Here is a 57,671-nt window from a genome sequence, read left to right as displayed (position 1 = left end):
GATATATTCCAAGACATTCCAGCTCTAGAAATGCCTGCTCCATATACTGTTCTGGATGAATACCGCTTAATAAACGACAATGACTCTAATTATTCCAAAGCTAGACTTATACATAACAAAGGCGAAATAAAAGATTTTAGCAAATTTGGTCTAAACAAAAAAGACCAGTTAGCCATTATCAAACTTTTGCTAAAGAAAAAAGAAGAACTAGACGATATAACCATTGAAGGCTACTTTAGTGAATCTTTCTTAAGTAGTAACTTCTGGACATTCTGGCGTACTATGTTTGCCTTTGAGAACTGGCATAGCTTACTTGAATTGAAACTTTATATGCATCGTTTCCTCCATGCTATTGATGGACTGAATGACTTATCATCTTTAGTATTTCCAAAATACAACCAATACGACACCTTTGTAACACCTTTGCACAAGTTTCTACAAGAAAAAGGAGTTAGTATTCAATTTAATACTCTCATAAACGACCTCGATATTCATATCAATACCGATGGAAAAGTAGTAAAAGGAATTATTACAGAAAAAGACGGTAAAGAAGTCATTATCCCAGTTGAAAAAGATGATTATGTAATTGTAACTACAGGATCTATGACAGAAGACACCTTTTATGGTGATAACAAAAAAGCTCCTATCATAACTATAGACAACAATACTAGTGGAAAAAGTGGAGGATGGAAACTATGGAAGAATCTTGCTGCAAAATCTAACGTTTTTGGTAATCCAGAAAAATTCTGTAGTAATATCGAAAAATCATCTTGGGAATCAGTTACTTTAACTTGTAAGCCTTCTGCATTAGTAGAAAAACTAAAAGAGTATTCTGTAAATGATCCATATTCAGGAAAAACAGTTACCGGAGGAATTATTACTATTACAGATTCTAATTGGTTAATGAGTTTTACTTGCAACAGACAACCTCATTTCCCTGAGCAACCAGATGATATTTTAGTACTTTGGGTTTATGCATTGTTTATGGACAAGGAAGGAAACTACATTAAAAAGAAAATGCCACAATGTACAGGAGATGAAATTCTTGCTGAATTATGTTACCATACAGGTATTATCGATGAGTTAGATAATGTTATTAAAAACACCATCGTACGTACAGCTTTTATGCCCTATATTACTTCGATGTTTATGCCTAGAGCCAAAGGTGACCGCCCAAGAGTAGTACCAGAAGGATGCAAAAACCTGGGGTTAATTGGACAGTTTGTAGAAACCAACAATGATGTAGTTTTTACAATGGAAAGTTCTGTAAGAACAGCAAGAATAGCCGTTTACGAATTATTGAATTTAAACAAACAAGTACCAGATATCAATCCTTTGCAATACGATATTCGTCATTTGCTAAAAGCGACAAAAACACTAAATGACAATAAACCCTTTTTAGGAGAAAGCATATTGCGTAAAGTACTAAAAGGAACTTACTTTGAACACATCTTACCTGTTACTGAAGAAGAAGAGGAAGAACATGAGTCTTTTATAACAGAACAAGTAAGCAAATTCAAAGATTGGTTAAAAGGCGTAAAAGGTTAATAGTAATTTAAAACTCATATAAAAACAGAAATCCTCAAAATCAAAAATTTTGAGGATTTTTTTGTGATCACCGTAGGATTCGAACCTTAAACCCACCCAATTTTAATCAAGAAGGTCTTTCGGATGAACTACGTGTTTTTATAAAACAAATCTCTGTTTATGCTTTTGGAGGAGTTCCTTCTGCATTTGCTACAACTACATCAATTTGGACTAACGCATCTTTAAGCAAAGCTGAAACACCAACAGTTCTTCGTGCAGGAATACCACTTGGGAAGAATGTTCTATAAACTTCATCTACAGCATCAATATCTTCAATGTTTTTAAGGAATAGATTTACTTTAACCACATCATCTATAACATGATCAATACTTTCTAAAATTGCTTTGATATTTTTCAAACACTGTTCAGTCTGCTCTTTTACACCACCAGCTACTATTTCTCCTGTTTTTGGATTAATAGGTAATTGAGCCGAAATGTGATTATAATGAGAAAACGCTACAGTTTGTGTCGATAAAGAACATTTTGGTGCATTTTCAGTATTGTTTGCCTTAATGACAATTCCATGTCTGTCTTCAATAGCTTGCGGAGGTGTACCATCTCCGTGTGACACTATTGCTTCAATTTGTACCAAAGCATGCATCGGTAAAGCAGAAGCTGCAACTGTTGTACGTGCTGGAACATAAGCTACAGCTCTGGCGATAGCCGAATCTGGAAAAAATGTTGTGTAAACTTCATTTACGACTTCAACATCTGAAAGGTTTTTAAGGAAGATATTAATCTTAACAATATCGTCAAAAGGAACATCGATACTTTCTAAAATTGCCTTGATATTTTTTAAGCATTGTCCAGCTTGCTCTTTTACACCACCTACTACCACTCTACCCGTTTTTGGATCAATAGGTAATTGAGCTGAAAGATTGTTGTAATGAGAGAATGATACCGTTTGTGTAGATAAAGCACATATTGGTGCATTTGCTGTATTATTGGTAAGTTTAATGAGATTCCCTGCTTGTGGTGCGTTCGGGATTGTCCCTTCTCCGTTTGAAACAAGCGCTTCAATTTGTACCAATGCATCTATAGGTAAAGCTGCAACAGCAACTACCGTACGTGTAGGAACATAAGTTGAGAAGAATGTTTTATAAACTTCGTCTACAACATCAATGTCTTTGATATTGGTAACAAATACAGAGATTCTAACCACATCACTCATAACATGGTCGATGCTTTCTAGAATTGCCATGATATTTTTAAAACACTGTTCAGCTTGTTCTTTTACACCACCAGCTACCAATTTGCCCGATTTTGGATCAATTGGTAATTGAGCCGAAAGATTATTGTAATGAGAAAAAGCTACAGTTTGTGAATATGGACCAATACTTTTTGGAGCATTTTCAGTATTCCTTGCTAACAATGAATTTACTTTATTTGAAATCATTTTGTTTATATGTTTATCTAATTAATAATTTAGCTTTAAAATTTTAGCTAAATCAAAATTATTCTGATTCCAATTTAAAATCATTCACGGCAAGACATAAAAATATAACCATAGGACTTTCTTGCAAACACAGAATTATTAGGTTTTTCAATAAAGAGTAAATATCTATAGCTTCTTTTTTTTTAGAAAGTAGAAAAAGTGAATCAATGAAAAACTAATTAATCTCAATTGGAAATCGGGATGTTTTTTCCAGCTAAGCTACTTTTTATAAGCTTTTCAACTCTTAATCTACTTTTCCATTTTTTTACTTCTAATTCTCTCTTATAAGCGATTGATTTAGTTTCAAATTCTTCAAAATAAACTACAATCCAATCTTTTGCCTTTCCAGTAAATCCAGAATGATTTGATAAATGTTTGCGTAAGCGTTCTTCCAAACCTTCAGAAGTGTGACCGATATAATATTGATTTAATGCTTTTGAATATAAAATATAGAAATAGTTCATAACAATATTCATTTTTGAATTAAAGCAAGATAAGCTTTAAAGTTTCGAACTACAAATCATAAATAAAAGTCCATTCGTCAAGTAGTTTTGGTACGAAGGCAGAAGGATTCGAACCTTCGAACGTCCCGATTGGAAATCGGGATGCTCTATCCAACTGAGCTATACACTCATTTATTTCAAACAAAAAACCCGCTAAATTAGCGGGTTTTAGTGTGAAGGCAGAAGGATTCGAACCTTCGACCGTCCCGATTGGAAATCGGGATGCTCTATCAACTGAGTTCTACACTCATTTATTTCAAACAAAAAACCCGCTAAATTAGCGGGTTTTAATGTGAAGGCAGAAGGATTCGAACCTTCGACCGCCTGCTTAGAAGGCAGGTGCTCTATCCAGCTGAGCTATGCCTCCATTTATTTTATGCTCTATCGTCGAGCTACGTCCTTGTATTTTAACAGAAAACCCGCTAATTTAGCGGGTTTTAGTGTGAAGGCAGAAGGATTCGAACCTTCGACCGCCTGCTTAGAAGGCAGGTGCTCTATCCAGCTGAGCTATGCCTCCATTTATTATTCACAACTTAACCTTAAGACCGTACCGATTGAAAATCGGTATGCTCTATCCAGCTGAGCTATGCCTCCATTTGTTTTAAAACTCAATGGAAAGTTTTTGTCGGGGTGGCAGGATTCGAACCTGCGGCCTCCTGCTCCCAAAGCAGGCGCGATAACCGAGCTACGCTACACCCCGAAGGCAAAATTTTAATCGCGGAGAGACAGGGACTCGAACCCTGGCACCGATCACTCGATGACAGTTTAGCAAACTGCTCCATTACCACTCTGGCACCTCTCCAACGCTCAAGAAACGTGTTCTGTTTTGCGGTTGCAAATCTAAGACATCATTCCGTATCTCACAAGTATTTCGGAGACTTTTTTCAATATTTTTTCATCTTTTTTCAAAAGCACTTCACTATCAAACAAATAGAATTATATAAATTTTACTAATAATTTAAAAACACAATCAAAACACTCAAAATTTGAATTTGTTTAAATAAACATTAAATTTGCTTCATTAACTAAATCACACAGAAAATGAACAAAAGAGTTGTTATTGTTTCTGCCGTTAGAACCCCTATCGGAAGTTTCATGGGAGGATTATCTACAGTCTCAGCCCCAAAATTAGGTGCTGTAGCTATTAAAGGAGCTTTAGAGAGAATACAATTAGACCCAAATTTAGTTGATGAAGTATTCATGGGTAACGTAGTACAGGCAGGAGTTGGTCAGGCTCCAGCACGTCAGGCAGCTTTATTTGCTGGATTATCTAATGAAGTAGCTTGTACAACTGTAAACAAAGTTTGCGCATCAGGAATGAAAGCAGTAATGTTCGGTGCTCAGGCAATTGCTTGTGGCGATGCCGAAATCGTAGTTGCTGGTGGAATGGAAAACATGAGTTTGATTCCACATTATGTACAAATGCGTAACGGAACTAAGTTTGGTCCAACTACAATGGTTGACGGAATGCAAAAAGATGGTTTGACAGATGCTTACGATAACAACGCAATGGGAGTTTGCGCTGATTTATGTGCATCTGAATATAACATCAGCCGTGAAGAACAAGATAATTTTGCTATTCAATCATACGAAAGAAGCGCAAAAGCTTGGGACGCAGGAAAATTTGATTCAGAAATTGTTCCAGTTGCCGTACCACAACGAAAAGGAGATCCGATAATCGTATCAAAAGACGAAGAATACACTAATGTTAAGTTAGACAAAATCCCTTCATTAAATGCAGTTTTTACCAAAGACGGAACTGTAACTGCTGCAAACGCTTCAACAATAAATGATGGTGCAGCTGCTGTAGTATTAATGTCAGAAGAAAAAGCAATTGCATTAGGTTTAAAACCGCTTGCTTACATAAAAGGCTATGCCGATGCTGCACAAGAACCAAAATGGTTTACAACAAGTCCGGCAAAAGCATTACCAAAAGCATTAGATAAAGCTGGGATTTCAATAAGCGATGTAGATTATTTCGAATTCAACGAAGCCTTTGCAGTTGTTGGATTAGCAAATTCAAAAATATTAGATCTAGATAACGATAAAGTAAACGTAAATGGTGGTGCCGTTTCATTAGGACATCCACTAGGTTGTTCAGGAGTTAGAATTATCGTAACTTTAATCAATGTTTTAGAACAAAACAATGCCAAAATTGGTGCTGCAGCTATTTGTAATGGTGGTGGTGGAGCTTCGGCAATTGTTATCGAAAGAGCATAAATAAATATCAATCAGGAGTTATTGCATAATAATAACTCCTGATTCTTAACTCATAAAACACCTTAAATGTTCGGAATTTGTAATCTAGCCATAGTGCCTGTTCGATTTGAACCAAGTGATAGAAGCGAAATCGTTACCCAAGTTTTATTTGGAGAACACTTTGAGATTCTGGAACAGCAAAATCAATGGTCTAAAATTAAAATCCAATTCGACGATTACGAAGGTTGGGTCGATTCCAAACAATACCAAATAATATCCGAGGCAAATTATAACTTACTATCTTCGGATGCACAAATACTAAATGCCGATTTAATCGACTATATCACGTCACCAAATAATTTATTATTACCTATTCCGCTTGGTGCATCACTAACCTTTCTGAACAATAGCGAGATAAATACTTCAAATTTTGAATTTGAAGGCACAAAAACCAGCGGTATAAAACCTAAAAAAAGCTTAATAAACACCGCTTTTATGTACCAGAATGCACCATATCTTTGGGGAGGAAAAACTCCTTTTGGGATAGATTGCTCTGGTTTTACACAAATGGTTTACAAGTTAAACGGATATAAAATTAAACGCGATGCATCGCAACAAGCTTTAGAAGGAGCTCCTTTAAGTTTTATTGAAGAAAGCGAAGCAGGCGATTTAGCCTTTTTTGACAATGACGAAGGAAACATCACGCACGTAGGTATAATCATGGACAACAACTACATCATTCACGCCAGTGGAAAAGTACGAATTGACCGTTTAGACCATTTAGGAATTTACAATCCCGAAACAAACAGACACACTCATAAACTGCGTGTTATCAAAAAGATTATCTAATATTTCTTCCTTTACAAATTACAGAAACTTTATAGCTAGTTTATACATAGCCTAAGTAACTTACGTACAAAAATCAGACTAAACTTAAAACAATTAGAATGTCAAACGCATCCCAAATAATTGCAGAAATTGATAATTTTTTAGATAAGTATTCACTGAAGAAAAATACATTAACATCTCAGGATTTAATTAATTATATCGAAGAGAAATGGCATCAGGCTGACGATGAAAAATACAACATCCATCAGGGAAGTATTTTTATTGGCAGGATGATTAATGAATATATAAAACTACAAGACTACAACAATATGCAAAGATGGCTGGATATGATGAATCTTCATTCCCTATCTCAAAAACACCCAGATTACATAAACAATTATTATAATGGCGAATGTTGTTTAGAATGCGGTAACGAAGAAAAAGCATTAGAATACCTTCATTTATCCTATAAAGAAAACCCAGAATATCTATTTACCAGAGCGCCATTTTGTTTTGAGTTTTTCAATAAACATCTTGAAAACCCTAAAGAGCTTCCAGAAAAAGAACAAGATGATGAAATCTATTACAACACAATCAACCTAAAAGATTGGCAGTTATTTTTTAGTGAAAACGAAGAAACACTAGATTACGTTATATTAGACGAGGATTCAGATGAAATTGAAGAACATTCTACAGAACACAATAACGGAATAGAATATTTACAAAACAATCAGACTAGAATTCTAGAAAGCATCCTTTCTGAGCTTTTAAGTAAATACCCCGAATTACAAGAAATCTATGATTATCCAGAGGATGAAAAACAAGATTTCATGCCCGATATATCCATAATAAAAGATTTCGCAGATCTATTATCTCCATCTACTTTTTATATAACATCCGTATTTAAAGATGATATTCCATACATTGGTTATATGTTTTCTTGCTCTTGGGATCAGGGACACGGATTGGGCGTAATGACACATAAAGACAAAATAATAGAAATAGGCGGTGCGGACACAGCATTCTCAACTTGGTCAGCAGAAGAAGATTTAAAGAAAAACTAAGAAATCTTTTTAATCGTTATAATTCTATATACCACTTTGCGAAAGGGACGCAGATTAAACAGATTCGCTAAGGCGAAAACACGGATTAAAACGGATTTTTACCCATCCGAAACTTCAGAATTATCATTGTTTAAAAAAATCCGTTTTAATCAGTGTCTTTACTTTTTGTAAATCCGTGTCATCTGCGTTCCTTTATAGACAATTTAATTAAGACGTATCACTTTCCTAAATTCCGAAGGACTATTCCCTCTTTGTTTTTTAAAGAATTTATTAAAGTGGCTTTCATCCGTAAACCCAAATTCATACGCAATTTCGTTAATGCGTTTATCACTAAACTGCAAGCGATGCTCTATGAGTTTCGTTTTATAATTACTAATATATTGCTGCATGGTTTCATTGGCGTGTTTCTTAAAATAACGCCCTAAATAGGTATTCGAAATCCCAAAATACTCACTTAGCGATTCCGCTTTTATTCTTTCAGGATAGTAAATATTATTCTGAATATATTGCAAAATATCCATTGCTTTAGCCTCACACCCAATATTTACCTGCTCCGGCAAATACTTTGCAATATTTCTGGCAACAATAATAATTAAAGTGTTCACCAATTGCTGAATCAACTCCTTGTTATAAACATCTTTATCCTGATGTTCACGACAAATAGCTTCAATCATCACTTTTACCAAACATTTATCGGCATCATTTTTCAAAATACAACCAGGCTGATGATTGGCATTTTGTAAAATATATTCCAAACGCTGAATATTCTCATTCTGCAAACTAGAATTTTTCAAATAAATATCATTGAATCTCAAAAAGAAAAACTTCGTTTTAGTCTCAATCGTAAAATTATGGCAATCCTCAGGAGTTAGTAAAAACATATGTCCAGCATCGTATTCAAAAATATTCTTGTTGATACATTGCGAACCCGTTCCTTCCAAAATATAAACCAATTCAAAGAAATTATGACGGTCTCCAACATCAGGATATTCATGCAGAGTTTCAAAAGAAACCGTAAAAGGTTCGTATAAATTTTCTTTCTTCATAATACCGCTTAATTAATTCAGTTTGCAAATATACCTAAAAAACACAAATATATACAAGTTAACAGTCTTAAAAACAGTATAATTTTGCCAAACAAATTTTAAGCATCAAAATACAACATCATGGAATATAGAAAATTAGGCAATACAGAACTCGAATTATCAGCAATTACATACGGCGCATTTGCCATTGGCGGTACAATGTGGGGCGGAAACGAAAAGAAAGATTCAATAGCATCAATACACGCCTCAATCGATAATGGAGTAACAACATTAGACACCGCTCCATTCTACGGATTTGGATTAAGCGAAGAAATGATTGGCGAAGCCCTAAAAACACAAGACAGAACCAAAGTACAACTACTAACTAAATTTGGACTAGTTTGGGACGGAAGCAACAACGGAAAAGGAGAATTCTTTTTTGATGCCGAAGACAACGGAAAACAAATTCCCGTATATAAATACGCTTCCAAAAACAACATTATAAAAGAAGTCGAAGAAAGCTTAAAACGCCTTCAGACCGATTATATCGATTTATTACAAATACACTGGCCAGACGCAACAACACCCATTAGCGAAACCATGGAAGCTATGGAACTATTAATCCAACAAGGAAAAATAAGAGCTGCCGGAGTTAGTAATTATAGTACAGCTCAAATTAAAGAAGCACAGAAAACAATACAATTAGCATCAAATCAAGTATCCTACAGCATGCTTAATCGCAGTATCGAAACCGATTTGATTCCGCTTACAGTTGCTGAAAACATTGGTATTATTGCTTACAGCCCAATGGAAAGAGGATTGCTTACTGGAAAATATTTTACCGATAGTAAACTAAAAGACAACGACCATCGTAATGGATATTTTAACCAATTCGATCTCGTAAAAGTAAAAACATTAGTCGAAGAACTAAGCTCATTAGCCAATGCCAAAAATGCAACATTAGCACAATTAGTTTTACGTTGGACAACATTACAAAAAGGAATTACAATAGTTTTAGCAGGTGCGCGAAATGCCGAACAAGCAATTTCTAACGCAAAAGCAATGGATTTCGATTTATCAGCATCAGAACTTGATTTTATTAATCAGGCAATTTCAAAAACAAAATAAAAAAAATTTGGGTGTGACCCCGCACTCTCGAAACCTCGAAAGCGGGGTCGGGTCATCCGCTAAATCTTTTATTTTTTTAAAGAAAAAAAATAAAAGGATACCGCTGCTCCCCCTCACACAAAACCAATAATGCAATTAGAAGATTAAAAGATGAAAAAAATATTTATTATTAACGGCGGACAAAATTTTGCTCATTCAGGAGGAAGATTCAATCAAACCGTTACCGATTGGACAATCGAATACCTAAAAAGTAAAAACTACGAAGTAAAAACAACCGATATAAAACAAGAATTCGATCTGGATCAAGAAGTTGAAAAATTTGTTTGGGCAGATGTCGTAATTTATCACACACCCGTTTGGTGGTTTCAGGTACCAAATGGTTTCAAAAAATACATCGACGACGTATTTACAGCAGGACACAACAAAGGAATTTACAAAAGTGATGGTAGAACCAGAACAAATCCAGACATTAATTACGGAACTGGCGGACTTTTACACGGACGTAAATATATGCTAACCACAAGTTGGAATGCTCCCGCAGCAGCATTTACACTTCCCGGAGAATTCTTCGAACAAACATCTGTAGATGATGGAGTAATGTTCGGTTTTCATAAAATGAATAAATTTGTAGGAATGGAAAAATTAGACGGATTCCATTTTCATGATGTCGAAAAAGGCGCTACTGCCGAAAATATTGGTATCTTTAAGCAGGAATATACTACACATTTAGAACAACTTTTTAAAACTATATAAATATGATTTCAATTACAGCCATTATTAAAAGTAAAAAAGAAAGTATAGAACAAGTAAAAACTTTGGTTGAAAATCTGGTAAATCAAACCAGAAAAGAAGACGCTTGTGTGCGTTACGATTTACACAACGCCGAAAATGTTTTTATCATTTGGGAAGAATGGAAAGACCAATCAGATCTTGACATACACGACAATCGACCTTTCTTACAAGAATTCATCACAAATACCGAAAATTTACTTTCAGCACCAATTCAAGTTTACAAAACGGTGCAAATACTATAATCAAGAAGATGAGAGCACTTTTTATAAATACTTACGAATCTGAATTTGTAAGTACAGATATTGAAAAACCAACTCCTAAAAAAGGAGAAGTATTGGTTAAAATACACGCAAGCGGCGTAAACCCAATCGATAACAAAATTAGAATTGGAGTTTCTCCCTATGCTTCACCAGTATTACCAGCTATTTTAGGTACAGACCTTGCGGGAGTAATCGAAGCAATTGGCGAAGGTGTAACCCAGTTCAAAGTTGGTGATGAAGTTTACGGACTAGCAGGAGGCGTTTTAGGACTTCAAGGAACTCTAGCAGAATACACCGCTGTCGATGCTGATTTATTAGCCATAAAACCAAAAAACCTAACCATGAAAGAAGCTGCCGGAATTCCGCTAGTCGTACTTACAGCTTGGGAAGGTTTAATCGACAGAGCAAAAGTAAAAAAAGGAGACAAAGTCCTTGTACATGCAGGAGCTGGCGGAGTTGGACACATTGTGGTACAACTTGCAAAAACTCTAGGTGCAGACGTTTATGCAACAGTTTCTAAACAAAAAGAAGATATTGTAAAATCGTATGGAGCAACGCCTATTGATTACAAAACCACTCAAGTCGAGGATTATGTAAACCAACACACAGACGGAAAAGGTTTTGATATTATATATGATACCGTTGGAGGTCAATCTCTTGATGATTCTTTTAAAGCCATTCGTCATTATGGTCAAATTAGCAGCTGTTATGCTTTCGGAACACATACCCTTGCAACAAGTTCGCTACGTTCGGCAAGTCTTCATGGCGTTTTTGTACTGCATCCAGCAATCAGTGGTGAAGGAAGAAAACACCACAGCGATATCCTGACAGAAGCTGCAAAATTATTCGAAGAAGGAAAATTAAAACCTCTTATTGATCCTCGAAAATTCACTTTAGATAATGCCATCGAAGCCCATAAAGCAGTGAGCGATGGTTCTTCTACTGGACGAATTGTTGTAGATATCGTTTAAATTTATAGGTCATCAATTTCCATGACTTGCCGTTGATTTTAACCAACGGTTTAATAACAATAATAAAAAAGGCTTTAGCCGAATCTATAGTGATTCTGCTAAAGCCTTTTTTAGATTATTTAATCCCGCCAAAAGCACCAAAACACATATTCTTGTGTAAGATTTCGACACTCCTAAAACCTACCTTTTTCATTAAATCTAACTGATAATTCATCGATCTGGGAGAATCTTCTTTGGCAACATAATCTAATACATTTTTGCGATATTCCTTTCCTCCTAACCCCTCAAGATAATCTCCATATCGCTCCCAGGTATATTCATTTAGTAACTCTGTATCCTGAGTAATTAAATCCGAAATCATAAAACATCCACCAGGTTTTAATAGTTTAAATATCTTAGTAAATGTAGTTTCCCAATCCTGATCATCACGCAAATGATGTAAAACTGCTCCAGCCAAAATAATATCATAATGATTTTCCTGTAATTCGACTTCGCGAATATCTCCTTGCTTCCCCTCTACCCTTCCATTAGTTTCATCAGACACTCTTTCATAAGCTTTATCTAACATTGGTTTACTCAAATCAACCAAAGTGCAATTTAAATCCGGAACTTTTGAAAGCATCATCAACGTATAATTTCCTGCACCACAACCAATATCCAAGATATTTTTTGCATTAGGAACAATTCTCTTAGAAGCTTCTGTTATAAGTTCCAACGAAATTTTAGCATCAATTGTAGATAATTGACCTGTATCTAAATTTGAAAATCGCTCGACATCATTATCAAAACGTTCCCTAATTTCTGCAGTAGTTGATTTTTCCATAGTTTTTGTTTTAGGTTTTCACGCAAATTTGACAGATTAAGCAGATAATCGTAGATATTAAAATCTTTTTAATCTGGAGTGGCTAAAAAAATAATCCGCTCAATCTGCCAAATCTGCGTGAAACATTTTTTTTCAAAAGTCTTCTTTTGATATATACTTCAAAAATACTTGTTTCATAATTCATCAATGCACACCAAATTTATAAAACTACGTCATCTAAAATATTTTTTGGCTCAAGCCAAAGAATTAAATCCTATTATAATTCCCCAGAACATCACTTTATTCGGCGTAAAAATTAAGAAATTATAAAGTCAAAATACGAAACACAAGCAAGATTATTTACCCAAATAAAATTACTGAAGCTATAAAACATTATGCATATCGCTAACTTTTAAATACCTTAGCAGAAAATAATATTACCCCATAAAAAATAAACAAAATGGCTGAGCAATCTTCAATTCAGTGTCCAAATTGCGGAACAACAATCGATGTAAATGATATCCTAAAACATCAATTGGAAGATAGCATCCGTAAAGAATTTCAGCAAAAAGCTACAGCACAATCAAAAGAACTGGAGCTTAAAAACGAGCAATTCGAAAAAGCTAAAGCAGAATTTGAAGCCAAGAAAAAGCAAGAAAACGAACTTTTTACAGAACGCTTAGACCGAGAAAAAAAGATAGCTGAAAAAGAAATCACCGAAAAACTAAAAACAAAGCTAAACGAAGAAAACAAAGACCGTTTGCTTTCGATGGAAAAAGAACTTTCGGAAAAATCAGAAAAATTACGCGAACTAAATAAAATGGAAGGCGAGATTGCTAAACTTCAGCGTGAAAAACTGGAAATAAAAGAAGCAATCGAAGCTGAATCTCAAAAACAACTCAACGCAACTTTAGTTCTGGAACGCGATAAAATTCGTAAACAAGAAGAAGAAAAAAACGAGTTAAAAATAAAAGAATACCAAAAACAATCCGACGACCAAAAAAAGCTTATCGAAGAAATGAAACGCAAGCAGGAACAAGGTTCTATGCAATTGCAAGGCGAAGTAATGGAATTAGCAATTGAAGAATGGCTAGCTTCTAATTTTCCTTTAGACAGTATCGACGAAGTTAAAAAAGGAGCCAATGGAGCCGATTGTTTGCAAATAGTAAATACACGCGAATTACAAAATTGTGGTTCTATATATTACGAAAGCAAGCGTACAAAAGCCTTTCAACCTGCTTGGATTGAAAAATTTAAAAACGACATTCGAGATAAAAAAGCCAATATTGGAGTTCTTGTTACCGAAGTAATGCCAACCGGAATGGACCGAATGGGAATGCGCGACGGAATCTGGATTTGTACTTATGATGAATTTAAAGGATTAAGCGCTGTTTTGCGTCAATCCCTAATACAAGTGAGCCAAGCAGTACAAGCACAGGAAAACAAAGGCGATAAAATGGCCATGTTATACGATTTCTTAACCAGCAACGAATTCCGTTTACAAATAGAAGGTATAGTAGAAGGATTTACACAAATGCAAAGCGATTTAGATTCAGAAAAAAGAGCCATGCAACGTATCTGGAAACAACGTGAGAAACAAATAGAAAAAGTAGTCAATAATACCCTGGGAATGTACGGTTCTATACGTGGTATCGCCGGAAACGCAGTCCAAACCGTAAGAGCATTAGAATTGGACTTTGTAGATGATCAAACAGAAGAGTTAGAGTAAGCTCTAAGGTTCAAAGATGCAAAGGTTCTAAGGTTCTAAGAAATTGAGATAAAAGAGCTTCAGAGTCGTAAAGAAACAAAGGCTCTGAGGAATTACTTCAAGTCAACCTGACGTAGAAATAACTACACTAGTAACTCAATATCGTTTGGTTAACTGTTTGCGAAACTCTTTATTCACGTGACAAGACTATGAAAAATCCCATTGAGTATTTACTCTATTTTATATATAAATGAATTCATAACATAGTTAAAAAAGACAAGCCACATAATTATGTAGCTTGTCTTTTTTAATCTCAGTACCTTAGTGCCTCAGAACCTTTGAAGCTCTGAACCTTTGGACCTTCCTTAGTCAATTTTTCTGAAAACTAAAAGCAATCCAGACGGATTAGACAATGATAATCTATTATTGGCTACAGTATAAGTTGTAGTACTTTGAAGCGCTTGCAAAAACTCATCTTCTTTATTGTTACCACTACATGCCATTAACGTTGAAGCTACATTTGTAAAACGTAATAAATCTTTCTCATAAAATATACTTCCGTTAACCTGATTACATCCTGCAAAGCCTAAAAATCTATTCTCAGCACTATAAATTTCAATTCTAGGTAGTTCTCTTTGAAAATCAGCTACAGCAACTTTTTTTCCATTTAATTGCTCCAAAACCCAGATATCATGTAAGCGATAATCAGTAATATATCTTCCGCAACCTTCGATATTTTTTACGCTACCATCGCTATTATTTGTGATTTCGATTTTAACATTATAAGGCGATTTATCTCCCGACATAGTATCCGTACAATCCATTTGCTGAATCGTAATACTCATACTACCTGTTTTTGTATTAAAACGATACAACTTAACATTTGTATCCATCGCTCTAATAGGCTCTATATAAGGAGAACTAACTTCCTCTAATCCTTCAATCAACGAGGTAAACGTAATTTTTTCTTTACCTATTTTTAAGCCCCAAAAAGGTTCATTTCCAGTAGCCTTAAAAAACGTAGAACCATCATATTCGTCTGCATTATTTGTATTCATAGATGCGGGGTTTTCTTCCTTTGGTTGTGTTAAAGGTTTTGGCTTTACTGTCGTTTTACAACTGAATGACAAAATTGAGACCGAGACTAATAGTAAAAGTTTTTTCATGTGTGTAATTTTAAATTAACATCCTAAATTTAAAGATGTTAACTTCTTTAATAAATAAAATAGATTTTTAGCTAATTTACAATAAAAAAATAAGTGCAACAATCAGCTGTAATAAAGCGCTAACTCATTTGTACTACTGCTAGTACGATTCCTATTGACTTTTAGATTATTTATATATCTTAAATTATGTATCTTTGGTTGTATATATCTCCTTATAAATGACAACACCTTTTCAAAAAGCAAGCGAATGGATTGATGCCGAAAATGCTCAGGATCCAAATCATGAAACCGATAATAACACGACATATCCTAAAGAGTTACTTTACTCTAACAGGATGTATGCAAAATTGATGGAATTTCATCCAGAAGCTTCAGAAGAGGTACAAATTGCTTCTAAAGCGCAACATATTTGCAGATGGAAAGTTGCCCGCGAATCTTATCCAATGGATCGTGTGGGGTACTTAAAATGGAGAGAAGATTTAAAAAAGTTTCACGCCAAAACAACTGCTGTAATTTTAGAAAAAGCAGGTTATAATTCAGAATTTATAGCTCGCGTTTCTTTTTTAATCGAAAAAAAATTACTTAAAAAAGATGCTGAAACCCAATTGTTAGAAGATGTAATTTGTCTCGTATTTTTAGAATATTATCTTGATCCGTTTGTGCATAAACACGATGAAGAAAAACTAAAAAACATCATAAAAAAAACTTGGGATAAAATGTCGGATAAAGGACATCAGGAAGCCTTAAAAATAAACTACAGCAAAGAAAATCTCGAATTAATTAAAACTTCTTTAGGCTTATAATTTATCATTTTCCTACCGTACAATTTTACTTTTAAATTAATATCATCTCAAAAAATTAAGAATTACGTATATTAGCATAATAATCTAGCAGAATATACGTAAATCCTAATTTGTAAATTAAGTAAAATGGCAGATATCATTCGCGTTGTTCTGGCAGATGACCATGTATTTGTAAGGGATGGCATTAAATCATTATTAAAAAACGAATCTAATATTGAGGTTGTTGGGGAAGCAGCAGATGGCTTAGAAGCCCTGGAAATTGTTATAGACAAACAACCCGATTTACTTATAGTAGATATTAGAATGCCACACTTAAATGGCATCGAAGTAGTAGAAAAACTTAGAGATCAGAATCAATCTGTTAAAATAATCATATTAACAATGCATGAATCTGAAGAATATGTTTTAAAATCTATTAAGGCAGGTGCAGATGGTTATTTATTAAAAGGCTCCAGCAAAGAAGAATTTTTAAAAGCGTTACATACTGTCGCTATGGGCGGTAAATACTTTAGCGGTGATGTATCGGCAATATTAATCAAACAGTTACTTCATAACAATTTCAATGTTGATTTAAGACAATCTTCGGGTGAAGAAACAATGATTACCAGAAGAGAAAGAGAAATTCTTAAACTATTATTAACTGGAAAAGGAAACAAAGAAATTGCAGAAACGCTGAATATTAGCAAAAGAACTGCCGAAGTTCATCGATTTAATTTAATGAAAAAACTCAAAGTAAAAAATCTAATGGAGCTATCTAATAAGGCTTCAGAATATTCTTTGATCTAGATTAAAACATCTCAATTCCTACAACTTCAGGAAACAAGTATTTATACTTACTATTAAAATGCATTAATTAGCCTTTTATCTAAATACGATATAAGTATGTATTATAATTAAATCCCTTTATTACATCATAATTATTGTTTTTTCTACAATAATTAACTTCACTACTATTATATTTCACCCACCTAAAAACTAATACAACTATTTAAAAATCTTACAGTTATAAATAAATATTATATCTTTATTAATAACTTTTGCCCTAGTTCTTCGATTTATTGTTTTCGCAACCTACTTAATAAAAATGCATCTAACTATAATAAAATACTAAGTTAAGAAGCATCTTGCAAAATAATAAATAACAATAATTTACCATAAATTTAGATTGTATGACTTTTATCACATAAAAAGACCTTTTTGTCCTTTAATTTTACACTGTATATAAATAACTTAGTTATGAAGAAATTTAAAATTATCGCTTTATTAATATTAGGAAGCATAAGCGTTGATATGCAAGCACAGGAGTTTGACGCAAATTTACAGCTTAGACCCCGCTATGAGTATAGAAACGGATATAAAACTCTTATCCCATATGGTCAGGAAGCAACATCTTTTGTTTCTCAACGTACAAGATTAAATTTAAACTTTGCGCAAGACCAACTAAAAGTTAAATTAACTTTACAGAATGTTAGAACATGGGGAGATGTGGGAACAACTACAACGAAAGATGCAAATGGTGTAGCCCTTTTTGAAGCATGGGCACAATATGATATAAGTGAAAAATGGAGCGCAAGAGCGGGACGTCAAGTACTTTCATACGACAATCAACGTATTATGGGAGAAATCGACTGGTTACAACAAGGACAAAGTCACGATGCCTTAATGGTTTCGTTTCATCCTAAAAACCATCAGCTTGATATGGGATTAGCCTATAACTCTGACGCCGAAAACAACTTTCAAACTCCATACACAGTAGGTAACTATAAAACAATGCAATATGCATGGTATCATACTAATGTAGACAAATTAGGAGTTAGTCTATTAGTTTTGAATACTGGTTATGAATATATGAATAATGATGTCGACAAAAAACTACTAATTGATTACAAACAAACTTTTGGAACTTATCTGACTTACAAAACAAAAAAAATTGATGGTAATTTAAGTCTCTACGGTCAAACCGGAAAAAGTGCAGACAAACAAGTTAGCGCCTGGGATGGAGCTGTAAACTTTGCATACAGTATAACAGATTCATTTAAGGCTGGTATTGGTTACGAATATCTATCAGGAAAAGATACAAATGACGGAAGTACAGTTATCAAATCATTCAACCCTATTTTTGGTACCAATCATGCATTCAACGGTTATATGGATTATTTTTATGTTGGAGGAGGTCATCAAAACAGCGTTGGTTTACAAGATGCTTCTTTAAAATTCAATTACAATGTAAAAAAATGGCAATTTGCATTAATGCCACACGTATTCTTATCTGCTGCTGATGTAGTTGTGGATAACAAAAAAATGGACTCCTACTTAGGAACTGAGGTCGACTTTACAGCTGGATTCAATTTCAAAAAAGATATTACACTTACAGGAGGTTATTCTCAAATGTTTGGTACTAAAACTTTAGAAGTTTTAAAAGCTCCTGGATATGCAGGACATACCAATAACTGGGCTTGGTTAATGATATCCGTAAATCCAAGGATTTTTACTTATAAAAAATAGAATCCTTTTGTAAAGTACTCCTCTTTAAACTCAATTTTATAACTTCCCTTTTGCCTCAAAGCAAAGGGGATTTTTTTTGCAGATAATGTGTAAAATAATCCAAAAGCGTATGATTGAGGAAAAACTTAACATTGCCGTACATTTATATTGATTATATTTACTTAACTGAAAGTTAACAATTTAGACATATCCTTAACCTTTCATCATTACTAACTTCAAAAGTTTTCAATTATAAAGCCAATATCATATGGAAAAAAAAGCGACAGAAGGTATTACTCAAAATACTGATTTACCCAAAACAGATGACGTTCAACCAATTGTAGAAGACAAAAAACCAGTAGCAAAAACACCAGCCAGAAAAGCTCCTGTTAGAAAAACAACCACAGCTAAACCTGTTGTTAAAACACAAACTAATGCAACTACAACACCAGTAAAAGTTGCACCAAAACCACCTGTAAAAAAAGCAACACCAGCAAAACCTGTTGTTAAAGCACAAACTACAGATACAACTCCTGCACCAGTAAAAATACCTCAAACTATTCCCGCTAAAAAAACAGCTACTCCAGTTGTAAAAACTGTAGAAAAAACAATAGTAGAGAAACCTGTTGTAGCACCAAAAGAGAAAAAAGGCACAGCACCAAGTACAGGTAATTTAGTTGATGCAATAGGAGAAATTATTAAAGAAAAATCAAAAGATAAAAAGAAGAAAAAGATGAAAGACAAGGATAAGGACAAAGAGAAAGAAAAAAAGAAATTAGCTAAGAAAAAAGAAAAAGCTAAGAAGGATAAAAAGAAAGAAAAAGCTAAAAAAGCAAAACTTAAAGCAAAAGCCAAAAAGAAAGAAAAAACTAAGAAAGCTAAAGAAAAAGCTAAGGCGAAAAAAATAGCAAAAAAGAAGGCAAAAAAATCGAAATCGAAATCGAAAAAGAAGAAATAATTAAAATAGGGTTTAACTTTAAAAAGTTGAGCCCTTTTTTGTTTGGAGATGCTAAGACTTTGCTTATTCTGTATGTAGATCAATCTGTTAACCTTCTAACCTTTGTCAAAGTTTTGAACTTTGACAAAGGTGTTTTGCGTAAATTAGTCTAATCACTTTGTAAAAATTCCAAGCACAAATAACATATTATAAACATTGCCAACGGTTTTAATGCATTATCACAATCCGTATCACACGGTTGAAACCGTGAGCTATGACAATATGATAGAATTTAAAAAATGAAAGGAATTATAACCCTGACTTAAACTCAGAACCTTTGTCCTTTTGAGCCTCAAAAACCTTTGAACCTCTGTTCCTTTTTCTCTCCAATCTTGTCACCCTGAGGAACGAAGGGTCTCCACAAGAAACTAACACAAACTTATACTAAATTGTCGAGCCACTCGCTGAGATTCTTCCTACGTCAGAAAGACAAATTTGGGCTTGCATTATAAATAACCCAATATTGCGTAGACGCACTGCGGTGCGTCTCTACAAAAAACCTTTGCATCTTTGAACCTCTGAATCTTTGTCCCTCAAAAACCTTTGAACCTCTGAGCCTCAAAACCTCAAAAAAAAACTACCCCCCAATAGCAATCATACTACGATTGTCCTGGTTTAAACTTGGGTTGTTCAATTCCTTTATTGTAGTCATTCCTGCTCTTACTTTTTTCTTACTATCAATGGCAGCAGAAATCAAATCGGTGATTGTTTCACCATTCCTAAGTGGAGTTAATAAATCGGTTTCGGCATTAGAGAACAAACAGTTTTTTATTTTACCATTTGCCGTAAGGCGGATTCTATTACAACTATCACAAAACGGATTTGTAACCGAACTGATAATTCCGAAACTTCCTTGATAATCTTTTATTTTAAAAGTTCTGGCTGTGAAGTTTTTTTCATCCTCTAACTTTTCAATTTCAGATGGATTATAATGATTCGAAAGAGTCTCTAAAATTTGTTTTTGGGAAACCATTTTGCTTTTATCCCATGCATTTCCTGCAAAAGGCATAAACTCAATGAACCGAATTGATAAGGGTAAAAACTTCGTTAATTTGATAAAATCGATAACCTCATCATCATTAAATCCTTTTATCAGAACGACATTTACTTTTACATTAAAATCATTGTTTAAAAGTAAATGTAAGTTGTCAATTACTTTCTCAAACTGATTACGAAGCGTTATAGAATTAAATTTTGAAGCAATTAAAGTATCCAGACTCAAATTAATGTCCCGAACATTAAATTGCTTTAAAACGTCTAAATGTCTATCTATCAAAATACCGTTGGTGGTAAGAGACAGTTTAATATTAAAAGTGGCTAATTTTGAAATAATTTCAGGAAAATCCTTTCTTAAAAGTGGCTCCCCTCCTGTTAATCGGATTTTGTCAACACCGTTTTGTACAAAAGTTTGAGCAATAGCAAATACCTCATTGGCAGTCATTAACTCATTTTTCGGAGTTAATGTAATTCCGTCAGCAGGCATGCAATAGGTACAACGCAAATTGCATTTTTCAATAAGAGAAATACGCAAATAGTTGTGCTTACGCCCAAAATCATCGGTTAAAACTGTGTTATTTGGCATCATGATTATTGCCTTTTAAAATATGAAATACATGTAAAACATGCGGAAAAATAGCGTCCATAGATTCTCTGGCTCCATTAGTTGATCCTGGCAAAGCCAAAACCAAAGTCTTCCCTAAAGTTCCTGCAACTGTGCGTGATAACATGGCATACGGCATACGTTGTTGCCCATAGTTACGAACTGCTTCTTCAATACCCGGAATACGACTTTCTAATAAAGGCGCTAGTGCTTCGGGAGTTACATCTCGTGGTGACAAGCCTGTTCCTCCTGTAAAAATCACTAACTGATTCTCTTTTGCGTAAGCTTTAGTTCTTTCCTGAATAATATCAACCTCATCAGGAATAATCTCGTAATGTGCCGTTTCTACTCCATAAGATTCTAGTTTTTCGACAATGATTTTACCTGAACGGTCTTCTTTATCACCTGCAAAAATAGAATCAGAACATACAAAAACTGCCGCTTTTATAGTTGCTGGAAAACGGTTCTTAAATGACGATTTTCCTCCTTCTTTATTAATTAATTTTATTGTCGAAATCTCAATCTCTTTATCAATCGGTTTAAGCATATCATACATTGTAAGCGCCACAATCGACGCTCCGTGCATTGCTTCGACCTCTACTCCTGTTTTGTAAACTGTTTTAACTTTAAATATAATTTCGATAGTTAAACCCTCAATTTTATATTCTACAGATGTAAATTCGATTGGAATAGGATGACAATCCGGAATGGATAAATGGGTGTTTTTTACAGCAAATAATCCTGCTGTTTTTGCCATTTCCATAACATTCCCTTTTGGTACTAAATTATTAACAACTGCATCTATAGTCGCTTGTTGACTCACTTTTACAATTGCTGTTGCTGTTGCTGAACGTAATGTATTTATTTTATGGGTAATATCAACCATTTTCTAGGTATTTTGCTTCCAGGTGAAAGTATCGTTTTCAAATAATTCTTTGCCAAAAATAGGCACATCGGTTTTTATCCAATTTACAATAGCTTCTGTAGCTTCATAAACTTGTTTGCGCCTTGTAGCCGAAACAAAAACAAATAAACAAATTTCACCTGCTTTTACTACACCCAAACTATGATAAATATGCATACATGTTAAATCATATTTGGCAAACGCTTTTTCTCTAATTGCATGCAAAGCTTCATTTGCCATATCTGTATAAGCCGAATAATCAATGGCGACTACAGTGTTCTCATGAATTACATCGGCACGAACCTGCCCTAAAAAAATATTATGTGCACCAATAGTATGTTTCGATTGATGTTTCGCAATAGATTCGGCGATAAACTCAGAAGAAATTGGTCCTTCTACAAATACATTTTTACTCATTATTTTTTATTTTTATTTGCCACGAATTATTTTTTAAAAAACTTTTTGCCACTGATTACACAGATTCTCACAGATTTTTTTAATCCTTTTAATCTTTGAAATCTATGCTAAAAAATTAACCGCAAAGTTTGCAAAGCTTAAAAACTTAGAATCTCAGATCCTTAGCAACTTAGAGCCTTTTTTTAAAACCTTTGAACCTTTGTTCCTTTTAAAAAGCCTTTGAACCTTCTTTCAATAATTGATTCAGTGCCAAAGCTCCTCCGATTATACTTTTTACATTTTTGAACTGATTCTTACTAAGCAATTCAACTGCCATTTTACTTCTTATTCCTGATTGACAGAAAACATAAATAATTTGATTTTTATTCAGTTTTCCTATTTCATCTTCTAATCTCGATAACGGAATCTGGACTCTATTTTTGAGATTAATTTCTGGAAGTTCTCCTAAATTTCTAACATCTAAAAAAAGTATCTCTTCAAAATCTATTTGATTCAAAACTGTTTCGACAGTAATTTCTTCTGCTTGATTTTTGATTACTTTATATTTTGCTTCAAAAACAGATTTATCGATAACTAAATTTTCCTTCTTTTCAAAGTCATACTTTTGCTGTTCATTATTCAATAAATTATAAACCAGTATTTTACCGCTCAGCACCTCGCCTATTCCTAAAATCATTTTTATGACTTCATTTGCTTGTAACATTCCGATAATCCCTACCGAAATTCCAATTACTCCTGCATCATTACAATTCAAAGATTGGCTGTTTTCATCTGGATATAAACAACGATACGTAGGTCCGTTTTTATAATTAAAGACTGAAACTTGCCCTTCAAATCTATAAATAGAACCATAAACTAATGGTTTCTTTACAACGCAACAGGCATCGTTTATAAGATATTTTGTTGATAGATTATCTGTCGCATCAACTATTATATCATAATACTTAAATAAATCAAGTGCATTTTCTCCCGAAAGTCTTTCGGATATAGCGTTTATTTTAACTGTTGGATTTAATTCGGTCGCCATGCGTTTTGCCTCTAGCACTTTACTATTTCCAACTGCGTCATTTTTATAAATAACCTGACGATGCAAATTACTCAACTCGATTACATCATCATCTACAATTCCTATTTCTCCAACTCCCGCAGCAGCCAAATAAGGTAATATAGCCGATGCTAAACCTCCTGCACCAATTATCAATACTTTGGCTTTAAATAATTTTTGCTGACCAATTTCTCCCACTTCAGGAAGTATAATTTGTCGATTATAACGTGATGCTGACATATTAAATGTATTTATCCACCTGCAAAAGGTGGTAATAAAGCAATAATATCATTGCTTTTTAATTCATAAACAGTTGTTTTGGGAACTATCTTCTGATTGATTGCTATACTAAACGAGAGTGTATTTAACTGATATTTTTTATCTAAATCGTTTAATAATTGTTCCAATGACAAATTCCCCAAAGGAACTTTTTCTGTTGGGCAATTTGTTTTTTCTGCGACAGCACCAAAATATTTAACCTCTATCATGGCTTTAAATTTAAATTCTGATAAATAAACTCATCTTCTAAGTATTCTTCAAAGTAGGAGTTTAGTTCTAATATATTTCTTACTACTTCACCAATAACTATTATTGCTGGCGAAGTTATTTCTTTATCTTTAACCTGTTGAACAATTGTACTAATCGTTCCTGTTACTTTCTTTTGATTCTCTTTTGTTCCGTTTTGAATAACCGTAATAGGCAAATCATCCGTTCTGTTTTTTTGATATAAAGCAATTATTTCACCTAGCTTATGCATTCCCATAAGGATAACAACCGTTGCTGCCGATTGGGAAGCTAAATTTATATCCTTTGATAATTTATGATCTGCAGTTGTTCCTGTAATAACCCAAAAACTTTCGGCTATTTCTCTTTGTGTCAAACTAATTCCGTTTGTAGCAGGAACTCCTAAAGCCGATGAAATTCCGGGAACAACAGCTGTTTCCAAATTAAACTTTTGAGCATATTCTATTTCTTCAATCCCACGCCCAAATACAAAAGAATCTCCTCCTTTTAACCGAACTACATGACCATAACGATCAGCCATTGATACAATTAATTCATTTATCTGATCCTGACTATACGCATGGCATCCCAAACGTTTCCCTACAAAAACAATTTCTGCATTTGTAGCATATTTTAATAATTCTTCGTTTACCAAAGCATCATACAAAACCACATCGGCATTTTGTAATGCTTTTATTGCTTTTATCGTAATTAACTCTACATCGCCTGGCCCTGCTCCTACTACGGTTAACTTAGGTCTTAATGATATTTTCATAACATCGAGTTTAAATTGGCATTAAGATCATTTAATTCGTCTGGCGAATTTATATTCGTAAAATTAAGACTTTGACTTTCGTCGAAAGTTATAATTTGATGTGGCACTTTGGCTATCAGATTCATTAATTTTAAATCTCCTTGGGCAATTGCTTCTTTAATAATTGGAAGATTTTTTTTAGCATAAATCCCAATCAAAGGATGCATTCGGCTCTCTGATGATAAAACAGTAATCGCTGCTTCTTCATCATGTTTTTCGATTAACTCAGATAATAATTCGGTAGATATCAAAGGAATATCACAACTCAAAATCATGCTAAATTCACTTTCTGAATGATACAAAGCAGTATAAATTCCTCCCAACGGACCTTTATCAATTTCGATATCACTTATTTTATTATACTCCAAATAGTCATAATCATTTCCATTTGTAACCAAGTGTATGTTATTTGTAATAGGCACAATAGCCTGAATGATATGTTCTATAAAGGGTTTGCCTTTAAACAATACTAATCCTTTCTCAGATTGCATCCGGGAACTTTTTCCTCCACATAGAATAAAAACTGCCAGATCTTTCATATCACATCATATATAAATTAAATCTTTTTCTTTTTTAACACATAGAAACATAGATTTTTGTACTCTTAAAAAGGCGTTTCACTTATTTATAAAACACAGAGCTAACTATGTGAAAGAAATGTATTTCTTTTTGTGTTCTTTATTAACCCATAAACCTATGTTTCTATGTGTTAAATAAATATTTATTATCCTATGGAAATATCAATTTTACACTTGCGAGCAGAATAACAACTCCTAAAACATATTTTAATGTTTTGTTAGAGAAATATCCACTTCCGTAATAACCACCTAAGATTCCTCCAAAAACTGCAATTGGTACTAAATAAAAACTATCTATTGGAATGGTTTTTCCTCCTAGAAAATAACCTGTTATTCCCGCTAGTGAATTTACGAAAATAAATAGACTTGAAACCGCTGCGGACTCTTTAACTGATGCCCAACCTAAAAATAATAAAATCGGACTTAATATAATTCCGCCTCCGATTCCTAGCATTCCTGATAATAATCCTATTCCAAATCCTAAAGCCAATGCAAAAGGAAGTTTAATTACTACAGCTTCTTTTTCTTTAAAATTAAAAAAACCAAATAATCTAAACGCTGCAAATACCAAAACTAATCCTAATATTACTTTGTAAACCGTACTATCTAATGTTATAAATCCTCCTATAAAAGCCGCTGGAATCGATGCTATTGCAAAAGGATAAAAGAGCTTGGGCTTAAAATAATTCATCTTATAATAAAAGAAGAAAGAGATACTGGACACAAACAAATTAAGCAACAGCGCCGAAGGTTTCATTATACCAATCGGGAAGGCAAAAATTGCCATAAGTGCCAAATAGCCTGAGGCTCCGCCATGACCAACACTTGAGTATAAAAAAGCAATTACTACAAGTGCAATGCTAAAAATGATTAAATTTTCGGTCGTTAATATGTTCATAATTATATTTAATCTAATGGTAACAAGATTACATCTTCATCTTTTTTAATTTCTGTACTGTCGTAAGGTACAAAAAGCAAAGAATTTGCTGTAGCAAAAGTATTTAACATTGCCGAGCTTTGGCTATCTAATACACTTACATGAGTTTCATTATATAGCGCTTTTAAAAATAATGTTTTCCCTGTAGTATTAATTACTGCTGTACTTAGTTTTCTAACAATTCTTTTTAAATGAATATCCTCAAATCCCATCATTTTTTTTAGTGCTGGTAAAACATACACATAAAAACTGGTAAGTGACGATGCTGGATTTCCTGGTAATGCAAAAACTAATTTTTCTTCTTTATTTCCAAAGAACAATGGTTTTCCTGGCTTTTGGTTTATTTTATAAAACAACTCTTCTACTCCATTTTTTAATAAAGCTTCTTTAACAAAATCATAGTCTCCAACCGAAATCCCTCCCGAAACAAGAATCATATCGTATTTTTCTAAAAGCTTTTTCAGAACTTTTTTAGTGGCTTTTAAATTATCTTTTACTCTAAAAACTTTTACTTTTTTAATTCCTGCAGTTTCAAGAGCAGCTTGTAGCATAATCGAATTACTCTCGAAAATCTTTCCTAATTTTAATTTTTTACCTGGTTGTACCAATTCATTTCCTGTAACAAGAATGGCTACTTTTGGCTTACTATACACTGTAACTTCTCTAATTCCTAAACAGGTCAGAAAACCAATTCCTGCTGGAGTTAATAGCGTATCTTTTTCGAGCATGATATCACCTTCATTAACCTGTTCGCCTTTTGCTCTGACATTTGCATTAGGTTCTGGCATTTTATCTATCGTAATCGAATCTCCATCGACAGTAACATGCTCTTGCATTACTACTGTATCTACAGAATCTGGTACAAATGCTCCAGTAAAAATTCGTATTGCCTGATTGGCTTTTATCTTATGCTTATCACTATCTCCTGCTTGCGAAATACCAATTACATCATATTGCTTATTATCTGAATGTGTAAAAGCATAACCATCCATAGCCGATTGACGAAATGGTGGCATTGCAATAGGTGCATAAACCGTTTCGGCAAGTATATAACCAAGTGATTTACTCACTTTTATTTTACGAACTGGCATTTTAATACTGTTGTCAGCAATAATGGATAAGGCTTTATCTACTTGAATCATGTTGATGTTTTATATAAGTAAAAATACGTATTACAAATACAAGTATTTTAATTTGGTAGAAATCTTTACTAATTTAAAATTTCTAAGGAGTATAAATTTAAGCTTAATTCATTAAATACTGTGTTCTAAATTAACACAACCTTTGTCAAAATTCAAAACTTTGACAAAGGTATTCAAAGACATTTACAGGTATAAACTCGTTTTTAAACCTATATATTAAGCAATTACAATTGTAGAAATATCTTATTTCTTTTTAAAGTTTCCTTGTGGCAAATAATACATCCATGAAAACCCAATTAAAAACAATACAGCAGAAGCTATAAATGCAGGCAATAATATTTCTGTGTTATTATCCAACGCGTTGTTCAGGGAAGCATATAACAACCAAATTTGGATACTTACATTTAAGATTAAAATAAAAATTAGTGTCGAAAGTATATTGTTCAACTTATTTGGATTGGCACGATTCTGACTTCTTCTAAAAGTACTCATACTACTATTTTTTTAGGGTTGCTCTAGCTTTCTTTCTGTTCTACAAATTCTTTTACAAAAACGCCTTTATCTTTAAAAAACACTTCTAATTTTGGTAATGCTCTAGGCGGAGGTCCAGAAATTACATCTCCAGTCGCAGCATCAAATGAACCATCATGACAAGGACAATGAATTATTCCTGTTCCTGGTTTATAAAATACAGAACAAGACAAATGCGTACATTTTTGTTCGTATGCTTTGAAATCTCCATTTTCCAGATGTATCAAAATATAGGGTACTGTACTTCCTTCTATTACAAATCCTCTTGTTCCTCCTACAGGAACTTCATCTTTATTGCAAATAAAATGCTCTCCTTGCACTCCTTCTTTTGGTAATAAATAGGCTTTTGCAGCAACAAATCCGCTACCTACCATTAATCCTCCTGACACAAATGTTAGGAATTTAGCAAAATCACGTCGGCTTACCTGAGTAGATTCTTGCTTTTTTATTGGGAAATCTTTTTTCCAGTTTTGATTTAAATTATCTTCTTTTGACATGGATTTTAGATTTAATATATTCTTAATTCATTACTGCCTTTAGGCATCATAATGTTTACTTTGGTATTTACTACTTCTTTTCCGAAGATGAATGTGTTGATTGGTGTACTGTTTGGTCTCATTTCTTCAATTTCGGCTCTTGTTCCGTAAAATAAAGCTCCACTAGGACAAACAGTTGCACACATTGGTTTTTTACCCACACTTGTTCTATCATAACACATCGTACATTTCATCATTAAATCGTACTCTTCCATCTTTTTAGGCACTCCAAACGGACATGCCATCACGCAGTTTGAGCAACCAATACATCTTTCGGTATTGGCAGTATGTACGATTCCGAATTCGTCTTGTGAGATTGCATCGGCTGGACATACGTTTGCACATACTGGATCTTCACAATGCATACAAACCTGTACGGTAGTTTGAATTGTTGATGAACGCTCAACATAGTTCACACTGATCAATGATTCTTGCCCGTTAGTTTCACATTCGGCACAAGCCATTTCGCAAGCCTTACAACCAATACAACGCTGCAGATCTACAAAAAACTCTTCATTTGTATTAAAATTAGTTTGGTTCATAGTCACGTTTTTATAGATTAAATACTTGCATAAGCTTCAGATTCTGTAGATGGTGGCGCAATTATTCCTTGTGGATCCAATAAACAGGCACAAACTTTAAATTCTGGCATTTTAGAAACTGGATCTAAAGTTCCGATTGTTAATTGATTTGCTGATTTTGCTCCCGGCCAATGATAAGGGATGAAAATTGTATCTTTTCGGATTGTCTCAACAATATTTGCTGGAAAAATCCCTTCTCCTCTTCGGGTTTCAACTCGCACTAATTCACGCTGTTTAATTCCGTATTTCAAAGCCAGCTCAGGATGAATTTCTAATAAAGGTTCTGGAATTTGATCTACTAACTTCCCTATTCTTCGTGTTTGTGTTCCACTAAGATATTGAGAAACCACACGCCCAGTTGTAAGCGTTATCGGATATTTATCATCTGTAACTTCACTTGGTAATCTATATGGTGCCGGATTAAAATGAGCTTTCTTATCTGGAGTACAAAATACTTTATCTTCCCATAATCTAGGTGTTCCCGGATGATCATCTGTTGGACAAGGCCAGAAAACTCCCATATTATCTTCTATTTTTTTATAAGATATTCCAAAATAATCTGCTGTTCCTCCTTTTGAGGCAACTCGAAGCTCATTAAAAATAGCTTCACTATTTTCATAAGTAAACTTGTCTTCTTCACCCAGTCTTTTTGCTAATTCTAAGAAAATAGAAGTATCTGTTCTTGCATCTCCAGGAGGAGTAACTGCTTGGCGAATTCGGATTACTCTTCCTTCTGCCGATGTAGTTGTTCCTTCTTCTTCTTCTTGCAAAGATCCTGCAAGAACAATATCCGCATGACGGGCAGTTTCATTCAAGAAGAAATCGATACAAACATAAAACTCTAATTTTTCAAGTGCTTCTCTTACATAGCTATTATTTGGTAATGATACCAACGGATTAAAACAAATAGAAAGTAATCCTTTTATTTCTCCTCTATGAATAGCATCAATGATTTCGTAAGCTGATAGTCCTTTTCCTGGCATATCTTTTTCATCGATTCCCCAAACTTGTGATATGTATTTACGGTGTTCCGGATTTTCGATATCTCTATTTCCTGGTAGTTGATCGCATTTATGTCCGTGCTCTCTTCCTCCTTGTCCGTTTCCTTGTCCGGTTATTGTTCCATATCCGCAGTAAGGTCTGCCTAGTCTTCCTGTTGCCAGAACTAAATTTATGCATCCTACTACATTATCAACTCCTTTAGTATGTTGTTCGATTCCGCGTGCGTGAAGCAAAAAGCTCGTTTTGGCTTTACCCCATAATTCTGCCGCAGCTTTAATTTTATTTTTATCAATTCCTGTAATTTCCTCTGCCCATTCTAAGGTATAATCTTTTACAGCATCGATTGTTTCCTGAAAACCTGATGTATAATTATCTATAAAATCATGATCTAACATATCGTGATCTACCAAATATTTTAGCATCGCACCATATAATGCCGAGTCGGTTCCAGGTTTTATGTCTAAATGAATATCTGCTGTTCTTGCCAACGGAATCATTCTAGGATCTATAACTATAAGTTTAGCTCCTCTATCTCTGGCTTTCCAAATCCAATGAGTTAATGTTGGGAAGGTTTCGCTAATGTTTGCACCACTAACAATAATTACTTCGGCATATTCTAAATCAGAATAATTATTTGAAGCGCGGTCTAATCCAAAAGCTTTTTTATTTCCTGCTCCTGCACTCACCATACAAAGTCTTCCGTTATAATCCAGGTTTCTAGTTTTTAACGCTACACGCGCAAACTTTCCTACCAAATAACTTTTTTCGTTAGAAAGTGAAACTCCAGATAACATAGAAAAAGCATGCTTGCCATATTTTTCCTGAATTCTTTTTATTTCAGATACGGTTTTATCCATTGCTTCATCCCAAGTAGTTTTCTCAAAGCCTTTTCCTTCTACTCTTTTTATAGGATGTAAAAGTCGGTCGGGATGATTATTTTGTAAATATCGCTGTACTCCTTTTGGACACAAACGACCTTCGTTAAAAGGAAACTCCATCCAAGGTTCAAATCCTACTACTTTATTTTCTTTTACTAATAGTTGAATACCACATTGCATTCCGCAAAAACAACAATGCGTTTTTACTATTTCATCTGGTTCATCTCTACCTTCGTAACCATCTTTGGGAGCATAATTTAAATGCGGTCCAAAATCTTCAATTATCTTCTCGGTTGATACAGGTAATTTTGCCATGTTTATTTTGTTTTATTTTGTTTCAAGTTTAAAGTTCAAAGTTTAAAACTGTGACTGAAAACCGTGACTGTATACTTTTAAAAAATTATCCAAATAAGCTTCCGCCACTTTCTAATCTAGCTCTTAAATGTGCTTGCGCCAAACGGGATCTTTTTCCTTCTGGACTTAAATCAAGGTGTGAAGTTCCATCTTCGTGTGTAAAATCAAATCCTAATTGTTTGGTTACTATTTTTAAATCATCAACATGCAACTGAGTTGTAAATTCTTCTCCTGTATGCGGACAAACTGCCATCCCTTTTTTCATTCCTTCTTTCTTGTAAATATGAGCTCCAATCTGGGCTGGACGCTGAATGATATGGAAGAATTTCCCGAAAGGAATCCATATTAAAAACATAATTACTGTTACGGCATGAATTACAGCCAGGAAATCAAACGCAAATCCTTTCATAAATTGATAAGAATAGGTAAGACATAATCCTGTAACTGATATTGCGATTAATAAAATAAGTGGTAATAAATCGCCCTCAAAAGATTGCGTAGCTATTAAACCCGGATTTGTTAATCGTCTTCGCAAATAATAAACTGATCCAATTATAACTAACCAAGATGACCAGTTTAAAGCATGAAAAATCATGAATGCCATAAATGATCCTATTTTGAAATCCATCATTTTAAATCCAAAAAAATGGGCTTCATAAATTGAAATAGAATCTGGTGCCAAAGTAAAATGTATCCATCCGAACGTAAGCGGAATTGTTATTGCAAATGCCGACATACAACCTAATGCAATACAAAAGTGTGCTATCCAACGGTATTTACTTCTTGGGTAAATGAATTTCTGAACAACAATATTCTCTACCGATTCTTTTCCTAAAAACCATAAATGGGAGAATATTTTTCCTGTAAATAGAAACTTGATACTACGCTTAAAATACATCCATGTGGGTGGGCGTTGTAACCAAACTGAATAACGATATACGATTCCGAAGAAGGCAAACACAGTTCCGAATAAATAAGTAACTAGTGCAGCATCAAAATTTTGCAATTGTCTCGACCCGTAAAACACAAGTACTATAGTTAATGCAGATACAAGAGTTGCAACAAGTAAAGCTTTGGTATTAAAAGTTTTATTTTTCATCCTTAATTAAAATTTAATGAATTACTTATTAACTCGGTTTCTCACAACCTTTACGATTATAAAACCACCAATTGATACCTGTAGCTAATATAGTGAAAATAGCAACGCCAATAAAGAATTGATTTACAGTACCATTAGCAGAAAGATTGTTTCCTATTAATTTAGAAAAGATAAATGGCCCAAATGCTGCGATTGCTGCTGTCCAACCAATAACTCCAGCTGCCTGACGTTGGTTTTCGGCAAAAATAATTGGGTATTGTCTAAACGTACCTGCGTTTCCAATTCCGGTAAAAAAGAACATCGCTAAAATTACTGTTACAAAAAGAGGAAATTGATCCATACTTGTTGGTGCTACTAACCCTTCTGTAACTAAAATAATTGCTCCTGCTAAAATTCCTAAACCAGTAATTGTAGTAAGTATAGCTCCTCCCACTTTATCTGCAACAAAACCAAATGCAATACGGCTCGCAGAACCTATAAGTGGTCCGTAAAAAGCATAAACTAAAGGATCTGGCGCATTAGGGAAATCTCCATATAAAAACTTAATCATTAACGGGAAAGCTGCAGATAAACCAGCGAAAGTTCCAAAAGTCATTACGTAAGTAATTGTACAATACCAAGTATGCTTGTTTGAAAAAATATCTAATTGCTCTTTAACAGATGCTTTCATTGGAATACTTTTTAAGTAAAACCAACTTATAATAGACAATAATATTAAAAAGGGAGCATACCAAAATGCAGCCGACTGTAAATAGATTTCTTTATTATTAACCGCTGTATTTTTTGGACTGATATCATTTAATATTTTTTCAGCCATTTTTGGGTTTGCATTTGCAATAGCCTTAGCTTTTGCTTTTAAAGGCAGTGACGTAAAAAGAGCCACTTTATCATCTGATTGTATTGATGTACTTACAGAGTCAATAACAGTTTTCTTTACATTGGTCAATATTCTAGCTTGTACCTCAGGATCTAATGCAGCAAAAACCTCTTTTTGTTTTTCAATACTAGCATTCTGAAAAACGACTATTGCTTCTTTATGATCAATACTTGTAAATACTGATGCAGCTCCAAAAATACTAACACTTATAATAAGTGGTGTCACAAATTGTGCTACCGAAACACCAAAATTCCCAATACCTGCCTGAATTCCAAGTGCTGTACCTTTAAGTCTTTTAGGGAAAAATAAACTTGTACTTGGCATATAAGAGGAGAAATCTCCACCTCCAAAACCTGTAGTAAAAGCTAAAACTGCAAATACCCAAAATGGAGTATTTACATCCATCACTGCAAAACCAATCCCGATTACAGGAATTAATTTAATAAGTGTAGCAATCGACACTATATGTCGCGTTCCAAATATTGGTAATATAAAAGTGTGAATAATTCTTAAGATTCCGGCAGCTAATCCAGGAATTGCTGTTAGCCAGAAAAGTTGATCTTTAGTAAAACGAAACCCTAATCCTGGTAATTTAACCGCTATAACACTCATCATAAACCATGAGGCAAATGATAATACTAAAGTTATTGTTGTTATTGTTAATGTCCTCCAAGCAATTTTACTTCCGGTAGAACTCCAAAATGCTTCATCTTCGGGCTCCCATTTGTCTAACCAAGTTTTCATATATTAATTTATTTTAATTTTTAATGTTTGTCTTCTATTTCTCTGGTGAAATTTGGAGATTTTGCTCTCATTGCATTTATAATAGTTCGGTGCATCCATAACAAGCAAAGAACTGATACTATGAAAATAAATATCCATGAACTGGTCCAGAGCCCAGTATAATTAAGGAGATAACCAAAAATAATCGGGCCTACAAATCCGCCTAATCCACCTATTAAACCTACCATTCCACCAACAACACCTACTTCATTAGGAAAGTATTCTGGAATGTGTTTATATACAGCAGCTTTACCAATTCCCCATGAAATACCTATCAGGATTACCAAAATCACATAGACCCAAAGATTGGCGCTAAATTTTATTTGAGTGATTCCCTTAGCTAGTAATTCTTTCTTTTTTACTTCTTGATTTTGTTCTACAACTATTTCTTGCCAAGAATTTTTTACTGGAAAAATTGCTGTGTCATCATTACCCGAAATTACTTTTGTATTGATTTTATGCTCTTTACCATTTACAATTATTGCATCGGCAGCAACTTCGGTAACAATACCATTATTACTAGCCAGAACTCCAGGTCCTGCTGTAAATATTTCCATTTTTGGGAACATCAGTAAGAAACTAATAACTATCGATGAACCTAAAACCCAATACATTACTTTTCTAGCTCCGAATTTATCAGATAAATAACCTCCAAAAGCTCTGATTATTCCAGATGGTAAACTGAACATTGTTGCAAACATCCCTCCCATTACCAATGAAGTATGGTAAACATTCATGAAATTAGGCACTAACCATTGTGAATAAGCTACGAAACACCCGAAGACTAAAAAGTAATAGGCTCCAAATCGCCAAACTCGAATATTTTTAAGCGGAGACATTAGCTCTTTCATTGTTTTTGAAACTCCTGGATTGGTTTTATTTTTAGCAAAAACAATAAAAAGTATTCCTATAAGAACTAAAACGCCTCCGTAAATTATTGGTAACATTTTCCAACCATTTAATGGATCCTTTTCTGATAGATGATTTAATAAAGTTGGCGCAACAAAAGTTGTAATCGCTGCACCTGCATTTCCCATTCCGAAAATACCCAAAGCTCTTCCTTGCCAGTTTTGAGGATACCAAGCCGAAGTATATCCAATACCTACAGCAAAGCTGGTTCCTACTAAACCAAATAAAAAACTTAAAACTGCAAAACTCCAGAATGAATTTGCAAACGGAAGAAGAAAAAGAGGAACAGAACATAATAACAATAAAACAGAAAATATAATCTTCCCTCCATATTTATCTGTTAATATACCTATAGGAAGTCTGAAAACTGATCCTGAAAGAATAGGGATTCCTAGCAACCAACCTGTTTCTACAACTGTCCAATTAAATATACCTTTATCTACAAGATACGTAACCAAAACACCATTTAGTGTCCAGCAAGCAAAACAGATTGTAAATGCTAAAGTATTTAAAAATAAAATTTTGTGTGATTGAGATAAACTACTCATAATTGACTGTTTTTAATATCGTTTTTAATTAAATCAGTACTCTAGTTATGAACCTCTTTAATTAAAAATCAAAATTAAAGAAATCAATTTCCACTTAAAATGACATTTGTCATATTAAGGACAATATTATCCTTAATGACTTTTTTATGGTCAATTGGATATTATTTTAAACAATGATGGTTTTATTCCGAATAAAATTAACAAAAAAATTTACACAAAAAGGAATTAACACGTATTAAGAAAGAATATAAATAACTTACTATCAACACTATAAACCAAAAATTTTAGATTATCGTTTATTATAAGAAAATAATGAAAACCCTTTTCTGCTCCACTTTTGTTAAAATTTTAGTTGCAAATGAGATAAACGGCGCTTTCATACCAAAACAATAATAAAAACGAAGATTTTGATAGTCAATAAATTAAGATTCCATATTGAAATTGTATTAAAAAAGCTATTTTTTTATTAATTACTATATCTTTTTTTTAAATAAAAAAAGAAGCAACAAACAAAAACAAACACCTAGTAATCAACAAATTAAAACACACAAAAAGAATAATAAATTGTATCTCCCCTATTTATTTTCAAAAATAATTATATAAATTTTTGGTTTTTATTATATATAATTTAACTTTGTCTATAGAATTAGTAGAGTTTAAATAAAAACAATCTATATTTTGAAAACAATCGAGAGAATATCTAACTACAGTCTTCCTAAAGTATACACATATAACACCTTCTGTTATATGTGTATCTGTTGCTAATTCTCATCGTAATATTTTCGTTTACCTATTATAAAACTATAAACTTATTATAGTTTGACTTAAACGAATTTTATTAAACACCTTCCACAATTATCTTACTGAAAAGTCAAAAACTATTCTTTACCACATGCGTAAGGAACAAGTTGGTGGAAAAACATGTAAAAAACTAAAATAAATAATTAACTAAAAAAAGGAAAATGAAAACAATGCATAGAAGTTGCTGTAAATAAAAAAAGCCATTTCTGCGGCAACAGAAATGGCAGGCTTAAAAAAAATGTGAATCTCTTTATAAAGGAAACGATTGTTGATTTCTCAGCTTTCGCTATGCCTTTACTATTTAAACCAACACAAAGAAATGAAAAAAAAATTAAACATATACTCATTGCTATTACTTCTGCTTGTATCTGCCGGAATTAATGCACAAGATACAACACCTCTTATACAATCTAAACTCGACGGAACCATAGTCGATGATATTACAAATCAACCCATTATTGGAGCATCTGTAAATATTAAAGGTACTACACACGGAGTAGTAACAGATGCCGAAGGGAAATTTTATTTTCAGACAGGTCAAAAATTCCCATACACTTTAATAGTAAGCTATATAGGATATAAAAAAGCCGAAGTAATCGTTGAGAAGAATCCTATTACCATTAGTTTAAAAGAAGAACGCCAAGAACTAGACGAATTAGTAGTTGTGGGATATGGAGCTCAAAAAAGAAAAGACATTACAGGTTCTGTAGCTTCTGTTCCAAAAGCAAATCTGGCACAAGTTACCTCATCGGCAGATAACTTACTACGAGGCGCAATTCCCGGAGTGGTTGTCACCCAAAGTTCAGGACAGCCCGGAGCATCTTCGAGTGTACGTATTCGGGGAGGAAACTCGATTACAGCAGGTAACGAACCACTTTATGTTGTAGATGGAATATTAATTTATAATGACAATAGTAATAGTACTGCTGGCGTATCGTATTCGGGAGCAACTGTTAATGTACTATCAACCATAAATCCCGGAGATATAGAATCTATTGAAGTGCTAAAAGATGCCTCGGCAACTGCAATTTATGGATCTCGTGGTGCAAATGGTGTGGTACTTATTACTACCAAAAAAGGAATAAAAGGACAAGATAATATTTCGTATCAAGGCTATTTCGGATTTCAGAATGTTTCGAAAAAATTAGACCTAATGAATGCAAGCCAATGGGCTAGTTTGCGCAATGATGTTCAGGCAAGTATAGGACAAGCACCTTCTTTTTCGCCAGCACAAATAGAAGCTTTAAAAACTTCTGGAGATTATGACTGGCAAAAAGCAGCTTTTAGAACTGCTGCTCCTATCCAAAATCATCAGTTAACGTTCTCTGGCGGAGATGATCGTTCCAGATATGCAGTTTCTGCAGGTTATTTTGACCAAGAAGGAATTTTGCTTGGATCAGATTTCAAACGAATATCTCTTCGCGCTAATTATGAAAGAAACTATTCTCAAGCTTTTAAGTTTGGTGTAAATGCTAATTATAGTAACTCTATATCTAATGGTGTCGGTTCTAACTCTAGTAGCAGACAACCTAATCCGCTAGTTGCTGCTTTGCTAATGGCTCCCGTAGTTCCTATCAGAAATTCTGATGGTTCTTATAATGTAACTCAAAATCCTTACGCTACATCTGTTAATGGTTACGTACCAAACCCTATTAATGATTTGGAAAATACAACCAACGAAACTAAAATTAATAGAATATTGACAAGTCTGTTTGGGGAATATAAAATAACTAAAAAACTTGTAGCCAAAGTCGCTGTTAGTGGAGATGTTATTAGTACTAAACAAAATTATTATGCTCCATCAAACACTACAAATGGAGCTGGAACAAAAGGATTAGCGTCTGTAGGTGACCGATTAGTAAGTTCTGTACTGAATGAAAACACCTTAAATTACAATACTACTTTTGGTGAAAACCATAAATTCTCTGCTTTGGCAGGATATACACTTCAATACACCGAAGGAGAAATAGTTAATGCAGGTGCAAATACTTTTGTAAATGATGCAAATACTTACAATGCTTTACAAGATGGTGTACCCGTAAAACCATATAGTGATGCTTTTGAGAGTGTATTGAAATCATGGTTAACCAGAATAAATTATTCTTATAAAGGCAAATATAATTTTACATTATCTGCTCGTGCAGATGGATCTTCGAGATTTGGTTCGGAATCGCTTTGGGGTTATTTTCCGTCGGCAGGATTTTCCTGGAATATTACCGAAGAAGAATTTGCTAAAAACATAAAAGGAGTTACCGAAGCAAAACTAAGATTAAGTGCTGGAACAACAGGAAATCAGGAAATAGGAAATTATCTTTCGTTGGCTTCAATGGGTTCTGTTAACTATGCTTTTGGAGGAACTTTACAAACAGGATTAGCTCCTACCCGATTGGCAAATCCAGATTTAAAATGGGAAAAAACCAATCAATATAATATAGGTTTAGATTTATCATTATTAGACAGAAGAGTAAATTTTGTTTTTGATGTGTATTATAAGAAAACAAACGATTTACTTATAAATGTACCAATTCCGCTTACTTCAGGATATGCAACTGTACTACAAAACATTGGTGGAGTTGAAAATAAAGGGATCGAAATTGGTCTAACAACAGAAAATTTAAGAACAGAAAACTTCTCATGGAATTCTAACATTGTTTTCTCTGCTAATAAAAATAAAGTAGTTTCAATAGGAAATGGAGTTGACCAATTTTTTCCTGTAGTTCCAAATGGTTCTTTGTTGCAACAACAACCTGTAACGGTAAAAGTAGGTTCGCCTTTAGGAACTTTTTGGGGATATAAAACCAATGGTATTTTCCAAACTCAGGAAGAAATTAATACCCAACCTAAAATAAACAGCCTTGCCAATACCAAAGTTGGAGATAGAAAATATGTAGATACTAACGGTGACGGAGTAATATCGGCTGCTGATAAAGGAGATCTTGGAAGTTCTCAGCCAAAATTTGTTGGAAGTTTTAGTAATACAATCTCTTATCACGATTTTGATTTGAATTTCTCTTTACAAGGATCTTATGGAGGTAAAATTTTTAATGCACTTAACCAACAATTAGAAATTTCTACTCTTGGTACTAATGCTGCAGCAACTCTAAATGATCGCTGGACACCAACAAACCCAAGTAATGAAATCCCTAGAGCATCTAGTTCGCCGCTAGGTATAGTTTCTGAACGCTATGTAGAAGATGCTTCTTTCCTGAGATTAAAATTGATCACTTTTGGATACACATTACCTAAAAGCCTTTCATCTAAACTAGGAACAAAGAGCATTAAATTTTATGTATCAGCCGAAAACTTAATAACATGGACTAAATACACTGGTTATGATCCAGAGGTAAGTTCTTATGAACAAAATAATTTATATCCCGGAATTGATTTTGGAGCTTATCCAAACTCTAAAACATTCATTTCTGGCTTGAACGTAACTTTCTAAGTAAAAAAATAAACGATGAAAAAAATAATAACATTACTATTAAGTGTCGGTCTGTTTATATCGTGCACCGAACTTGAGGTAACACCTACCTCATTTGTAACCGAAGATAATTACTTTAAAACCCAAGATGATGCAGTAGCAAGCGTAAATGCAGTATATGCCTCTTTGAGTCTTGATCCAGGAGAACAAAGTTTATTTGGTAGAAATCTTTATTTCCTAACCGATATGGCGACTGATTATGCAGCAGCAGGAGTTTCGGCAACAAATCCTCAAGTAAGAGCATTGAGTAGTTTAACTCATGATGCAACTTCTGATCGTGTACAAGTGGCTTGGCGCCAAATATATGCCGGGATAAACAGAGCCAATGTATCTATCGATAATGTTCCCAGAGTATCGGGTTCAGAAGTAGTAAAAACCAGATTGATAAATGAAGCTAAATTCATTAGAGCCTTATTGTATTTTCAGGCAGTACGTCTTTGGGGCGGAGTTCCGATAGTTTTACACGAACCAAAATCTATTGATTTAGAAAGTTTAAAAGCAAATAGAGCAACAGTAGATCAAGTATACGCGCAAATTATTACCGACCTAAAAGATGCCGAAGGCTTGCCGACTACCTATCCTGCAAATGATGCCGGACGTGCTACATCTGGAGCTGCAAAAGCTATTTTGGCAAAAGTATACTTGACAAGAAAAGATTGGCCAAACGCAATCCTTAAATCCAACGAGGTTATTAATGGCGGATATGGATACGCTCTTTTTGAAAATTTTGCTGATGTATTTAATAAAACAAAAAAGAACGGAAAAGAACATATTTTCTCCGTACAATTTGAACCAAATCAAGCAGGAAATGGATCTAGCGGAAGTACTTTTCAAGGAACATCTTTTACAGGATTTACAGCCACAGAACCAGCAGATATTATCTCGGATGTAACTTTATTTTATGATACTTATACCGCTGGAGATACAAGAAGAGATGTTAGTTATGCAAAACAATTATTGAATCCTGCTACAGGAACACTTTATACTTTTCCGAAACCAATATTTAAAAAATACTTAGACCTTACAAATCTGGCAACACCTGGTAATGTGGCAATTAATTTTCCGATTATTCGCTATGCCGACATCTTATTGACTTTAGCGGAAGCGACAAATGAACAATCCGGACCTACTACCGAAGCCTATGAAGCTTTAAACCAAGTAAGAAGGAGGGCTTATGGAAAACCAATTAACACGCCAGATCCTACGATAGATTTATCAGGATTAACCCCTGCAACATTTAGAGCAGCGATTCAGGAAGAACGCAAAAAAGAATTTGTACAAGAAGGACAACGCTGGTATGATTTAGTTCGTTGGGGAACATTGGTTACCGAAGTAAAAAAAGTAACTGCAAAAAACTCAGTTTCAGAAAGAAACAATCTATACCCAATTCCGCAAAGCGAAAGAAATATTAACCCAGTTGGTTTACCACAAAACCCTGGATATTAACTACAAACCATAAATAAAACTATTAAAAATGAAAAAAATCAATACAAACAGTAAGATCAAAAGTCCTAAAAAGGGGCTTTTGATTACTGCTTTACTAGTTACACAATTAGGAGCAGTACAAGGATTTGCACAAACAAATCCTAATGCAAACTTTAAAGGCGTAATAGGTAAAACCTTAGCCGACTCTAAAGAATATTGGCCAGAGCCTGTTACGGCACCAAAAGGCGCACCAAATATAATCTGGATTTTACTAGACGATGTTGGCTTTGGTGCTTCTAGTTCTTTTGGAGGATTGGTACAAACACCAACATTTGATAATTTGGCAAATAATGGTTTACGCTATACTAACTTTCATACAACAGCCATTTGTGCGCCAACACGTGCCGCATTATTAACCGGAAGAAATTCGGGCAAAGTACATGTTAGCGGATTTTCGCATACGGTTATGTCAGCAGGTTTTCCTGGTTGGGACGGAAGAATTCCATCTGATAAAGGAACAATCGCCGAGATTTTAAGAGATAAAGGATACAATACTTTTGCAGTAGGTAAATATGGATTGACTCCTGATGAAGAAGCTACCGATGCCGGACCGTTTGACAGATGGCCAACGGGTAAAGGTTTTGAACACTTTTTTGGTTTCTTAGGATCACAAACAGATCAATACAAACCAGATTTAGTCGAGGATAATGCCCATGTTACTCCAGATGGAAGACACTTAACGGATCAGATTACCGATAAAGCCATTAGTTATATCACCAAGCAACATAAAGCTGCTCCCGATAAACCTTTCTTCTTGTATTATGCACCTGGAGCTGTTCATGCACCTCATCAGGTAGCTGAATCTTGGAGCGATCAATACAAAGGGAAATTTGACGAAGGTTGGGATGTATATCGTGAGAAAGTATTGGCTAATCAGAAAAAATTAGGTGTAATTCCTGCCAATGCTATATTACCAGAACGTAATCCGCTTATTACCGATTGGAAAAAATTATCAGCCGATCAAAAGAAAGTTTATGCCAGATTTATGGAAGTATATGCTGGATATCTTACTTATACCGATCATGAGATTGGAAGAATCGTAAATCATTTAAAAGAAACTAATCAATTAGAAAACACATTAATTTTTGTTGCAATTGGCGATAATGGAGCTAGTAAAGAAGGTACTTTGCAAGGTACAATTAACCAATCACTATTTTCTAAAACGGTATCTGATGAACAAAATCTTCAGAATAATTTAAATAATATCGGAGAAATTGGAACTGCAAAAGGTTTAAATACAAATTTCCCTTTAGGATGGGCACAAGCAACAAATTCGCCTTTTAAAAATTGGAAACAAGATGCACAATCAGAAGGAGGAACACGCAATCCGTTGATTGTTTATTATCCAAAAGAAATTAAAGAAAAAGGCGGAATCAGAAATCAATACAGCCATGTAACCGACTTACTTCCTACAACCCTGGATATTGCAGGAATTAAAGCTCCGGAATATATTAGAGAAGTTAAGCAAGATGCGATACAAGGTTCTACATTATATGCTTCGCTAAATAATGCCAAAGCAGAGTCATTACACAAAATACAATACTACTATATTTTTGGGAACAGAGCCATTTATAAAGACGGATGGAAAGCTGCAGCAGCACATCTTCCTGATTCATTTGCGATAAAAAATTCATTAGGCAAAAATGAAGCCCCAGCGCCAAGCAATTTTGATACTGATGTTTGGGAATTATATAACCTAAACGAAGATTTTAACGAGCGTGTAAACTTGGCAAAAAAGTATCCAGAAAAATTAGCAGAACTTCAGAAATTGTTTGATGAACAAGCGAAAGAAAACAACGTATATCCGCTAATCGATTGGCAAGATGTATTTAATAGAAGAATACATAATCTTGGTGCCGATAAAGGAAAAACACTTCAGGAATTGGCTAAAAAAGCAACACAATCTGGAGCAACAAATTAATAATTAATCAAGAATCAGGTCTTTTACTAAAAATAAGAAAGACCTGATTCTAATAAACTTTATAGATATGAAACGAGTAGACTTTGAAATTATAGGAAAAAAGATTCTTGTTGGTGCAATACTCTTTTTAGTTCCGCTAATCATTTTAGCAGGAGGCTTAACCTTAGTAAATCAACTTTTAAAATAAGAAATCATGGCAGTAGTACAGAATTCAAATAAAAATTTAAAAAGAGACTTAGGGATTAGTCTTTTTATATATTCATTGCCTGTATTGGCAATTTACCTTTACTTTAAATTAAGTAACGGCATCATAACCGAATCTCATATAACATTACCATCGTTTTTAGAATTTGCAAAACCTGCATTTTCAAACATAAGAACATGGGGATTGACAGTATTTATGCTCGTTCTGGGTATCATAGAATTCACCGCTGGTTTATACGATGATCAATGGACGGGTGAAGAACGCAAAATAGATATTATAAGCTTCTTAGCTCCTAAGTTAATCTTACCTCCTGTTATTGCTTTTTTCAGCCTAACAATTTTACCAATTGTAATTCCGAATCTCGAAAATGCGCTTTCTTGGGTTCCTTTTTGGGGAGGTTTTTTCTTAATTGCTGTAGCCGATGATTTAACCCAATATTGGTACCATCGTTTGCATCATCAAGTACCTTTTTTATGGCGTTTTCATAGAACACACCACTCAGCCCCGTATATGGGAATGGCAATGCTTTCTAGACAAAACTTCATTTATACCGTGTTTTTCTCTCAAATATACCTAACAGCTACGTTAACCTATTTAGGATTAGGATTGCCTGCTTTATTTGTTTTGGTTATAAAAAGTTTCATCACATTAGGAGCACATTCTAGCATTGCTTGGGACAAACCTCTTTATAAATACAAAGTATTACATCCTATTGCATGGGTTTTAGAACGATTAATTTCGACTCCAGCCACACACCACGCACATCATGCTGATACTAGCGGCGACGGAATCGGACATTTTAAAGGCAACTTTGGGAATATGTTTTTCATTTGGGACGTAATCTTCGGTACTGGTTTAATTACCCGAAAATTCCCAAAATCGTACGGAATCAAATCATACAAACAAGAAGAATGGTATGCACAGTTTCTTTGGCCAATATTCAAATCTAAAAAAGAAGGAAGTGCTCTCGCCGATGGTGTTTTTTCAGTTCCGCTAACACAAAAAGCTAATAATACAGCTACTCAAAGTCCAAGTCCTGTTTATTTTGAACAGCAAACTCAATCCTGAAAACATGAAAAATTCAAACATAAAAAACAGCATTACAGCATTAATCCTGCTATTTACGATTGTAAGCTTTGCACAAGATAAAAGCTCAAATATCGTATCGCTAGATGTCTTTTATTCGAAAATAAAAAGTCAAAAAAATCCGCAGATAATTGATGCTCGAGGCGCAGAAGAATTTGCATTGAATCATATAAATGGTGCAGTCAATTTTAATTTGCAATCCGAGAATTATGCTAAATCAGTAGCTGCATTAGATAAATCAAAACCTGTATTTATTTACTCCATCGGAGCAGGACGAAGTGTAACTTTAGAAAAAGAATTATTAAAAAATGGCTTTAAAGAAGCCTACAGTCTAGAAGGAGGAATAGCCAATTGGATTGGAAACGGAAAACCATTTTATGCTAATTCTAAAAGCAAATTATCACTAGCAGAATACAACAAAATCATTGCCGATAATAATTCCGTTTTAGTAGATATTGGATCTAAATATTGTGGCGCTTGCAAAAAAGTAAAACCAGTTCTGGAAACCATAAAAGCGCAATATGGTGAAAACTTAAAAATCGTAGAAATTGATTTAGAAGAAAACCCACAAGTCATAGCCGACTTAAAATCAATAAAAGTTTTCCCAACCTTAATTCTATATCAAAAAGGGAAAATTGTTTTCAAAAAAGAAGGATTAGGTGATTTGAAAAAAGATGTTGATCTAGCTTTGAATTAAAGGTTCTGAGGCGCAAAGGTTCAAAGGTTTTTAAAAAAGGTACTGAGATTCTAAGATGCAAAGGTTTTCCGTAGAGACGCACCGCAGTGCCTCTAAAGGTTCAAAGCTTTTATGCAACATTATCATACCTACAAGGTCCAAAAAGACCTTGCAGGAAAAAAATAAAAAACATTAAAATGTCAATTAAAACAAAACAATATACCATTCACGAAGACTGGACAGTCGTTATTCTAGGATTTTTAATAATTGGGATATCCCTATTTATTTTTCTTCCGGAAGTTCCTGTATTCAAATGGACAAGTGGAACAGATTTATTAAAAGATGTATTTGCTTCAGATAATTTACAAATCATCGCATTGCAGTTTTTATACCTTATCACTATAGGTACAATTGGTGCTTTCCTAATCGGAAAATCAGTAAAAAACTTTTTACTCGGTTTCCCAATAGTTTATATACTAACCGTTATTGTGTTGATTATTGCAGGAAATGCAACGATAAAAGGATTCAACCTCGAAGCCGTAATTTTCAGTCTAATAATAGGTTTAGCCATTGGGAATTTTTTCAAACTACCCGAATGGTTTCGTACAGCACTTGCTACAGAAGTATTTGTAAAAATCGGATTAGTATTATTAGGCACAAGCGTAATCTTCTCCGACATTCTTAAAGCAGGCACTTTAGGATTAGCCCAAGCTTTGGTAGTCGTATTATCTGTTTGGTACTTTGCTTTTTGGTTGTGCAAAAAACTAAAGGTCGATGATGAACTAACAATGATGATTTCTAGTGCTGTTTCTATCTGTGGTGTTTCTGCTGCTATTGCAACATCAGGAGCTATTAAAGGAGATTCTAAGAAACTATCCTATGTCATTTCGATGGTATTAGTAACGGCAATACCCATGATGATATTTATGCCCATAATTGCCAAGTATTTCAACTTCCCCGAAGAAGTAACCGGAGCTTGGTTAGGCGGGAGCATCGATACCTCGGGAGCCGTCGTAGCATCAGGTTCGCTAGTAGGAGAAACAGCTTTAAAAATAAGTACAATTGTAAAATTCTCTCAAAATGTATTATTAGGATTAGCCGCTTTTGCCATATCTGTTTACTGGACATATACCCATAATAAATCAGCCGAAGCAGTCGCATCCAAGCCGACATTAGGAGTTATCTGGGAACGTTTTCCAAAATTTGTTATCGGTTTTATAGCTGCCTCATTAATCTTTTCGTTCCTGCTTACTCCCGAAGTTAGAGATCAGGTTAAGGATAGTTTAAAGAATTTACAAGGAATTTGGTTTGCATTAGCCTTTACAAGTATAGGTCTGGAAACCAACTTTAAAGATTTGTTTAGCAACAACAGCAAAAAACCATTATATGCCTTTTTAATCGCGCAGTTATTCAATGTAATCATAACCCTAATAATCGCCTTTTTACTATTTAGCAATTAATCTTATTCCGAGAACTTTGTCAAAGTTTGAAACTTTGACAAAGTTAAACTCAATGATTTCGACACTTTAAAATACCAATCAGAATGAAAAAAATAATTATCACACTAAACCTTCTACTGACAACAGTCGTTTTAGTTCAGGCACAAAACAACACTTCAAAACCTAACATTATCCTAATCATGGTTGATGATATGGGGTATTCGGATTTAGGAAATTATGGCTCCGAAATAAAAACACCAAACCTAGATAAACTAGCCACAGAAGGATTACGATTACGAGAATTTTACAACAACTCTATTTGTGCACCAACCAGAGCATCCTTATTAACAGGACAATATCAGCATAAAGCAGGCGTAGGTTTTTTTGATGTAAATCTTGGCTTACCAGCCTATCAAGGTTATTTAAATAAAGAATCATTAACCCTCGGCGAAGTTTTCCGTTCAGGAGGTTACAGTACTTTGCTATCTGGAAAATGGCACGTAGGTTCAGAGGATCAGGCACAATGGCCCAACCAAAGAGGATTTGATAAATTTTACGGAATCCTAAAAGGAGCATCAAACTATTTTGATACCAAACCATTGCCATTCGGAAAAACACCCTATCCAGTAAAACTGATAAAAAACAATCTCGAATTACACCCAAAAGACGATTCGTATTATTTTACAGATGAAATCGGGAATAATGCCGTAACATTTCTAGAAGAACAAAATAAAGAAAACAAACCATTCTTTTTGTATTTAGCCTTTACAGCGCCACACTGGCCATTGCAGGCAAAACCTGTAGATATTGCCAAATACAGAGGTAAATTTGATGAAGGTTGGGATGTATTAAGAGAAAAAAGAATCCAAAAACTAAAAGAAAACGGAATCCTTCAGGCAGATCAAACCATTGGTCCAAGAGATTCCGAAGTACCAGAATGGAATAAATTAACCTACGACGAGAAACAATTCTGGAAAGCCAAAATGGAAGTTTATGCCGCAATGGTCGATAATATGGATCAAAATGTTGGAAAAGTTTTAGACGAATTAAAAGCATTAAAAAAAGATAAAAACACCCTAATAATTTTCATTTCAGACAATGGTGCACAAGGCGGATTCAATAGTTACAATCCGTTAAACAGAGGACTTGTACGAAATACAGGCCCTGTAGGAACATCAGGTTCATTTGATTATCAGGAACAAAACTGGGCATATTTATCCAATACCCCATTGCAACAATATAAAAATAATATGCACGAAGGCGGTTTTAGTTCCCCATTTATCGCATGGTATCCATCACAAATAAAAGCCGGACGAATCGATAAAGGAACAGGACACATCATCGACCTTGCCCCTACTTTTTACGAATTGGCAGGAATACAATATCCCAAAGAATATAATGGTGTGACGACAAATCCTTTGGTTGGAAGTAGTTTGATACCTGTTTTATTTAATAATGTTTCGCAGGTAGATCGAGGCACACCATTATTTTGGGAAAGAGCAGGAAACCGAGCCGTGAGAGATGGCAAGTGGAAATTAGTTTCCATATATCCATCCTACGAGTGGGAACTTTATAACATCGATACCGATAGAGGCGAAACTACCAATGTAGCCCTGCAAAATCCTGGAATCGTAAATCAGTTATCGGCAAAATATTTTGATTGGGCAGATAAAACCGGAGTAGTCGAATACAGCAAATTCAAACTAAAAACCGAAGTAATGCCCGGTGGATCCCCATTAAAGAAATAGTTGCTTTTTTTGATATTTTAAGCAATTATAAACGAAAAGCGATAGTCCTCAAACTATCGCTTTTTTAATTTTCAGGAGCTAAATCCTGCTGTACACTATATCTTTTTCTGTCAAAAAAAGCCAGAAAAAGGATGCCGTTCCCATCAGGGCTAGGCTATGAATATTGTAAATAAATTTTAAACACTAATTACACTAATTTGCACAAATTTTAAAGATTAAATTAGTTTGTGAAATTAATTTCACAAACTAATTAGTGTCAATTCGTGAAATTCGTGTTTATTTTTTACCAATGTCTAAACGGCAAGTTACCATCAAGATTAGGCTATAAATTACTACTTATTTTTTAAAATCATTAAGTGCTTTTTCTATAATAGCAAGACATTCCTTAATTTGATCTTCGGTAATAACCAAAGGTGGCGCCAAACGAATTTTGTTTCCATGAGTAGGTTTAGCTAATAAACCATAATCTCTAAATCTCAAACAAATTTCCCAAGCAAGATCAGATTCTTCATCGCAGTTAATTACAATTGCGTTTAGTAAACCTTTACCACGAACCAAAGTAATAAGGTCATTTCGCTTAGCAATATCATTTAAACCATTACGTAATATAATCCCTAAACGCTCTGCATTCTCAGATAAATTCTCATCTCTTACAACCTCAAGAGCTGCAATTGCAACAGCAGCAGCAACAGGATTTCCTCCAAAAGTTGACCCGTGTTGTCCCGGTTTAATAACGTTCATAACAACATCATTACACAATACAGCCGAAACAGGATATACACCACCAGAAATTGCTTTACCTAAAATTAAAATATCAGGTTGAACATTTTCATGATGTACAGCCAATAATTTTCCTGTACGAGCAATTCCCGTTTGAACTTCATCGGCAATAAATAAAACATTATGTTTCTCACAAAGTGCTTTAGCTTTAGCCAAATAACCTTCCGAAGGAACATAAACCCCAGCTTCACCCTGAATAGGTTCTACAAGGAAACCAGCAATATTTTTAGACGATTCCAATACTTTTTCCAAAGCATCAAGATTATCGTATTCTATTTTTATAAATCCAGCTGTATAAGGACCAAAGTTTTTACGCGCAGTTTCATCATTAGAGAAAGAAATAATAGTAGTCGTTCTACCATGAAAGTTGTTCTCACAAACAATAATTTGAGCTTCATGCTCAGCAATTCCTTTTACTTCATAAGCCCATTTACGACACAATTTTATAGCAGTTTCAACAGCTTCTGCACCGGTATTCATTGGCAAAATCTTATCAAAACCAAAAAATTTAGTTACAAACTCTTGGTAGTTTCCTAATTTATCATTGTAAAAAGCTCTCGAAGTCAATGTTAGTTTTTGAGCCTGATCCACCATTGCTTTCACAATTTTAGGATGACAATGTCCTTGATTTACCGCAGAATATGCCGATAAAAAATCAAAATATTTCTTTCCGTCAACATCCCATACATAAACCCCCTCACCTCTTTCTAAAACTACCGGTAATGGATGGTAGTTATGAGCACCATACTTATTTTCTTTTTCAATTAATACATTAGATTTTGACGAAAGAATTTGTTGAACCTGTTCCATGATCTATATTTTTTTACTTTTCACAAAAATAGCACTATTTTTTAATTTTACAATAAATTTTAATATTTTTGACTTACATTTCGATAAACCAAGTCAATTTTAACTATTTTTAACCAAAATAAAGTCATTTTTAATTTAAAACAAAATTCATGGATTCATTAGACGAATATGATATCAATATCATCAAGCAATTGGAAAAAGATGGGCGAATGGCATTTTCTGCAATAGCCACCAATTTAAAAATATCCAATACAATGGTTCATCAGCGTATAAATCGATTGATAGAACAAGGCGTATTATCTGGAATTAAACCTGTTGTTAATGAAAAAAAAATTGGATACGATTGGGCATCATTTACAGGAATAACGCTTAATAAAGATTCAGATTCTGACAGGATAATCGAGGCATTAAAAAAAATTCCCGAAATCACCGAATGTTATTATGTTACGGGATCCTTTACCCTTTACATAAAAATTATAGCCAAGAATCACGAACACATGAGAAAAATACTCTACGAAAAAATTGATAGTATTCCGGGAATCGCCAAAACAGATTCTATTATAGAATTAGGATGCGCTTTTAAAAGAAATGCAAGTCTATAAAAAATAGACTAATTTCGAAAGAAACTTAAACTGGCTAAATCATATGGTTTATTCTAAAAAAAACATACTATTTATATTCTTTTTTTTCCTTTTGAGCTTAACCCTTTTTTCGCAAAAAACAAGGAAAAGAGAGGTTAAAAAACTTCAGGAAAAAGCACAAAAAGTAACCATCATACGTGACAATTGGGGTATCCCTCACATTTATGGAAAAACAGATGCCGATGCTGTTTTTGGCTTAATGTATGCCCAATGCGAAGACGATTTTAAACGTATTGAAATGAATTACATAGAAAAACTAGGACGCCTTTCAGAAATAAAAGGAGAATCGGTTTTATATAATGATTTAGAAATTAAACTTTTAATTGATGCTAATGAAGCCAAAGCCGATTATAAAAAAGCGGCTCCGTGGTTAAAAAAATTATTGAATAGTTATGCTGACGGAATTAACTACTATCTATACAAACATCCCGAAGTAAAACCTCTTTTATTAACCCATTTTGAACCTTGGTTTCCTTTGCTTTGGACTGATGGAAGTATTGGTGCCATAAGTACAGCCGATCTTTCTACAGGAGAATTAAAAGCATTTTACTCCGGAAACAATGACAAAGTAACGTATGTAGAACGAGAGAAAAATGTGCAAACTGGCTCAAACGGATTTGCTTTTGCGCCCTCTAAAACCGCATCAGGAAATTCAATTCTTTATATCAATCCACATACTACTTTTTATTTCAGACCCGAAGTACAAGTTACAAGCGAAGAAGGACTTAATGTTTATGGCGCAGTAACTTGGGGGCAATTTTTCGTTTATCAGGGATTTAATGAAAACTGTGGTTGGATGCATACTTCTTCAAATGTAGATGTTGCCGATATGTATGCCGAAAAAATAGTCGAAAAAAACGGAAAACTATTTTATGAATATGACCAAGAATTGATTCCTGTAATTGAGAAGAAAATCACAATTAACTATTTGGAAAACGGAAAATTAATTCCAAAAAAGTTCAAAACCTATTTTACAAACAATGGCCCCATAATGGCTAAACGAGATGGAAAATGGATTAGCCTTAAATCTAACAATCGCTCCATGAATAGTTTGGTTCAAAGCTGGGTCAGAACCAAATCAAAAGGATTTGAAGATTATAAAAAAGCAATGGATTTAAAGGCAAATACATCCAACAATACCGTATATGCCGATAACAAAGGAAACATTGGGTACTGGCATGGAAACTTTATACCTATTAGAGATAAAAAACTAAATTGGTCAAAAGTTATAGACGGCACAACATCAGCCACACAATGGAAAGGATTACACGAAGTATCGGAAACAGTTCATTTATATAATCCTGAAAATGGCTGGTTACAAAATTGTAATTCTACACCTTACACTGTAGCTGGAGATAATAGCCCTAAAAGAGAAAACTATCCAGCATATATGGCTCCCGACGGAGAAAATTTTAGAGGCATAAATGCCGTTCGTATTTTTAGTAAAGGCGAAAAATATACACTGGACAAAGTAATCGCTAATGGTTATGATAGTAAACTCTCCATTTTTGAAATACTAATTCCAGCCTTACTTACTACTTTTGAAAAAGACATAAGCCTAACAGATTTAGAATTTAGTGATTTATCAGAACCTATTGCTATTTTAAAAAACTGGGATTATTATGCCCGAGAAAATTCTATTGCAACAACACTAGCGGTCGAATGGGCATACAAATTAGACCCAATTATACAAAAAGCATACATTAATGAAGGAGAAGCCGATCAGGTAGAAAACACTAAAAACTTTGCAAAAAATGCAACCGACAGTCAATTAATTCCACAACTACAAGCTACAATAAAAGAATTAAAAGATAAATGGGGAACATGGCAGGTTCCTTGGGGAGATATAAACCGTTTTCAGAGATTATCAGGAGATCTAAATCTAACTTATAATGATTCACAGACAAGTTTACCTATAGGATATGGCCCGGGATCTTGGGGCAGCTTACCCTCATTTAAAAGTAGTTTCCAAAAAAATACTAAAAAGCGTTACGGATATAATGGTAATAGTTTTGTTTGTGCCGTAGAATTTGGCACTAAAGTAAAAGCAAAATCTTTGCTTGCAGGCGGAAACAGCGGCGATGTTAAATCAAAACATTTTTACGACCAAGCCGAAATGTACCAAAAAGGGCAATTTAAAGATGTTTTGTTTTATAAAGAAGATGTCGAAAAAAATGCCGAACGTACCTATCATCCAGGTCAATAATTTACATAATCTACGACAATCAATATAAACCTCAGAAGAAAAATCTTTTGAGGTTTTTTTCTATTATTATATTTCTGATATTTGTCTTAAAAACATATTATTATGAAAACCATATATCTATTTATTTTAGGAATTTCACTAAATACCACAATTATGTTTGCACAATTAAAGCCCGTAAAATATACCGATGGCAGTCAGACTCTTAACGGCTTAGCCATTCAGCCAACTACAAAAAGCAATAATAAACCAGGTATACTAATGATTCCCGCTTGGCTAGGAATCGATAATGCTTCAAAAGCAATTGCCGAAGATTTGGCTAAACTAGGTTATCATGTCTTTATTGCCGATATATATGGAGAAGGTAATTACCCAAAAAACACTACTGAAGCTAACAAAATTGCTACCCATTACAAAACCAACTATACCGAATTCCAGAAAAGAATTAATCTTGCTTTGCAACAATTGGTAAAATCTGGAGCTAATGCCGACAATATCGTTGCAATAGGATATTGTTTTGGAGGAACAGGCGTTCTGGAAGCTGCAAGAGGTCATCTTAACTTAAAAGGTGTTGTTTCATTTCACGGAAGTTTAGCCAGAGATGCTGCCAGAACCAACGAAACTATTACAACCAAAGTTTTAGTTTGCCATGGTGCAGATGATCCATATGAATCTGCAGAAGAAATTACCGCTTTTCAACAAGAAATGCGTGACACCAAAGCCGATTGGCAAATGATTTATTATGCCAACGCGGTACACTCATTCACCAATCCCGAAGCTGGAAACGATAATTCTAAAGGAGCTGCATACAATGAAAAAGCTGCCAAACGTTCATTCGAACACTTAAAACTTTTCTTAAACGAAGTGTTAAAAAAATAAATACAATAATCTCAAACCAAAAAATACCAAACCAAATAATTTATGTCAAAAAGTCCATTAAGAAAAGACAAAACCTGCTTGAATTGCAGACACGTTGTCGAACAACATTACTGTCCTAATTGTGGACAAGAAAACACTGATACCAGAAAAACATTTCACCATTTATTCATTCACTTTTTTGAGGATTTAACGCATTATGAAAATGCTTTTTGGCGTACGATTAAAAACCTTTTATTTAAACCATCAGCTTTAACCAAAGAGTATCTTTCAGGTAAACGACTATCTTATTTAGCACCAGTTCGTCTTTATATTTTTATCAGTTTTGTAACTTTTCTTTTAATCGCCATGTTTCCTCTTCATGTAAATGACGACACAAGCGAAGCTATTAATCCAGAAAACGTTCAAAAGCAAACTACAACCATAACCAATAAAATAAAAGAAGACAAAGATGTAAAAGCACTACTAAACTCTGAATCAATATCGAAAGAAGATAAAAAAGCGATTGAAGAAGTTTTAAGTAATCCCAAAGCAAGCAAAGAAAGCCTAATTCAATTTGGATATACATCTGTTAATCAACTAGACTCCATTCAAAAATATGGTCCTGAATCTAAAAAACTTTCTGACTTTAGTTATTGGCTGAACAGAAAAGTCCAACTTATAAAAGATAAAAATAATGGACGAGAAGTACTCGATAAATTCGTAGAGTCATTTATACACAATTTACCTAAAGTTTTATTTATCATCATGCCATTTTTCGCTTTCTTTTTATGGATTTTTCATAATAAAAAGCGTTGGTATTATTTTGACCACGGGATATTTACCCTACATTATTTTTCCTTTTTATTATTAATATTTTTAATTCTATTCACAATAGGAAAAATAGGAGATGCAATAAACTATCCATTTCTTTCTACTATAATTAATTGGTTCACGGCTGCCGGAGTACTGTGGATGTTTTATTATTTTTTCCCTGCTCACCATAGATTTTACGGAGAGTCAAGAATTGTATCATTTATTAAAAGTATGGTATTATTTTTCATAAATTCAATTTTTATACTATTTTTACTAGTTGCATTCGCTTTTTACACATTTATTAATTTACATTAAATAAACAATGAAAAAATTATTAATTCTATTCGTAATTGCTTCGGCATTTTCATGTAAAAACACCCAGGGTGTTGTTGCAAAGGATAATTCGGATCCAACCAAATACATGAACACTATTACTGCCAAAGATTTAAAAAAGCATCTTTACATAGTAGCTTCTGATGAAATGGAAGGAAGAGAAACAGGATCAGCAGGGCAAAAAAAGGCAGGAGTTTATTTAATTAATCAGTACAAAAAAGACAAAGTTTCTTTTCCTAAAGGGGCAGCCGATTACTACCAACCCGTTCCGGCTTCTTACCTTAATGCCAAAAGAAATCAAAACTTACCCGATTCAGAAAATATTTGGGCGTATATCGAGGGTTCAGAAAAGCCAGATGAAGTCTTAGTTATTTCTGCACATTATGACCACGTAGGAGTAAAAGATGGCGAAGTATATAATGGTGCCGATGATGATGGCTCAGGAACAGTTGCTTTACTAGAAATGGCACAAGCTTTTGCAAAAGCAAAAAAAGAAGGACATGGACCTAAACGTTCTATACTTTTCTTACATGTAACTGGAGAAGAACATGGTTTACACGGTTCACGTTTTTACTCAGAAAACCCATTGTTTCCGCTTGCAAATACAATCGCTGATATTAATATTGACATGATTGGACGTCGCGATGTAGAACATGCAAAATCAAACAATTATGTATATGTAATTGGTGCCGACAGATTATCTAGCGATTTACATAATATTGTAGTAGCCCAAAACGAAAAGTACGCTAAACTCGATTTGGACTTCAAATTCAATGATCCAAAAGATCCAAATCACTTTTATGAGCGTTCTGATCATTATAATTTTGCTAAACATGGTATTCCATCTGTATTTTTCTTTAATGGAGTTCACGAAGATTACCACCAAAAAGGTGATGAACCAGAAAAAATCGAATACGATGCTTTAACAAAAAGAACACAACTTGCTTTTGTAATTGCCTGGGATTTAGCAAACAGAGAAAACAGACCAGTAGTTGATAAAAAGTAAAAAAAAGGCTCTAAGGTTCTAAGTTGCAAAGGTTCTGAGGTTCTGAGGTGCTAAGACACTAAGATTTTAAGCTTTATACATAATAAAAAAGGATGAACTTTTAGTTCATCCTTTTTTATTATTTTACTAACTTGTCGTAATCTTGTCATTTCGACAAAGGAGAAATCTTCGTTAGTAATTCGACAAAGATTGGAGTTTATTGTGGAGATTTACTACGTCTGTTCGCTATCGCTCGGGTCTTCTTCGTCGAAATGATTGCATTGTGTCAATTTTAGTAAATAAAAAAGGGATGAGTTTAAAACTCATCCCTTTTTTTATATTTATAGATTCCGAAGAAAAACCTCTGAACCTTTGAACCTTAGTCCCTCAGCACCTTTACAACTTAGTCCCTCTACTCTAGTCATTCATAGAGATTAAAAACTCTTCGTTGTTTTTGGTTTTCTTAAAACGATCGTTGATAAAGTCCATTGCTTCAACAGGATTCATGTCTGAAAGGTATTTTCTCATGATCCACATTCTTTGTAATGTTTTCTCATCTAGTAACATATCATCACGACGCGTACTTGAAGAAGTCAAATCGATTGCAGGGAAAATACGTTTGTTAGCAATCTTACGATCCAATTGTAACTCCATATTACCTGTACCTTTAAATTCTTCAAAGATAACCTCGTCCATTTTTGATCCGGTTTCAGTTAATGCTGTAGCAATAATACTTAATGAACCTCCATTTTCTACATTACGAGCAGCTCCAAAGAATCTTTTTGGTTTTTGTAATGCATTCGCATCAACACCTCCACTTAATACTTTACCCGAAGCTGGTTGTACCGTATTGTAAGCTCTAGCCAAACGTGTAATCGAGTCTAACAAGATTACTACATCATGACCACATTCTACTAAACGTTTTGCTTTTTCTAATACTATATTAGCAATTTTAACGTGCTCTTGTGGTTCTCTGTCAAAAGTAGAAGCAATTACTTCTCCACGCACACTACGTTGCATATCGGTAACCTCCTCAGGACGCTCATCTATAAGAAGAACGATTAAATATACCTCTGGATGATTTGCAGCAATAGCATTTGCAATATCTTTAAGCAACATTGTTTTACCCGTTTTAGGCTGTGCTACAATCATACCACGTTGCCCTTTTCCTATTGGAGAGAACAAATCGATTATACGAGTTGAAATTGTACTTTGCTTTTCGGCTAATTTAAATTTTTCAGAAGGAAAAACTGGAGTTAAATGTTCGAATGAAACACGATCGCGAACTACTTGAGGATCATGTCCGTTTATTTTTAGAACTCGAACTAATGGGAAAAACTTTTCTCCTTCTTTAGGAGGACGCACTACTCCTTTTACTGTATCACCTGTTTTAAGACCAAACAATCTGATTTGTGAAGTTGATAAATAAATATCATCTGGAGAGGCTAAATAATTATAATCAGAAGAACGTAAGAATCCGTAACCATCCGGCATCATTTCCAGAACACCTTCACTTTCGATAATTCCGTCAAACTCAAAATCAGAGTCTCTGAAATTATTCTTTTTATTCTTAAAGTTTGGATTTTGATTACCATTATTCCCGTTTTGATTTGGA

The 57,671-nt window shown here is 34.0% G+C and carries 48 protein-coding genes and 6 tRNA genes (2 of these 54 only partly in view); 25 read left to right on the top strand and 29 right to left on the bottom strand.

The window, feature by feature from the left end; genetic code table 11:
* On the top strand, nt 1-1,548 hold the 3' portion of the coding sequence (locus AC3IPI_RS14045) for an oleate hydratase (protein WP_489153453.1). Its footprint begins 393 nt before the window's first position; 1,548 of the gene's 1,941 nt are visible here — the last part of the coding sequence; its start codon lies off the left edge, out of view; the stop codon is at nt 1,546-1,548.
* A 157-nt stretch (nt 1,549-1,705) separates the two neighbouring features.
* Here the strand turns inward: AC3IPI_RS14045 and AC3IPI_RS14040 are convergent, their stop codons facing one another.
* The 8 genes from AC3IPI_RS14040 to AC3IPI_RS14005 form a co-directional block, all read right to left on the bottom strand.
* Nucleotides 1,706-2,983, bottom strand: coding sequence for a Rid family detoxifying hydrolase (locus AC3IPI_RS14040; RefSeq protein ID WP_489153451.1), 1,278 nt, complete (start codon nt 2,981-2,983; stop codon nt 1,706-1,708).
* A gap of 224 nt (nt 2,984-3,207) precedes the next feature.
* A complete protein-coding gene (locus tag AC3IPI_RS14035; RefSeq protein WP_489153449.1) occupies nt 3,208-3,486 on the bottom strand; it encodes a GIY-YIG nuclease family protein in 279 nt (92 codons plus the stop codon).
* A gap of 93 nt (nt 3,487-3,579) precedes the next feature.
* A tRNA-Gly gene (locus AC3IPI_RS14030) sits at nt 3,580-3,655 on the bottom strand.
* A 44-nt stretch (nt 3,656-3,699) separates the two neighbouring features.
* Nucleotides 3,700-3,774, bottom strand: a tRNA-Gly gene (locus tag AC3IPI_RS14025).
* 44 nt (nt 3,775-3,818) lie between these two features.
* Nucleotides 3,819-3,892 (bottom strand) — tRNA-Arg (locus tag AC3IPI_RS14020).
* Nucleotides 3,893-3,968: 76 nt separating this feature from the next.
* Nucleotides 3,969-4,042, bottom strand: a tRNA-Arg gene (locus AC3IPI_RS14015).
* A 108-nt stretch (nt 4,043-4,150) separates the two neighbouring features.
* Nucleotides 4,151-4,225 (bottom strand) — tRNA-Pro (locus AC3IPI_RS14010).
* Nucleotides 4,226-4,243: 18 nt separating this feature from the next.
* Nucleotides 4,244-4,327: transfer RNA gene (locus AC3IPI_RS14005), tRNA-Ser, on the bottom strand.
* A gap of 239 nt (nt 4,328-4,566) precedes the next feature.
* Here AC3IPI_RS14005 and AC3IPI_RS14000 point away from each other — a divergent pair.
* The 3 genes from AC3IPI_RS14000 to AC3IPI_RS13990 all read left to right on the top strand — a co-directional run bounded on the left by AC3IPI_RS14000 (nt 4,567) and on the right by AC3IPI_RS13990 (nt 7,616).
* Nucleotides 4,567-5,745 carry an acetyl-CoA C-acyltransferase gene (locus tag AC3IPI_RS14000; protein WP_489153447.1) on the top strand — a complete coding sequence of 393 codons (1,179 nt, stop codon included), beginning with the start codon at nt 4,567-4,569 and terminating at the stop codon, nt 5,743-5,745.
* A gap of 66 nt (nt 5,746-5,811) precedes the next feature.
* Entirely contained in the window at nt 5,812-6,573 is a 762-nt protein-coding gene (locus tag AC3IPI_RS13995; protein WP_086895075.1) for a C40 family peptidase, read from the top strand.
* Nucleotides 6,574-6,671: 98 nt separating this feature from the next.
* Nucleotides 6,672-7,616 carry a DUF6985 domain-containing protein gene (locus tag AC3IPI_RS13990; protein WP_489153445.1) on the top strand — a complete coding sequence of 315 codons (945 nt, stop codon included), beginning with the start codon at nt 6,672-6,674 and terminating at the stop codon, nt 7,614-7,616.
* 203 nt (nt 7,617-7,819) lie between these two features.
* On the opposite strand, the gene AC3IPI_RS13985 is transcribed toward AC3IPI_RS13990, so the two are convergent.
* A complete protein-coding gene (locus AC3IPI_RS13985; RefSeq protein WP_489153443.1) occupies nt 7,820-8,662 on the bottom strand; it encodes an AraC family transcriptional regulator in 843 nt (280 codons plus the stop codon).
* Between the two features lie 120 nt (nt 8,663-8,782).
* Between AC3IPI_RS13985 and AC3IPI_RS13980 the strand changes: the two genes are divergently transcribed.
* From AC3IPI_RS13980 to AC3IPI_RS13965, 4 genes are all read left to right on the top strand, one after another.
* On the top strand, nt 8,783-9,769 hold the full coding sequence (locus tag AC3IPI_RS13980) for an aldo/keto reductase (protein WP_489153441.1): 987 nt from the start codon (nt 8,783-8,785) through the stop codon (nt 9,767-9,769).
* A gap of 150 nt (nt 9,770-9,919) precedes the next feature.
* Nucleotides 9,920-10,522, top strand: a complete 603-nt coding sequence (locus AC3IPI_RS13975; protein WP_489153439.1) for an NAD(P)H-dependent oxidoreductase — start codon at nt 9,920-9,922, stop codon at nt 10,520-10,522.
* A 2-nt stretch (nt 10,523-10,524) separates the two neighbouring features.
* On the top strand, nt 10,525-10,803 hold the full coding sequence (locus AC3IPI_RS13970; RefSeq protein WP_489153437.1) for a putative quinol monooxygenase: 279 nt from the start codon (nt 10,525-10,527) through the stop codon (nt 10,801-10,803).
* Nucleotides 10,804-10,811: 8 nt separating this feature from the next.
* Complete coding sequence (locus AC3IPI_RS13965; RefSeq protein ID WP_489153435.1) at nt 10,812-11,792, top strand: zinc-dependent alcohol dehydrogenase family protein; 981 nt, start codon at nt 10,812-10,814, stop codon at nt 11,790-11,792.
* Between the two features lie 115 nt (nt 11,793-11,907).
* Here the strand turns inward: AC3IPI_RS13965 and AC3IPI_RS13960 are convergent, their stop codons facing one another.
* Nucleotides 11,908-12,615 (bottom strand): class I SAM-dependent methyltransferase, encoded by a 708-nt coding sequence (locus tag AC3IPI_RS13960; protein ID WP_489153433.1) that lies wholly within the window; start codon nt 12,613-12,615, stop codon nt 11,908-11,910.
* A gap of 439 nt (nt 12,616-13,054) precedes the next feature.
* Between AC3IPI_RS13960 and AC3IPI_RS13955 the strand changes: the two genes are divergently transcribed.
* The gene (locus tag AC3IPI_RS13955) at nt 13,055-14,323 is read left to right on the top strand and encodes a DUF2130 domain-containing protein (RefSeq protein WP_039112828.1); all 1,269 of its coding nucleotides are present in this window, start codon (nt 13,055-13,057) and stop codon (nt 14,321-14,323) included.
* Between the two features lie 344 nt (nt 14,324-14,667).
* Here the strand turns inward: AC3IPI_RS13955 and AC3IPI_RS13950 are convergent, their stop codons facing one another.
* Nucleotides 14,668-15,468, bottom strand: a complete 801-nt coding sequence (locus AC3IPI_RS13950) for an META domain-containing protein (RefSeq protein WP_489153430.1) — start codon at nt 15,466-15,468, stop codon at nt 14,668-14,670.
* A 218-nt stretch (nt 15,469-15,686) separates the two neighbouring features.
* On the opposite strand from AC3IPI_RS13950, the gene AC3IPI_RS13945 reads away from it, so the two are divergent.
* From AC3IPI_RS13945 to AC3IPI_RS13930, 4 genes are all read left to right on the top strand, one after another.
* The gene (locus AC3IPI_RS13945) at nt 15,687-16,271 is read left to right on the top strand and encodes a DUF4202 domain-containing protein (RefSeq protein WP_489153428.1); all 585 of its coding nucleotides are present in this window, start codon (nt 15,687-15,689) and stop codon (nt 16,269-16,271) included.
* Between the two features lie 126 nt (nt 16,272-16,397).
* Complete coding sequence (locus AC3IPI_RS13940) at nt 16,398-17,057, top strand: response regulator (protein WP_039112831.1); 660 nt, start codon at nt 16,398-16,400, stop codon at nt 17,055-17,057.
* A gap of 450 nt (nt 17,058-17,507) precedes the next feature.
* Nucleotides 17,508-18,776 (top strand): alginate export family protein, encoded by a 1,269-nt coding sequence (locus AC3IPI_RS13935; protein WP_489153426.1) that lies wholly within the window; start codon nt 17,508-17,510, stop codon nt 18,774-18,776.
* A gap of 247 nt (nt 18,777-19,023) precedes the next feature.
* Nucleotides 19,024-19,713 (top strand): hypothetical protein, encoded by a 690-nt coding sequence (locus AC3IPI_RS13930; RefSeq protein WP_489153424.1) that lies wholly within the window; start codon nt 19,024-19,026, stop codon nt 19,711-19,713.
* Between the two features lie 616 nt (nt 19,714-20,329).
* Here the strand turns inward: AC3IPI_RS13930 and moaA are convergent.
* The 16 genes from moaA to AC3IPI_RS13850 form a co-directional block, all read right to left on the bottom strand.
* Entirely contained in the window at nt 20,330-21,337 is a 1,008-nt protein-coding gene (moaA, locus tag AC3IPI_RS13925; RefSeq protein WP_489153422.1) for a GTP 3',8-cyclase MoaA, read from the bottom strand.
* Complete coding sequence (gene moaCB / locus AC3IPI_RS13920; RefSeq protein ID WP_489153420.1) at nt 21,324-22,238, bottom strand: bifunctional molybdenum cofactor biosynthesis protein MoaC/MoaB; 915 nt, start codon at nt 22,236-22,238, stop codon at nt 21,324-21,326. Before moaCB ends, moaA begins: the two co-directional genes overlap by 14 nt.
* Nucleotides 22,239-22,241: 3 nt before the next feature.
* Nucleotides 22,242-22,673: a molybdenum cofactor biosynthesis protein MoaE gene (locus tag AC3IPI_RS13915; protein WP_086895088.1), complete on the bottom strand. Its 432-nt coding sequence runs from the start codon at nt 22,671-22,673 to the stop codon at nt 22,242-22,244.
* 208 nt (nt 22,674-22,881) lie between these two features.
* Nucleotides 22,882-23,958, bottom strand: a complete 1,077-nt coding sequence (moeB, locus tag AC3IPI_RS13910) for a molybdopterin-synthase adenylyltransferase MoeB (protein WP_489153418.1) — start codon at nt 23,956-23,958, stop codon at nt 22,882-22,884.
* Between the two features lie 11 nt (nt 23,959-23,969).
* Complete coding sequence (locus AC3IPI_RS13905) at nt 23,970-24,206, bottom strand: MoaD/ThiS family protein (RefSeq protein WP_039112838.1); 237 nt, start codon at nt 24,204-24,206, stop codon at nt 23,970-23,972.
* Nucleotides 24,203-24,997, bottom strand: coding sequence for a uroporphyrinogen-III C-methyltransferase (gene cobA / locus AC3IPI_RS13900; RefSeq protein ID WP_489153416.1), 795 nt, complete (start codon nt 24,995-24,997; stop codon nt 24,203-24,205). Before cobA ends, AC3IPI_RS13905 begins: the two co-directional genes overlap by 4 nt.
* The gene (locus tag AC3IPI_RS13895; RefSeq protein WP_409416105.1) at nt 24,994-25,575 is read right to left on the bottom strand and encodes a molybdenum cofactor guanylyltransferase; all 582 of its coding nucleotides are present in this window, start codon (nt 25,573-25,575) and stop codon (nt 24,994-24,996) included. The genes cobA and AC3IPI_RS13895 overlap by 4 nt, the downstream gene beginning before the upstream one ends.
* Before the next feature lie 190 nt (nt 25,576-25,765).
* Nucleotides 25,766-26,512, bottom strand: coding sequence for a sulfite exporter TauE/SafE family protein (locus AC3IPI_RS13890; RefSeq protein ID WP_086895092.1), 747 nt, complete (start codon nt 26,510-26,512; stop codon nt 25,766-25,768).
* A gap of 8 nt (nt 26,513-26,520) precedes the next feature.
* Nucleotides 26,521-27,693 carry a molybdopterin molybdotransferase MoeA gene (locus AC3IPI_RS13885; RefSeq protein ID WP_489153413.1) on the bottom strand — a complete coding sequence of 391 codons (1,173 nt, stop codon included), beginning with the start codon at nt 27,691-27,693 and terminating at the stop codon, nt 26,521-26,523.
* 243 nt (nt 27,694-27,936) lie between these two features.
* Nucleotides 27,937-28,185: a DUF6755 family protein gene (locus AC3IPI_RS13880; RefSeq protein ID WP_039112843.1), complete on the bottom strand. Its 249-nt coding sequence runs from the start codon at nt 28,183-28,185 to the stop codon at nt 27,937-27,939.
* A 23-nt stretch (nt 28,186-28,208) separates the two neighbouring features.
* On the bottom strand, nt 28,209-28,721 hold the full coding sequence (locus tag AC3IPI_RS13875; protein WP_039112844.1) for a Rieske (2Fe-2S) protein: 513 nt from the start codon (nt 28,719-28,721) through the stop codon (nt 28,209-28,211).
* Between the two features lie 11 nt (nt 28,722-28,732).
* Complete coding sequence (locus AC3IPI_RS13870) at nt 28,733-29,302, bottom strand: 4Fe-4S dicluster domain-containing protein (RefSeq protein ID WP_039112845.1); 570 nt, start codon at nt 29,300-29,302, stop codon at nt 28,733-28,735.
* Nucleotides 29,303-29,319: 17 nt separating this feature from the next.
* On the bottom strand, nt 29,320-31,536 hold the full coding sequence (locus tag AC3IPI_RS13865) for a molybdopterin oxidoreductase family protein (protein WP_489153410.1): 2,217 nt from the start codon (nt 31,534-31,536) through the stop codon (nt 29,320-29,322).
* A gap of 85 nt (nt 31,537-31,621) precedes the next feature.
* Nucleotides 31,622-32,674, bottom strand: a complete 1,053-nt coding sequence (locus AC3IPI_RS13860; protein WP_489153408.1) for an MFS transporter — start codon at nt 32,672-32,674, stop codon at nt 31,622-31,624.
* Between the two features lie 28 nt (nt 32,675-32,702).
* Nucleotides 32,703-34,295, bottom strand: coding sequence for a magnesium transporter MgtE N-terminal domain-containing protein (locus AC3IPI_RS13855; RefSeq protein WP_039112848.1), 1,593 nt, complete (start codon nt 34,293-34,295; stop codon nt 32,703-32,705).
* 20 nt (nt 34,296-34,315) lie between these two features.
* Nucleotides 34,316-35,791 carry an MFS transporter gene (locus AC3IPI_RS13850; protein ID WP_489153406.1) on the bottom strand — a complete coding sequence of 492 codons (1,476 nt, stop codon included), beginning with the start codon at nt 35,789-35,791 and terminating at the stop codon, nt 34,316-34,318.
* Between the two features lie 1,120 nt (nt 35,792-36,911).
* Between AC3IPI_RS13850 and AC3IPI_RS13845 the strand changes: the two genes are divergently transcribed.
* From AC3IPI_RS13845 to AC3IPI_RS13815, 7 genes are all read left to right on the top strand, one after another.
* Nucleotides 36,912-40,034: a SusC/RagA family TonB-linked outer membrane protein gene (locus AC3IPI_RS13845; protein ID WP_489153404.1), complete on the top strand. Its 3,123-nt coding sequence runs from the start codon at nt 36,912-36,914 to the stop codon at nt 40,032-40,034.
* 15 nt (nt 40,035-40,049) lie between these two features.
* Nucleotides 40,050-41,519: a RagB/SusD family nutrient uptake outer membrane protein gene (locus tag AC3IPI_RS13840; protein WP_489153402.1), complete on the top strand. Its 1,470-nt coding sequence runs from the start codon at nt 40,050-40,052 to the stop codon at nt 41,517-41,519.
* A 28-nt stretch (nt 41,520-41,547) separates the two neighbouring features.
* The gene (locus AC3IPI_RS13835) at nt 41,548-43,479 is read left to right on the top strand and encodes an arylsulfatase (RefSeq protein WP_323490792.1); all 1,932 of its coding nucleotides are present in this window, start codon (nt 41,548-41,550) and stop codon (nt 43,477-43,479) included.
* Nucleotides 43,480-43,672: 193 nt separating this feature from the next.
* Nucleotides 43,673-44,752 (top strand): sterol desaturase family protein, encoded by a 1,080-nt coding sequence (locus AC3IPI_RS13830; RefSeq protein WP_489153400.1) that lies wholly within the window; start codon nt 43,673-43,675, stop codon nt 44,750-44,752.
* Between the two features lie 4 nt (nt 44,753-44,756).
* Complete coding sequence (locus tag AC3IPI_RS13825) at nt 44,757-45,467, top strand: thioredoxin domain-containing protein (protein WP_489153398.1); 711 nt, start codon at nt 44,757-44,759, stop codon at nt 45,465-45,467.
* A gap of 176 nt (nt 45,468-45,643) precedes the next feature.
* Complete coding sequence (locus AC3IPI_RS13820; RefSeq protein ID WP_489153396.1) at nt 45,644-46,906, top strand: YeiH family protein; 1,263 nt, start codon at nt 45,644-45,646, stop codon at nt 46,904-46,906.
* A gap of 83 nt (nt 46,907-46,989) precedes the next feature.
* The gene (locus AC3IPI_RS13815; RefSeq protein ID WP_489153394.1) at nt 46,990-48,633 is read left to right on the top strand and encodes an arylsulfatase; all 1,644 of its coding nucleotides are present in this window, start codon (nt 46,990-46,992) and stop codon (nt 48,631-48,633) included.
* 336 nt (nt 48,634-48,969) lie between these two features.
* On the opposite strand, the gene rocD is transcribed toward AC3IPI_RS13815, so the two are convergent.
* The gene (rocD, locus tag AC3IPI_RS13810; protein ID WP_489153392.1) at nt 48,970-50,223 is read right to left on the bottom strand and encodes an ornithine--oxo-acid transaminase; all 1,254 of its coding nucleotides are present in this window, start codon (nt 50,221-50,223) and stop codon (nt 48,970-48,972) included.
* A gap of 149 nt (nt 50,224-50,372) precedes the next feature.
* Between rocD and AC3IPI_RS13805 the strand changes: the two genes are divergently transcribed.
* The 5 genes from AC3IPI_RS13805 (at nt 50,373) to AC3IPI_RS13785 (ending at nt 56,077) form a co-directional block, all read left to right on the top strand.
* Nucleotides 50,373-50,825: an Lrp/AsnC family transcriptional regulator gene (locus tag AC3IPI_RS13805; RefSeq protein WP_489153390.1), complete on the top strand. Its 453-nt coding sequence runs from the start codon at nt 50,373-50,375 to the stop codon at nt 50,823-50,825.
* Nucleotides 50,826-50,916: 91 nt separating this feature from the next.
* Entirely contained in the window at nt 50,917-53,070 is a 2,154-nt protein-coding gene (locus AC3IPI_RS13800) for a penicillin acylase family protein (protein ID WP_489153388.1), read from the top strand.
* Between the two features lie 102 nt (nt 53,071-53,172).
* Nucleotides 53,173-53,946 (top strand): dienelactone hydrolase family protein, encoded by a 774-nt coding sequence (locus AC3IPI_RS13795; protein ID WP_489153386.1) that lies wholly within the window; start codon nt 53,173-53,175, stop codon nt 53,944-53,946.
* Nucleotides 53,947-53,988: 42 nt separating this feature from the next.
* Nucleotides 53,989-55,053, top strand: a complete 1,065-nt coding sequence (locus tag AC3IPI_RS13790; protein ID WP_489153384.1) for a DUF3667 domain-containing protein — start codon at nt 53,989-53,991, stop codon at nt 55,051-55,053.
* A gap of 7 nt (nt 55,054-55,060) precedes the next feature.
* Nucleotides 55,061-56,077, top strand: a complete 1,017-nt coding sequence (locus AC3IPI_RS13785) for a M28 family metallopeptidase (protein ID WP_039118175.1) — start codon at nt 55,061-55,063, stop codon at nt 56,075-56,077.
* Between the two features lie 396 nt (nt 56,078-56,473).
* Here AC3IPI_RS13785 and rho read toward each other — a convergent pair whose 3' ends face one another.
* Nucleotides 56,474-57,671, bottom strand: the 3' portion of a protein-coding gene (gene rho / locus AC3IPI_RS13780) for a transcription termination factor Rho (RefSeq protein WP_489153382.1). It continues 644 nt past the right edge of the window; 1,198 of the gene's 1,842 nt are visible here — the last part of the coding sequence; its start codon lies beyond the right edge, outside the window — the gene reads right to left on this strand; the stop codon is at nt 56,474-56,476.

The sequence above is a fragment of the Flavobacterium sp. GL_143 genome (assembly GCF_057834355.1).
The sequence above is the reverse complement of the archived record's forward strand: the minus strand, read 5'-3'. Positions and strand labels throughout refer to the sequence as shown.

Coding starts and splice junctions, on each gene's coding strand:
- AC3IPI_RS14040 (WP_489153451.1), bottom strand. CDS start 2,983: ATGATTTCAAATAAAGTAAATTCATTGTTAGCAAGGAATACTGAAAAT.
- AC3IPI_RS14035 (WP_489153449.1), bottom strand. CDS start 3,486: ATGAACTATTTCTATATTTTATATTCAAAAGCATTAAATCAATATTAT.
- AC3IPI_RS14000 (WP_489153447.1), top strand. CDS start 4,567: ATGAACAAAAGAGTTGTTATTGTTTCTGCCGTTAGAACCCCTATCGGA.
- AC3IPI_RS13995 (WP_086895075.1), top strand. CDS start 5,812: ATGTTCGGAATTTGTAATCTAGCCATAGTGCCTGTTCGATTTGAACCA.
- AC3IPI_RS13990 (WP_489153445.1), top strand. CDS start 6,672: ATGTCAAACGCATCCCAAATAATTGCAGAAATTGATAATTTTTTAGAT.
- AC3IPI_RS13985 (WP_489153443.1), bottom strand. CDS start 8,662: ATGAAGAAAGAAAATTTATACGAACCTTTTACGGTTTCTTTTGAAACT.
- AC3IPI_RS13980 (WP_489153441.1), top strand. CDS start 8,783: ATGGAATATAGAAAATTAGGCAATACAGAACTCGAATTATCAGCAATT.
- AC3IPI_RS13975 (WP_489153439.1), top strand. CDS start 9,920: ATGAAAAAAATATTTATTATTAACGGCGGACAAAATTTTGCTCATTCA.
- AC3IPI_RS13970 (WP_489153437.1), top strand. CDS start 10,525: ATGATTTCAATTACAGCCATTATTAAAAGTAAAAAAGAAAGTATAGAA.
- AC3IPI_RS13965 (WP_489153435.1), top strand. CDS start 10,812: ATGAGAGCACTTTTTATAAATACTTACGAATCTGAATTTGTAAGTACA.
- AC3IPI_RS13960 (WP_489153433.1), bottom strand. CDS start 12,615: ATGGAAAAATCAACTACTGCAGAAATTAGGGAACGTTTTGATAATGAT.
- AC3IPI_RS13955 (WP_039112828.1), top strand. CDS start 13,055: ATGGCTGAGCAATCTTCAATTCAGTGTCCAAATTGCGGAACAACAATC.
- AC3IPI_RS13950 (WP_489153430.1), bottom strand. CDS start 15,468: ATGAAAAAACTTTTACTATTAGTCTCGGTCTCAATTTTGTCATTCAGT.
- AC3IPI_RS13945 (WP_489153428.1), top strand. CDS start 15,687: ATGACAACACCTTTTCAAAAAGCAAGCGAATGGATTGATGCCGAAAAT.
- AC3IPI_RS13940 (WP_039112831.1), top strand. CDS start 16,398: ATGGCAGATATCATTCGCGTTGTTCTGGCAGATGACCATGTATTTGTA.
- AC3IPI_RS13935 (WP_489153426.1), top strand. CDS start 17,508: ATGAAGAAATTTAAAATTATCGCTTTATTAATATTAGGAAGCATAAGC.
- AC3IPI_RS13930 (WP_489153424.1), top strand. CDS start 19,024: ATGGAAAAAAAAGCGACAGAAGGTATTACTCAAAATACTGATTTACCC.
- moaA (WP_489153422.1), bottom strand. CDS start 21,337: ATGATGCCAAATAACACAGTTTTAACCGATGATTTTGGGCGTAAGCAC.
- moaCB (WP_489153420.1), bottom strand. CDS start 22,238: ATGGTTGATATTACCCATAAAATAAATACATTACGTTCAGCAACAGCA.
- AC3IPI_RS13915 (WP_086895088.1), bottom strand. CDS start 22,673: ATGAGTAAAAATGTATTTGTAGAAGGACCAATTTCTTCTGAGTTTATC.
- moeB (WP_489153418.1), bottom strand. CDS start 23,958: ATGTCAGCATCACGTTATAATCGACAAATTATACTTCCTGAAGTGGGA.
- AC3IPI_RS13905 (WP_039112838.1), bottom strand. CDS start 24,206: ATGATAGAGGTTAAATATTTTGGTGCTGTCGCAGAAAAAACAAATTGC.
- cobA (WP_489153416.1), bottom strand. CDS start 24,997: ATGAAAATATCATTAAGACCTAAGTTAACCGTAGTAGGAGCAGGGCCA.
- AC3IPI_RS13895 (WP_409416105.1), bottom strand. CDS start 25,575: ATGAAAGATCTGGCAGTTTTTATTCTATGTGGAGGAAAAAGTTCCCGG.
- AC3IPI_RS13890 (WP_086895092.1), bottom strand. CDS start 26,512: ATGAACATATTAACGACCGAAAATTTAATCATTTTTAGCATTGCACTT.
- AC3IPI_RS13885 (WP_489153413.1), bottom strand. CDS start 27,693: ATGATTCAAGTAGATAAAGCCTTATCCATTATTGCTGACAACAGTATT.
- AC3IPI_RS13880 (WP_039112843.1), bottom strand. CDS start 28,185: ATGAGTACTTTTAGAAGAAGTCAGAATCGTGCCAATCCAAATAAGTTG.
- AC3IPI_RS13875 (WP_039112844.1), bottom strand. CDS start 28,721: ATGTCAAAAGAAGATAATTTAAATCAAAACTGGAAAAAAGATTTCCCA.
- AC3IPI_RS13870 (WP_039112845.1), bottom strand. CDS start 29,302: ATGAACCAAACTAATTTTAATACAAATGAAGAGTTTTTTGTAGATCTG.
- AC3IPI_RS13865 (WP_489153410.1), bottom strand. CDS start 31,536: ATGGCAAAATTACCTGTATCAACCGAGAAGATAATTGAAGATTTTGGA.
- AC3IPI_RS13860 (WP_489153408.1), bottom strand. CDS start 32,674: ATGAAAAATAAAACTTTTAATACCAAAGCTTTACTTGTTGCAACTCTT.
- AC3IPI_RS13855 (WP_039112848.1), bottom strand. CDS start 34,295: ATGAAAACTTGGTTAGACAAATGGGAGCCCGAAGATGAAGCATTTTGG.
- AC3IPI_RS13850 (WP_489153406.1), bottom strand. CDS start 35,791: ATGAGTAGTTTATCTCAATCACACAAAATTTTATTTTTAAATACTTTA.
- AC3IPI_RS13845 (WP_489153404.1), top strand. CDS start 36,912: ATGAAAAAAAAATTAAACATATACTCATTGCTATTACTTCTGCTTGTA.
- AC3IPI_RS13840 (WP_489153402.1), top strand. CDS start 40,050: ATGAAAAAAATAATAACATTACTATTAAGTGTCGGTCTGTTTATATCG.
- AC3IPI_RS13835 (WP_323490792.1), top strand. CDS start 41,548: ATGAAAAAAATCAATACAAACAGTAAGATCAAAAGTCCTAAAAAGGGG.
- AC3IPI_RS13830 (WP_489153400.1), top strand. CDS start 43,673: ATGGCAGTAGTACAGAATTCAAATAAAAATTTAAAAAGAGACTTAGGG.
- AC3IPI_RS13825 (WP_489153398.1), top strand. CDS start 44,757: ATGAAAAATTCAAACATAAAAAACAGCATTACAGCATTAATCCTGCTA.
- AC3IPI_RS13820 (WP_489153396.1), top strand. CDS start 45,644: ATGTCAATTAAAACAAAACAATATACCATTCACGAAGACTGGACAGTC.
- AC3IPI_RS13815 (WP_489153394.1), top strand. CDS start 46,990: ATGAAAAAAATAATTATCACACTAAACCTTCTACTGACAACAGTCGTT.
- rocD (WP_489153392.1), bottom strand. CDS start 50,223: ATGGAACAGGTTCAACAAATTCTTTCGTCAAAATCTAATGTATTAATT.
- AC3IPI_RS13805 (WP_489153390.1), top strand. CDS start 50,373: ATGGATTCATTAGACGAATATGATATCAATATCATCAAGCAATTGGAA.
- AC3IPI_RS13795 (WP_489153386.1), top strand. CDS start 53,173: ATGAAAACCATATATCTATTTATTTTAGGAATTTCACTAAATACCACA.
- AC3IPI_RS13790 (WP_489153384.1), top strand. CDS start 53,989: ATGTCAAAAAGTCCATTAAGAAAAGACAAAACCTGCTTGAATTGCAGA.
- AC3IPI_RS13785 (WP_039118175.1), top strand. CDS start 55,061: ATGAAAAAATTATTAATTCTATTCGTAATTGCTTCGGCATTTTCATGT.